Raw genomic sequence first — 52,037 nt, 5'->3', positions numbered from 1 at the left:
TGGTCTCGAACAAGGTTCCGGCTTGCTCCAGGATCTCCTTCTTCCATTGCCCGACTTGGACCGGATGCACACCGTGCTCTTGGCCAATCTCGTTGACGGTTTTCACCCCACGAATGGCTTCCAACCCCATCTTGGCTTTGAACGCCGCCGCGTAAGTCTTACGCTTTGCTTCACCCATTTTAATCAACCCTTTCGTGCCGGCTTGACAGCTTAAATGACTGTCCGGTTTTCGGGGTCCACTTTAGTGGTCGCCTGCGAAAGTGCCAGCATCGAACCGCTGATCGCGATCAAACGCGAGGAACACCACCCCCATTGGTCGGAGCGCTTCGCGAATCCGCCGCCTCCCCCATCCGACGCGACCCCGGTCGAGCGGATGGTCCATCGCCTCAAGACCCCCAAGGGCCGGACGACCTACGCCCTGCGTAAACAGACCGTCGAGCCAGTCTTCGGCATCATCAAATCGGTGATGGGATTTCGTCAGTTTCTCACGCGCGGTCTGGACAACGTGCGCAACGAGTGGACCCTGGTTTGCCTGGCGTGGAACCTCAAACGCATGGCCGTCTTGCGCCCGCAGTAAGGGAAATTCGCAGGAAAAGTGCCTTTTTGGCCGAAAAAGGCTATTTTCGAGGAAAATAACCTCTTGATTGTCTTTTCCAGCCAATCTGAACGCCCAAGTCCGACAGGCTGCTAGCTCGCGCCATTGCGCTGGCGTGCGTCGCTTCTCGCCCATGTCTTGTCCTCTCGCTGCAGTGACAGGACGCTAGGGTGCAAACAACATCGCCGCTCGTATAGAAGGTAATTCGCCGGACGCTTACATAGTGTCTGACCGAAAACTCTGAATTTGACCCCAGTCGGGGGCAATTGATCGCACCCGGCGAGGCATTTTTCTTGAGTCAGTCCTGGTTGGAACGCCGCGCGCAGCGCCGGATGAGAAAAAGTCTCATCATGGCCCTCGCGCAGACACACGCCTCCCTGAGTACCAGCCGCGTCACGCCAACAAGGGGGTTAGGCGGCCCGCCGTTGCCGACGCCGTTCCTGCTCAGCCTCAGCGGCCAACAGGATGGCACCAAGGCGGTGAATATTACGCGCCGCCACCGCCATGGCCACATAGCGTTTAAAGCCGTCGAGGCCGTGGTCGGGGCAACGGTCGAGCCCATGCGCCTCCAAGGCGTTGATGGCCGACTCCACCGCGCTGTGGCGGTGGCGCAGGCGGATGAAGCGCGGGTCGTGCTCGCGCTCCCACTCGGCGCCCGAGCACTTGCCCTTTTTGGGCAGCACCGGCAATGCCACGATCTGGGTCAGTTGGCGTTGATTGGCCGGGCTGTGAAAGCCTTTGTCGAAGCTGACGCTGTGGGTCTCGGGGAAGCGGGCGCGGATCGCCATCACGAAGGGGACGGCGATCTGATCGTCAGTCGTCTGTTCCATCACCTGATGGTGCAGGATGAACCCCTGCTGATCTTCGCCAATCGCCACCCGCAGCCCCAGCTCGACCGCCACCCCGGCCTTGCCTTTGCTGATCCATTCGGTGTGCGGCTGGAAGATGGAGAAGACCTTCTCGCCATGCGGGATGCGCTCACCCTCCAGGAGACGACGGCGGATCTGAACGATCTGGCGCGCGCCGTGGACCAGATAGGCGTCCAACGGGGCCAGTTGAACCTCGGGCACATGGGCCTCGACCGCCAGCTTGAGGCGGGTCAGGCGCGCACGCTCCAGGAACGACTCGGCGAGCGCCAGATAGTCACTGCAGGCCTGCCGGATCTCGCCCTGACGGGCCTCACGCTTGGCCGCGTCCTGGGAGGTCGAGCGCTTGAGCTGCTGGACCCGCCGATACGCCTGGTTCAGGCCGCGCAGATTGTAAGCGCTCTGGCGCCAGTCGCTGAAGGAGGCCTGTTCGCACAGGTCAGCACTGGTCTCGATCGCCTTGCGCACGGCATCGGCCAGCAGGTTGAGGTCGGTGGGAAAGTGCACGTCGGTCTCGACCACGAAGGAGTCAACGCGCACCGCGAGGGCGTCGTCCGGACTTTTTTTTACCAAAACGTGACCGGCTCGGACGACCTCCTGGTTGATGCGATCCAACACCTCAGGGGTGAACAGGCGCAGGTTGTCCTTCAGCGTCTGCAACGCATAACGGGTGTCATCCGCCCAATCGCCATGGCCAAGCATCTGGCGGATGGTCGCATGCTGATTGGCCAGTTCCTGGATCCGATCGTCGTCGGCATTCAGCCCCAGGCGCAGGGTACCCAACACCAGGATGCGCCACTGGGGCATGCCCGGTCGGCCGGTGTCCGCGCTGACCGCGCTGACCGTACCGGTGTCATCGACCCGATCAGGCAGTACCTCCGCGAGGATGGCGAACACCCGCTCGCGCACCGCTGTCTCGTTATCAATGAACTGCAATCCGCGCAGGAGGCGCGGGATATCGTCACGCGATTGGCGGTCGAGTTCGATGGCCGCGATGTCCTGTTCGCCGAGTTGGAATTGGGGGTCGATAATCTGACGCATAGAGAGAAACGGAGCACGAAGTTTTTTGCAATTCAGCCCGTCGCACGATAGCCATGGACCGGAATTTCAGCGGTCGAAACAAATCATCAATGGGTTACAGTCTATTTCTGGCCCCATTGTATGGTGAGTTTACGCAATCTTCGACCAAGGGGCTTGATTGTAACCTATTGTTCAATAAGTTAAACAGGGTTGTCGGTCAGGCACTACATAGCAGCCAAACCGGTTGAGGTGATGAGTTCGATAGGGATTGAAACAACCGAGCAGTTTTGGCGTCCGCGGCTGTCCTTCGGCTTCCAGTTCCTTCGGTGCCTGAGTCATTGTGTGGCAGTTGTGGAAAATCACTCGGTTGGCGATCAGGTGGTTGTATTTGATGGTCTTCAACTGGTTCTCCCGGACATTCTCCTCGCTCGCCTCGGCGCCGAAGTAAACCCACTGGGCGAATTGGTTGAAACCTTCGCATTTGTTCTGGGCGGCCTAAATCAGGCGCCGGAGTTCGGGATTGCTGATGTCGTCGAGCAGGAAGACCGTGCGAACCACGCGGCCGAATTCTCGAAAGGCATAGTCGAGTTTGTTCTTGCGGCTCGCGGTGCATGGTGCTGCGCGAGCACTTCGCGTGCGCACCAGCCCCAGCGACCCACACTCAGCTTGAGCTGTTCGACTTCGACGACTTACTTCCATTTTGCCCCCCACATGCCGCGACTACCAATGCAGTCATCACCTATGTCCGTGCTGTTCCGCCTGCCAACGCTGATCCACCGGTGCGATCAGTGTGGGAAAGTGGACGGCACCCGCCGGGAAATAATTTGAGAAACGGCCGGTTGAATAAAGTGAGAGCCAACACAGCGCCTCAGCGGCGAGACAGAAGCATCGGCAGCCCGTAGCGGGGACGCAAGGTCAGGCGCCCTAGGGGCTCCACCACCGCGCCGGGTCGCAGGTCCAGGCGAAAACGCTGAGCGCTCATCGCCACGGCGCAGACCAGCTCTTGCATGGCGAAACCGGCGCCAGGACAGACCCGCGGTCCCGCACCAAAGGGAATGTAGCACTGGTTGCGGCGCCGTCCGCCGGCATCAAGGAAGCGTTCCGGCTGGAAAGCATGGGGCTGCTTCCAGAACCGGTGATGCCGGTGCAGCAGCCAGGGAGAGATCACCAACAGCGAGCCGGTGGCCAGGGTGCGTTGACCGAGCCGGCTCTCGCCACGCGCTTGGCGCGTGAACTGGTAGATGGGCGGGTAGAGGCGCAAAACCTCGCTGACCACAGCGCTGACGTAGGGCAGCCGCGCCAGGTCACCCGGCGTTGGGGTTGCGCCGGCGAGCTCACGGTCGACCTCGGTCTCCAGGGCGCTGCGAACCCTCTCGTCCTGGCTTAGCAGGTAGTAGGCCCAACACAGGGCATTCGCGGTGGTCTCGTGCCCCGCGAGCAGGGCGAGCATGAATTCGTCGCGCACCTGGGTGGAGTTGAGGGTCTCATGCCCCTTTGTATCGGCTCTCATGAGCAGGCCAGGCAGGTCCCGGTGATCGCCGCCTCCGCGGCGGCGGACCGCTTCCAGGATCGTCTCGACCACCCCTTCCAGCCGAACGACCGCACGCCGGGCTTCGCGCTCGCCCGGACGGGGCAGCCAGCTCGGCAGTCCCAGCAGGCTCATGAGGTCCAGCCGGCCGAGGGTGTCCTGGTAGCGATTGAGCGCCTCGTAGACGGTGCGAGCGTGCCCCTCCAACCGGAAGCTGAACAGGGCGCGGCTGACCACTTCTGCCGCCAGACGGGTGCACTCCCAGGACATCTCCAGCTCGGCACCCTGTTCCAGCATCTCCCAGCGGGAGAGCATCTCGTCCACCGCCTCGATCATCAACCCCTCATAGGCATGCAGCCGTTCGTGGCCGGTCAACAGCGGGGCGATGGCCCGGCGACGCAGTCGCCAGTCTTCATCCTCGCTGATGAAAAGCGATCTGCCCAGCAACGGTCGGAGCGGACGCCAAGTCTCGGCACTCTTGATATAGTACTCTGCCTCGCGTACCAGCACCTGACGGACGTCGCCTGGGTTATTCAGCACCCAAAGGTCGCGGCCGGGCAGTCGCCGGTGCATGAGCAATTCAGTGAAGGCCCCCTGGTGCCAGATTGAAAGACTGTTGTCGCGCGCGGCGGTCAGCCATTGCCAGGGAGCGAGTGGACGAGCGGGCATAGCAGGACAGGGGTGAGACATGGTCGAAGGCTCTTCCAAGCGGGTTGAATCGGATCGGATCGGCGGTTTGCGCCGGGGTGACCAGGCTATTATCGCCCTGTTGGCCCCGCTTGGTCGCTCTCTGATCAGCAGTCTGCGGGTCAGACTGCACGACCGACACCACTTCATCCGCCTGGCCGACGCCGGCCAGCCTTTCATCTTCGTCATCTGGCATTCCCAATTACTGCTGGCGGTGCAGACCGCCGCCGAGCAGGGCATCGTCACCCTGGCCAGCCCGACGCGGGATGGGCAGATCGGCGCCGCGGTCGCGCGCCACTTGGGCGTCGAATCGATCACCGGCGACAGCCGCTACCAGTCCCTCGCCGCTCTGCGGCAGCTTGCCGGGCACTTACGGCAAGGCCGCTCGCTCGGGCTCTTTCCCGATGGTCCGAGCGGCCCGGCGCGGCGTATGAAACAAGGCCCGCTGGCGCTGGCACGGCTGACGGGTTGCCCCCTGGTTCCGGCGGCAAGCATCGCTCACTGGGGGCTAGGACTGCGCAGCCACTGGGATCGGTTCGTGCTTCCGCTGCCGTTCTCGCGGGTGGATGGGGTGGTCGGAGCGCCGCTGTGGATACCGCGCGAGGCCGGGCCGGCCGATCTGGAACAGCTCGCGCGCGAGCTGGAGCAGCGGATGAACGCACTTGAGGAGCGGCTGCGGGGGCTTGTCTCAGGGCGTCCCGGAGCGTCGCTGTCCGGCTGAGCGCCGGACTGAATCGACGGGAATGGACTAGTCCAGGGCGTTGCCGCGCGACCCATGATCGGGACCGAGGCTCATTCCTGCCGAACTATTGCACCTGGGGCTTGTGGCGCCTGGGGTAGGTGAGAAGCTGAAAAGCGACCGTCTGCACGAGCGGAAGGTAGATGAGGCGGGCGATGGCGTCCTGGCGCAGGTCGATCCACCCATAGAAGGTCAAGTCGAATGCCAGCACGCCCATGAGGTAGGTGAGCAGCAACAGCAACCATAGCTTCAGGAAGACGACGGATTCTTTCCAGAAGATGCTCAAAGGGGTATTCCTCGGTGATGGGCAACCGCTCCGATCGACAGCGCGGAACTGCCGCGCCAGATCGGAGAGAGAATCGCGGACGCCTGGGAAGTCAAGCGCGCAGATGGAGATCGTCGCCGAAGCCGCGATTGCGCAGCACGCCGATGCCAGCGAACGCCAGGAGCAGGATCATGACGGCGTATCCCCAGAAGGACAGTGTGGGGATGCCGCTGGGACTGATGGCTGCGGCCAGCCCCGTCGAGACGGTCGGGCCGCCGGGGCACTCAATATCGATTCTCTGATTTTGGGCGTCGACCGGCGTGTAATAGTTGAAGCCGATGTTGAAGGTCCGTCCGCCGCCATAGGGGAGCTGGAGCGGCAACAGCCAGTGGGTGGGGGTACGTGCGTCCGGATAGTATTTCAGGGGGATATCCATACGCAAATCCGGTGCGCCCGGGTAGGCCAGCCGCAGCGCCAGAGTGTCCGCCAGCCCGTCTCCGTTCGTGTCCACCAGATAGCCCGATCCGGTCCCATGCCCGTTGGTGAAACTGCCGGAATGGAACAGATCGCTGCCGCTCCTCCTCGAAAAACTCAGGCCACAATCAGGCAGCTCCAGACTGGTGTCGGTCAAGGTAACCGAACTCTGGCAGACGAACCCGTCTGTCCCAGTCAGGATCTGCGCAAATCCTCCTCCTTGACTGGGACTATAGCGAAGTTTCCAGGTAACACCGGTGTCAGGACCCCTAGCGGATTGGGTCACCCCATCCCCACCCGAGACGGTGCAGTCGACTTGAGCCAATCCAGAGCCAGAACCGGCCGAGAGGGTGGCAATGGCGAGGAATCTGATCACAGCAGATGAATTTGACTTCACTTTAACCTTCCTCTGAAGAGTTATACCGTAGAGGGTAACCGCATGGGCGTTTAATCTAGCATCTTTGGCTAGCCATTATCACCTGGATCGGACGAAAAAATACTCAAGCTTTTCATCGTCCGTCATATTGGCACCTTTTCCCTATGTCCGCTCTCGCCCACTTTCAATCTTCGGTCTCCATCCCCTCCGGCGAGACTCCCGACCGCCAAGGGGTGAGACTATCGCTTGTGCTGATCACCCTCAACGCGGCGTCCAGCCTGTCGCGCTGTCTGGAATCGGTTGAAGGTCTCGCGGACGAGATCCTGCTGGTGGATTCGGGCAGCACCGATGGGACTCTGGAGATCGCCCGGGTAGCTGGCGCCAGGACACTGCACCGCGATTTTGACGGCTACGGCTCGCAGAAGCAGTTCGCACTTGAGCAGGCGCGGGGCGAGTGGCTGCTCTGTCTTGATGCGGACGAATGGCTGGATCCGATTGCGTGGGACGGCATTCGGCATCTGCTGGCTCACGGCGACGATCCGTCCCCCGATGGTTTCTGGTTGCGCCGCGTCACACTCTATCTGGGGCGTTGGGTGAACTATGGTCCCTGGCTGGGTGAGCGCAAGCTGCGCCTGGTGCGCCGTAATCGGGCCCGCTGGGACGCGGACTGCATACATGAATCCCTGCGCCTGATCCGGGGCCGAGCGGGTCACTTGGACGGTTGCATCCTGCACCGCCCCTACGACAGCCTGAGTCATCAACTGGCCAAGCTGGACCGCTATACGGACCTCATTGCCGCCAGGGACGCCGACACGCCCCTGTTGCGAGTCCTGTTTGGCGTGAGCCTGGAGCCCTGGCTGGTGTTTCTGCACCGCTATCTGGTGCAACTGGGGTTTCTGGATGGCTCGAAGGGTCTGATCGGCTGCGGCATGTCGGGCTTCTACTTCTTTCTGCGCTACGCCAAGATCCTTTTACGCCGGCAAGTGCCGGCTGATTCGCCATAGCGGCCTTGATCCCTCAAGGCGACATGACGGCCGGCAGCCGGCGCGCCACAAGGAGCAGGCGGGATTCGCGGGCGTGATCGTTGAAATTGACCGTCGTCACCGAGCCGAGCCGCGCGAGATCGAGGGGACCCGTTTGGGCCTCGATGGTGGCCAGTTCCTGCTCTGGAACGATGAGCATCGCCGGCGTGGACTCCTTAGACCAAGCGGCGATAGCCTGGGCCGATTCGGGCAGCTCGCGGATTGGGTTTTCCACGGGGCGACGCAGGTAGAAAACCAGGCCTGGCTCACGGTAGCCGTGCGCATACACCAGCGTGCCGGGATCGATTCGCGGCGTCAGCAGGCTAGCGATGGCGGGGCCGGGCTTGATCCGCGACTCCAATGGCAGGACCACCAGATAGACCGACGCGAACAGGATGAGTGGCGTCGCGATCATGAGCATGAGGTTGACGGGCTGGAGCTGTTCGCGAAGCTGCCAGCGGATGACTGCGGCGGCGCTCAGTGCCAGGGCGATTGCCGGCACCAAGGCTTGAGCCAAGGTCTGGGCTCCGCCGCTGACCCAGCCAATGACAGGCAGGGCCGCCATGGAGATTGCCGCCATGACGCCGAACAGATAGGCCCCACCCCGCAGCCAGGCACGGCTTCCGTCCGATAGCTGTCCGTGCCTGTGGGCGGTCAGCGTCGCGGCAACCAAAATTGCCACCGCCGGAAACAGGGGAAGGATGTAGTGAGGCAACTTCGTTGCAGCCAGGCTGAACATCACGAAGGTCGGAGCAATCCATCCCCAGAGGATAGCCCTTGCTCGGACTCCACCGATGTCCCTGTATAGCAGCGCCGCTAGACTCGCCGGAAGATGGATTGCCCAGGGGAAGAAACCGATGACCAGCACCGGGGCATAGACCGGCAGCAAGGCAAGGTAACCGCCCAGGCTGCTCGCACCATGGCCTTCCATGGGATGCACCACCTTTGACAATACTTGCTGTACCAGTCCCACCTCGAGCATCTTCCCTCCCGAGGCCAAGTCCGCGGGAATCGCCCAAGCGAGGAAGATCGCTAGCCCAAGGATCATGGCCGCCGCTGTCGCCAAGAGTGGCAGCGGCCCTGCCCAGACAGACCGGCGCCCGATCGCCAACGAGGTCAGAACCATTGACATGAGCACGACTGGTCCGATCGGAAACTTGGTCAGCATCGACCCGCCCATGGCCACTGTCATCCAGAGTCCAGACCGCCACCAAGGTTTTGGCTGATGGATTTGCTCCACGAAGGCCCAAATGCCCAGCGTGATGAACATCAGCAGGACCATGTCAAGCATGGCCAGCGATCCAAGGATCAGCGGCAAGATAGCGGTCATCAGGATGACGGCGGACCACCGCCCCGTTTCCGCGTCGAAGAGTCTGGCCGCAATTCGTCGGGTGAGAAGCGCGGTGGCCAGTAGCGCTAAGGCCGAGCAAAGCCTCGCGGCAAGCTCGCTCTCGCCGAGCGCGACCATGGAGAGTGATATCAGCCAATACCCCAGTGGGGGCTTGTGGGCAAAGGTTTCACTGTTGAAGTGGGGAATGAGCCAATCGCCTCCATGCAGCATCTCCACAGCGGTGCGGGCGTAGTAGGCTTCGTCACGGTCCCACAACTGCGTAGAATCAGCAAGCGCTAAGGCGACGAGAAGCAGCGCCCAGGGGGCGAAATAAACAATGGGGTCTGCACCTGTGATACGTGTCATGTCTTTGTCGCGACGCTCAGTACAGTACAAAACCAATCACCTTCCGGCCGGAGCGCTTCCTTGATGCCGGCGAACCGCACAGCAACCACAGCAACCAGTGTTTACATCCCCTTTGGCGCGGGACTGCGGGTCTGTCCCTGCGCCGGTTTCGCCACGCAAGAGCTGGTCCGCGCCCTGGCGATGAGCGCCCAGCGTTTTCGCCTGGACCTGCGACCCGGCGCGGTGGTAGAGCCCTTGAAGCGCCTGACTCTGCGTCCCCGCTACGGGCTGCCGATGCTTCTGTCACGCTGCTGAGGCACTGCCCTGAGCCATCTCCAGGATGATGCGGGCGCTGCGTGCGGCGGCACCCGCGCCACCCAAGGCCGTCCGCAGTTCGTCGAAGCCACTGAGCTGGGCCGCCCGGGCCGAGCTTGCCGGATCGAGCAGCGCGAGACCCGTAGCGGCCATCCGCACTGGATCGATCGCGTGCAGCTTGAACTCGGGCACCAGCTCGCGGCCGAGGATGAGGTTGGGCAGCGCCACATGGGGGAAATCCTGCTCCGAGAGCTTCAGAAAGTGCCGCCCTACCCATTCGGTCATTCGATCAATCCGCAAAGCCACCAGATGCGGTACGCCGGCCAGGGCTAGCTCCAGGCTGACACTGCCGGATTTGCTCAGCGCCGCTCCGGCACGCCAAGCGACGGCGAGGGTGGGATAGGGGATTTCGGGCGTAGGCTCGACGAGGCACAAGCGGCCTGCCAGCTCGGGATGTCGGCGCTGCGCGGACGCGCATGCCCACACAAGTTCCGGTCGCAGGTGGGCTGCGGCCAACGGCACCAGAAACTTCAGCTCCGGGCGTGCGCGCGCCATCAAGGCCGCAGCCCGCGCCAATGCCGGCCAGAGCAGCCCCAGCTCTTGGCGTCTGGATGCCGGTAGCAGGGCAACGCAATTGGCTTTGTCCGACGCCATGTCACGCTGTCGCAGCCCCTCCTCGTCGACTAGCTCCAGCAGTGGATGACCGACGCGGCGCACCTTAGCGCCGGCGGCTGTGTAGAAGGCGGTATCGATCCCGTGCGTGGTTAGCAGGCAGTCGCAGTTAGCGACCACCCGCGCGGTCCTGTTCAATCGCCGATTGCCCTGGGCCGCCCAGATCCACTCCTCCGGGGGCAGGTAATAGAGGATCGGCGCGGCACTGACTCGCCGGATGATGCCGGACAGAGGGATGTTGAAGCCGGGGTAGTCCAGCAGTACGCATACCTGGGGGCGCCAGCGCGTGAGCTCATGCCGGATTCGCAGCGCCGTGGTTAGCGCCGGACCGAGATGCCGCAGCGGCGCGACGAAGCCAAGTGCGGCGCGGCTGGATGAGATCGCTAGCAATGCGGCCCCCGCCTGGCGGGTCCGCTCGCCGGCTACCGCCTTGATCTCCAGCGAATCCGGCGGGCCAGCGGCTGCCATTAAGGCCCGGACCAGCTGGGCTGCGTAGAGGTCTCCGGACACCTCGCCGGCGCTGATTAGAATCCGCAGGGGGCTGCTCACGGGTAGCGGCGGAAGGCCACCACGGCATTGAGGCCACCGAAGGCGAATGAGTTGGACAGGGCGACCTCGATTGGCATGGGACGGGCCTGGTTGGCCACATAGTCTAGATCGCAGTCCGGATCGGGCTCCAGATAGTTGATGGTCGGCGGCGCTATCTGGGTTTTCAGGGCCTGGATGGTCGCGACTGCCTCCAAGGCGCCAGCCGCGCCCAAGGCATGCCCGTGCATGGACTTAGTGGAGGAGACCGCAAGTCGTCCGGCATGGGCACCGAATACCGCACGGATGGCACGGGTTTCGCTCGCGTCGTTCGCCGGGGTTCCAGTGCCGTGCGCGTTGATGTAGTTGACCTGCTCAGGCGCGAGACCCGCATCCAAGAGGGCCGCCTGCATGGCACGAGCGGCACCGTCGGGATCCGGCAGGGTAAGGTCGCTTGCGTCCGAGGACAGGCCGCATCCCACCAGCTCCGCATGGATGGTGGCGCCGCGCGCCAGTGCCAGATCCAGGGGCTCCAGGATTAGGGCGCCAGCGCCCTCTCCAAGCACGATACCTTGGCGGCCCTTGCTGAAGGGGCGGCAGGTATCGGGCGCCAACACCCGCAGAGCCTCCCACGCCTTGACCATGCCGAAAGTCAAACATGCCTCGCTGCCACCGGTGAGCGCCAGGTCCGCCTGGCCGCTGCGGACCATGGCGAAGGCCAGGGAAATGGCGTGATTGGCGGATGAGCAGGCGCTCGAAACAGCGTAACAGGGCCCAAGGATGCCAAACTGCATCGACAGGGCACTGACTCCGGCGTTCAGCATCACCTTGGGGACGCTCAGCGGGTAGACCTTGTTGTGTCCCTCGACGTAGAGACGCTGGAAGCCGATGTCCAAGGTGCTCAGCCCGCCGATGCCGCTGCCCATGACGACCGCGCTGCGCAGGCCTTGCTCGCGGCTGGGAACGAAGCCGGCGGCCCGCATTGCCTCACGACCGGCAATGACCGCGAACTGAGCGAATCGATCCAGGCGCTGTGACTCTTGGGGCATAAGCCAATCGTCCGGATCATATCCGTGCACCTCGGCCGCCACTTTGCAGACCGTCCGCTCGGTGGGGACGATCGTCAGTGCGCCGATCCCGCTGGTGCCAGAGCTGAGGGCCTGGGAGAATTCATCCACATCGCGACCCTGGGAGCAGATGCAGCCCAAGCCGGTCACGGCGACCCGTCGCATCAGGCGTCCTTCCCCGGCTCGACCATCGACGCCACCTGCCGAACTAGGCCGGCGAGGGTCAGATCGACGGGCTTGTCGGGTAATTCGATACCGAAGGACTCCTCGATGGCGAAGAGCACCTCAAGCTGCGTGATCGAAGGCACGCCGAAATCGTCCATGGTGGATTCGGGCTTCAGCCAGTCCCGCTCGATCTGGGCTTCCTTGGCGATGATGTCGATGAGTCTACTTTCAATGTTTTGGGTCATGATGTTGGAATACCAAAGAACTTGGATGCACGGCTTTTGAGTCGCCCCATTCTTCAAGCACTGAGCGCCTGAAAATGCCGGGGCATCTCTGTCCCGCATGGCAACACGCTGAGCCCGGTTTCCCAGCCCCATCCTTGGCTGTCGCCAAGGAGAGATGATTCGCTCCATCCCTGGGGCGATTGACTTGGCGCAGGTCACGCTGGATACGTCAGCCCTTCCCCAGGCTGCGCTCGACCTGTACGAGCCGCTGTTTCAGCCGCTCGAGTTCGCCGAACATGCGCTTGAGGCGTGCGACGCTGCGCCAACGCTCCTGCCAGCGCGCATAGGGAACCGCTGGATTATCGATGAAGACCGCGTGCGCAGGCACATGCTGCGAGACGCCGGCACTGGCCGCAATGACTGCATGCGAGCCGATGTGCAGATGGTCGGCGATACCGGATTGTCCGCCCATCACGACCCGATCTTCCAGCTCGCAACTGCCGGCGATGCCGCTCTGGCCCGCCAGCAGGCAGCACTCGCCGATGCGGCTGTTGTGTCCCACCATCACCAGATTGTCGATCTTGGTACCTCGCCGAATAAGAGTATCTCCCAGGGTACCACGATCGATGGTGGCACAAGCGCCGATCTCCACGTCATCCTCAATCATAACCGACCCGAGGGACGGAATCCTGGCGGGCTCCCATGCCTCGCTGCCCATGGAATTGCCGCCGTCCGCACCGCCGATCGGCGCAAAGCTGAAGCCGTCCGCCCCGATGCAGGCATTGCCGTGGATGATGGCACGGCGGCCGACGGTGACACGCTCGCCGATCCGCACCCCAGGGTACAGAAGGCTGCCGTCGCCAATCCTGCAATTGGCGCCCAGGGTGCAGTTGGAGAGCACGCACACACCTGCGCCGATCTCGACATTCTCGCCCACATAGCTCAGGGGGCCCACGAAGGCATCCGCTGCGATTCGGGCCGAGGGCTCCACCACGGCGTTTGGATGAACTCCCGCGGCCTGACGGGGTTTGGCCGCGAACAGCGGGAGCAATCGTGCCAAGGCCAAACGGGGTTGCTCTACGCTGATCCAGCCACGCCAAGGAATCCCGGACGGCAGCTCCAGGTCGGCCGCGATCAATGCGCAGCAGGCATCGGAGGGCCGCAGGCTTCGCAGCCCCTGCGCATCGAGTAGCAGCACCAGATCGGCCTCCGCAGCCACCTGGTCCGGCCGCACGACCCTCCACACCGCAAGAGCACCGTCACCCTTGAGACTGCCATCGACTGCTCGGGCTATCGCGGCAAGCGTCAGGACAGGCGGCTGCGGCGAGGAATAGGATTCGTGCATGGATAGCCTATTTACTGTGTTTGGTGGAGATGGATGGCGAGGACGATCATGTTCACCTGCTGGTCGAGTACCCGCCCAAGGTGGCGGTCTTGGCTCTGGTGAACAGCCTCAAGGGCGTTTCCAGCCGGTTTCTGCGCCAGGAGCGGACGGACATCCAGCAGCGCGACTGGAAGGGCGTGCTCTGATCGCCCTCCTAATTCGCCGCCTCCTGCGGGGGCGCGCCGACTGCTATCGTGTACCACTACATCAGACAGCAGCAAACACCACGCTAGGCGGAAGATCCGACGACGGCGGGCGCTCTCCATCCCGGCGGGGCTTTTCGCGCAAGATCTGGTATAAAACACTGGTAGCGCCCCATGCTACCTGCAATTCTCATTTTGACCTAAACGACAAAAGCTATGACTTTGCCTTCCGAACTTACATGAGATTTTGAGTGTTCCCTTTGGATACGACCCCATGATCTTAGCTGAGATCACGACAATTCGCCGCACGTTTCCAAACTCAACGATCCGTGCCGCGCCAAGAACGACCACTATAGCCTGTTCGACGTGGGGTTGTGGGCCGACTCGACGACTTTGCGCTCCAGTTCCGAAACCAGTCGACTGGCCGCGCCCGGTGGCCCCATGACGCCTGACAGCTCGCTGCTGATGCGCTTGCGGCGGTGAGCATCCAGCAGCAAGTTTGCTAGACAGTCGGTCACTCGCTCGATGTCCAGTGGCCCCTGAAGCTCAGGGACGATCTCGTGGCCCGCGCGCGCGTTGGCCTGTGCATAGTAGGCACCATCCCCGGTCAGATAGCGCAATGCCCAACGCTTGAGCGGCCTGCCCAGCCAGTGGCTGCGCTCGATCAACCCCAGCATCCCGGAGAACATCTTGAAGCTCGGATCGAACGGAGCGACCACCAGATGCGGGATACCCAAGGCGGCAGCCTCCCCGGTGTTGGTTCCTGGCGTACTGAGTAGGCAATGCGCCCTGCAAAGCACCTCCGCTGGATCGACCAAGGGGATTCTCAGGCCCTGGTCCGTGATGAGGGCCGTGACATCCTGTTCCTGCACCATTCGCGCGCCCGCACCCGTCCCAAGCGCGTCGCGCACCATGTCATCGTCGACTAGTGGAGAGCGAGCGATCAGAAATTGCAAAGCGTCCACCCGACGCGAAAGTGCGTCCGCCACAGGTCCGACGCGGGTCAGATAGTGTCGCAACTGGAAGGCCCTACTCCCCGGCAACAAGCCGAGGATCAGAGCAGGATCGCCCGCATCGAGGTCCAACCGTCGGTCTCGCAAGGCAAACACCGCGTCCACCAATAGGTTACCAATCGGAGTAACTCCGGCGGCCATCGACTTGCATGAGTCCGTGCAATAGATGGCGTTGAAGCCGGAGGGGAGCCTGTTCGGCTGTTCGCAATAGGCCAGCACCGGGGCGCCGAGTCGCCTGCCGAGCCGCAGGCTCAAGAATGGGGCCCCACCCATGTGCAGCAAGACACTCGACCGAGGGCCGGCATCAGACCAGGGCAATGGTGCGCCCGCCAGCAGAGCCAGCGAGCGGCCCGGACTCAGAATTTGGTCTACGCCCGGCAGTTGGCGAGCAGTCTCGGCCTCATGCCCGCTGAGAAAGAGGCGTGGCCACAAGACTAGCGTGGTCTGCCAGCGCCGCTCGGTCTGCGCCAGGGCAGCCAGCAATGGACGCACCCAGGCGACGAGTTCGCCGGGGCCGCAGCCACAAATGATCAGCCTAGAGGCCAAGTAATTATCCATAATAGCTCTTCCTGTCTTTCAGGCGGCTCTGGTCAGCAAGGCCGAGAGCATGGGCTGGAGCAGCCCCCGACCGCGCCTGCGGACGTTGTGAGTGAACTGAAAGAACCCCAGGTAGAGCGGCAATTTCTCCTGGGAGATCCCGCGAGGAGGACGCAGCCAGGAGCGCGACAGTGACCAGAAGCCCTCCATGGTGTTGACATGGACCTCGTGGAAGCCGTCGCCGTCCTCATCACGAGGCGTATTCGCCCAGGCTGTGACAGACCGTTTTATGACCATAACCCCACTCCGTCAGTCGGGCATAGATGTTGTACTCGTCGGTGTAGACCTGTGTGCCCGGGGCAATCACCGCCAACATCAACGGACGGATGGTCTGTTGCTGAACATTCTCCAGCATCCGAATCACCACCTGGCCACCACGTTGGATCATGCCAAAGATCGGTGGCTTCTCTTTTTCCAGCGTCCCGCGACCGGGCGCTCCCTTCAGCCGACGGCAGCGCCCCTGGCGCCCTTTTTTTTCACGGCCTCAGGATGGCCTTTGTGGCCGGCGACCACGTACACCTCGTCACACTCGACCTCGCCCGACAACATCGGCGTCGGCTGGCTGGCGACGATCCCCGCGCGCAGTTGCTCGGTCATCCGCTGCGTGTCATCCTCGTTCAGACCCAACTCGTGGGCAATCTGAAGGTTGGAGAGGTTCAAGCCCATCAGGTACAGACAGCCGATCCAAACCATCAACGACTGATGCCGACCGGCGAAGATCGTCCCCGTCACGTCGTCAAAGCGGCGCCCACAGCCCCCACAACGATACTTCTGGCGTGCTGGCTGGGTGGTGTCTCGTCCTTGTTTGCTCACTTGCGACGACTGGCAGTGTGGGCACCTCACGCCTTCGGGCCAGTGCAAACCACGCAGGACTTCGTAACACTTAACGTCGTCCAGCAGCGTTGTAAGGGGGATCATCAGCCTAACTCCGAGACCTGCAAGCCTACTTGGCGGTTCGTAACGATAAGCCTATTGTTAATACATTACAAAAAATTAGCAGCCGCCTGAAACGCAGAAAGAGCCTATACCTTAATCAAAACAAAACCTTAGTTTTGAATCAAGACCCAGCAACTTTCAAACCGTCCAAATAATCCGCCTACGTCTGCAACATGCTCCGACGCGCGTCCAGGTGGGCGGTGCGGTTGTAGGCGCGGCCGTTCGGGTCGCGGACCGCGTGCCCTAATTGGTGCTCGATGAAATCGGGCCGGAACCCCAACACCTCATCCAGGATGGTGCGCGCCATCGCCCGAAAGCCGTGCCCGCTCATGTCATCCTTCTCGATCCCCATCCGGCGCCGGGCAGCCAGGACGGCGTTTTCCGACATCGGCCGTTCGGCGGTGCGTGCCCCTGGAAAGACATAACGCTCGCGACCAGTCACGGGGGGGCAGGTCGCGCAGGATCGCGACGGCTTGGCGGGGCAGGGGCACGATATGCGCGGTGTCGGTCTTCGTGGAGCGATAGCGCCGCTCCGCGGAGTCAAGATCGAAGTCGGACCACTCGGCTTTGCGTAACTCGCCAGGGCGAACGAACACCAACGGCGCCAGCTTCAGGGCCGCGCAGACGGTCACGGTCCCACGATAGCCGTCGAGCATCCGTAGCAGGTCGCCGACACGGGCCGGGTCGGTCACGGCCGCGAAGTGCTTGCCCTTGGCTGGGGGCAACGCCCCGCGCAAGTCGCCGGACGGGTCGCGATAGGTGCGGCCGGTGGCGATGCCATAGCGGAAAATCTGCCCAGTGGTGCCGATGGTGCGGTGCGCGCTGTAGAGCGACCCGCGGGCCTCCACGCGGCGCGCGGTCGCCAGCAACTCGGGGGCGCCGATCTCGGCAATCGGACGACTCCCCAGCCAGGGGAACAGGTCATTGGCCAGGCTGTTGGTGATTTTGATCCGGTAGGACTCTGCCCAGCCGGGGGAGTGGCGGGCGAACCATTCGCGCGCGATCACCTCGAAGGTGTTTCCCGCGCGTTCGGCGCCGGCGGCTTTTTCCGCTTTGCGGCGCGCGGCCGGGTCGACGCCGGCGGCCAGGATCTTCCGGGCTTCGTCGCGGCGCTCGCGGGCCTGCTTCAGGCTCACATCGGGATAGACGCCAAGACTCAGGCGGTTCTCCTTGCCCGCGAACCGGAATTTAAAGCGCCACCACTTGCCGCCGCTGGGGGCAAGTTCCAGGTAAAGACCGCGCTCGTCATGGAGCTTCACGGTTTTTGCCCGGGGCTTGGCGGTGCGGACCTTGACATCCGTCAGGGGCATAAAGGGGCATCTCTTTTCTGTGTGCGGCTATTGCCCCGCAATCCTGCCCCGACTTGATACCGGATGTCAACGGGCTTTATCGAACGTCGTTGGACGAATAGACAAGAAAAAACCCGCACTTAGGCTGGTGTGTCGGGCTTCTTCGGACGGCCTGGGATGGGTTAATGGCGCCCTCGACAGGAATTGAACCTGTGACCTACCGCTTAGGAGGCGATCGCTCTATCCAACTGAGCTACGAGGGCGTTGTGACGAGATCTTGGGTCGCATCGAACCCTGGTGAGATTGACAGTTTATCGCAGGCGATCCCCAAGGGCTATGTCCCGAGCGGAATTGATGGTCGATAAAATTCGTCGCGAAGTGAACGATTTGGGCTGGGTTCGACTCCAAGCGGTCAGGGCATTGGTGCGCCGCACCATCCAATCCATTGACGCCGAATCTTGAAACGCCATGACGATCCAAAACCTTCCTCAACCAGATGTGACGCTATTTCTTGATCACGAGGGGGTGATTCGTCGCGCCGCGCTGTCGACGAGCCTCCCCGACGAGGGCTTGGATGCCTGGGTGGGGCGTCCCTGGTCCGAGACCGTCGAGCCGGGTGGCGGCGAGAGCCTGCGCCAATTGGTCGAGGATGCCGCGGTTAGCGGGGTGTCGGCCTTTCGACAGGTGACGCAGCGCTTTCCGAGCGGGCGCGCGTTGCCGATCGAATATACGGCGGTGCGTCTCGGCGGACAGGCCGGTCTGGTGGCGATCGGCCGCAGCCTTCAGGCCGTGACCGAGCTTCAGTCGCGACTCGTCGAGGCGCAACAGACGATGGAGCGCGATTACTGGAAGCTGCGCGAGGTCGAGACGCGCTATCGGTTGCTGTTTCGCTCCTCGACCGATGCCGTGTTGCTGCTGCGCGCCAGTACGCTCGGGATCGTCGAGGCGAATCCGGTCGCCGCCGCGGCCTTGGGCCTGACGCCGCCAGTGACCGCCGCCGGGCAGGAGTTTCTGGCGGCACTGCTGCCCGCCGAGCGGGATGCCTTGCAAGCGATGTTGAATCGGGTGGCGGAGCAGGGGCAGGCGCCAGGAATTTTGCTTCAGATCGGGACGCCGCGCGTGGCCTGGATGGTGCGCGCCTCGCTCCTGTCGTCGGAGTCCGGCGCCGTGTATCTCTTGCAGTTGTCTCCGACCGAGGCGGTCGCGGGCGTGGCGGAGGCGCACGCCAAACTGGCGCGAACGCCGCCGCTGGAGGAGTTGCTGGAGCGCCTGCCGGATGGCTTCGCGATCACCGATCGGTTGGGCTTGATCCAGCGCGCGAATCAAGGCTGTCTCGACCTGCTGCAGATGCCGACCGAGAGTTCGGTGATTCATGAGACACTCGGACGCTGGCTCGGCCATCCGGGCGCCGATCTGACGGTGCTGCTGGCGAATGTGCAGCGCTTGGGCGCGGTGCGGATGTTCGCGACCGTTCTGCATGGCGAACTGGGCACCGAGACGGATGTCGAGATTTCCGCGGCGGGGAATCGGGAGACCGATCCGGAGTTCGTCGTCGTCTTGATCCGCGCCGTGGGCCGCCGGCTGTCGCCGCCGCGCCACGCCGATCGCTTGAATGATCGCCTGGGCGCCTTGACCGGACAGATCGGCAAGCATTCGCTGCGCACGTTGGTGGAGGAGACCGTGGGCGTGGTGGAGCGTTATTATATCGAGGAGGCGCTGGAAGCGACCCGAGGCAACCGGACGGCCACCGCCGAACTGCTTGGATTGAGCCGCCAAAGCCTCTATGTCAAGCTGAATCGTTACGGGTTGGATACCGAGTCCGCGCGTGCCGCGCCTGGCAATACCGAATGATGGGAGCCCTGTTCACTTGATCCCTGTTGTAGCGTCTTCTCCCGCCTTCGGACAGGCCAGCCTGTCGAATTGCGAGCGCGAACAGATTCAGCATGCCGCCTCCATTCAGCCGCGCGGCGTGTTGCTGGTGGTGCGCGAGCCCAGGTTGGACATCGTGCAGACAAGCGCCAACGCGGGCGAGGTGTTCGGTTTCGCGGAGAGTCTGCTCGGCTGGTCACTCGACGATCTGGGCGGCGGTCTGGAGCAGCGTGTCCGGCCGCATCTCAAGCATCCGCTGAATGTCATTCCCTTGGTGTTGCGCGGTGCTGTTGGGCACGCGCGACAGACGTTCGACATCCTGCTGCATCGCCCTCCGGCCGGCGGACTGGTGATCGAGTTCGAGCCCGCCGGGCCGGCGGCGGCGTTGTTTGGACCGGTCCAGGGGGCGTTACAGGCCATCATGGATGCCCCTTCGCTCCCCGCGCTCTGCGACGAGACAGCGCGCATCTTCAAGGGACTCGCCGGTTATGATCGGGTCATGGTCTATCGGTTCGACGATGAAGGTCATGGCGAGGTCTTTGCCGAACGCTGCGAACCCGAGCAGGAGCCGTATCTCGGGAACCGCTATCCGGACTCGGATATTCCCCAGATCGCGCGCCGTCTCTATGAGCGCAATCGCATCCGTCTCCTGGTCGACGTGGACGATGCCCCGATTCCGCTTCTGCCGAGGCTCTCGCCCCTGACGGGCGAGGATCTGGATATGTCGCTGTGCGCGCTGCGCAGTCTGTCGCCGATCCATCTTCAGTACCTCCGCAACATGGGCGTGAAGGCAACCCTGGTGGCTTCGCTGCTGGTCGGGGGGCGGCTGTGGGGCATGGTGGCCTGCCATCATCGGACGTCCCGGCCCGTGCAATACGAGATCCGCGCCGCGTGCGAGTTGCTCTCGGAGGCGATTGCGACCCGGATCGCGGCCTTGGAGAGCTTTGTCCAGGCGCAGGCCGAACTCTCGGTGCGGCGACTGGAGCAGCGCATGATCGAGGGGATCGCGCGCGAGGGCGATTGGACCTCGGCCCTCTTCGATCATCCGCAGTCGCTGCTGCAACCGGTGGAGGCCGCCGGCGCCGCGCTCTTCTACGATGGCCGGGTACTCACCACCGGCGAGGTGCCGGGCACGCTGGAACTGCGCGAGATTGCCGCCTGGCTGGATGGACAGCCGAGCGCGCCGGTGATGGCGACGGCCGCGCTGGGGCGGGATGAACCGCGGCTGGCCGCCGTGAAGTCGGTCGCGAGCGGGGTGCTGGCCACCCCGATCTCCAAAGGCGCCGGCGAGTATCTGCTCTGGTTCCGTCCCGAGCGCGTCCGGACCGTAACCTGGGCGGGGAATCCATTTAAGCCGCTTGCGGCGGGGGACGATCCGGCTGAATTGTCCCCCCGGCGTTCCTTCAGCCAATGGCATCAGGTGGTCGAGGGAACCTCCAGCCCCTGGACCTCGGCCAATCGGACCACGGCGCGTCTGATCGGCGAGTCGGTCGCGGATGTCATCCAGCAGTTCCGGTCGGTGCGGGTGCTGATCGCCCAGGCGCAGCTTGCCCAGGTTCGTTCGCAGATCCAGGTGGCGGATCAACCGATTCTGATCGCCGCGCCCGATGGGGCGATTCTGCTGGCGACCGAGTCGCTGGAGCGGCTTCTGGGGTCGGAGCGCGCGCCGCCCGAGTGTCTCGACGATCTGTTAAAGCGCCTGACGGAGCCGCTCGATCGGGAGCAGCGGGTGAGGGATCTGATGCATCACCATCGTCCCTGGCGCGGCGAGGTCTGTCTGGCGACCCGCGATCAGGGCGAGCAACGGTTTTTGCTACGGGCCGATCCGGTGTTCTCCTCGCCCGGACGGGTGTTGGGATTCGTGTTTCTGCTCACCGATCTGACCGCCCGCAAGGCGGCGGAAGCGGCACGGCAGCGGTTTCAGGCGGGCATCCTGGAGCAGCAGAAGATCATGCGCACGCCCTTGAATTCGACCGCCGATCCCGTGTATCGAAACTTGCTCTCCATCCTCGTGAACAACGCCCAGCTTGCGGCGCTGGAAGTCACGGATGGCGTCGATCCGGACCGTGTTCCGGCAATGGTCGATGGGGTCCAGACCTCGGTCTCGCGGGCGACCGAGCTACTGGAACATCTCGTGTGGTATGCGGGGCAGATGAAAGAACGGTGATGTCCAGTGAAACGCGAGGTCGCCCAAGACACGTCAATGGGATAACGTTTCTTGGAAATCGCCTAATTTGGTCGCTTCCAGCGATGTCGAAGATCGGCCAGATGGGTTAGGAGCGCGGCGGTGAGACAGAGGCTGACCCAGCCCCACCAGGCGCCGACCAGCGCGGCGCGCACCGCCAGCATCAGAAACAGCCCGGAAAGCAGGAAACCTGCCAGATCGGCGGGCGCGATGCCGCGCCCGGTCCGGCGGTGAACGATGGCGAGCAAGACGCCCTCGACCAGGAGTAAAACCAGGATGAGGTCGATCACCCGGCCGCTGGCGAAGAACTCAGCCATTGCGCGCGGGGCTTTTGGACGGTTGACCGGACACCGGCGAGACGATGCCGAGCAGGTGCGCCATGTCCTTGAAGAAGATGCGCAGATGCGCGCCGGGTCGGGCCTTGACCAAGCGCTTGTTCATGTACGCCTCCCAGGTCAGGTACTGGATGTCCGGGTCCGCGCAGAGGCTCACGAAACGCTCGCGCCGCTTGTCGCTGGCGTACCAGAACCGCTGCATGATGCCCAACACCCAGAACACCTTGCCGTGCGCCTTCATGAAGCGTTTGCGGGCGTTTTTGAGCGCGCTGGCCTTGCCGGTGGTCAGGAACTCGGCGACCGCCTCGGCGGCCAGGCGTCCACCGACCAGCGCGTAATAGATGCCTTCGCCTGAGGCGGGGGCGACCACGCCGGAGGCGTCGCCAGCCAGCACGATGTCGCGTCCGTTGTCCCAGCAACGCAGCGGTTCGAGCGGAATCGGCGCGCCTTCGCGACGCAGTGTTTCGGCCTCGGCGAGCCCGGAGCGGCGGCGCAGTTCGGTGCAGGCCGAGCGCAGCGAGAAGCCCTCGACCGCAGTGCCGACGCCCACGCTGGTGGTGTCGCCGTGCGGGAAGACCCAGCCGTAGAAGTCGGGAGAAATGTCGCCCTGATAGTAGACATCGCAGCGGGTACCGTCGAAATCGGCCGTGCCGCCGTTGGGCGGGGTGCGGACGATTTCATGGTAGGCGGAGACGAATTTCATCCCCTCCGAGCCGGGAATGCATTGCTTGGCGACCGACGAATGCGCCCCGTCCGCGCCAATCACGGCACGGGCGCGCACCTGTTCGGCTGGGCTGTCGTTGCGTCCCTGTCCGGGGCGATAACAGACCAGCGCGGCGCCGTCGCTGTCGCGCTCGATCCGCTCGAAGGTGCCGACGCGGCGCACGGCGCCGGCGGCGGCGGCGCGTTCGCGCAGCCATTCGTCGAAGTGCTCGCGATCGACCATGCCGACATAGCCGCAGTGGATGGGCATGTCGACCGTGCGGTCGGTGGGCGAGACCATGCGGGCCGAATTCACCTGATTCGCCAGCATGGATTCGGGGATGTCGAAATCCCGCATCGCCTGGGGCGGGATGGCCCCGCCGCAAGGCTTGATGCGTCCGGCGCGATCGAGCAGGAGCACGGAACGGCCAAGTTTGGCCAGATCGGTCGCCGCGGTCGCGCCGGACGGGCCGCCGCCAATCACGACGGCATCAAAGGTTTCGAGGTTTGCCATGGAAGATCCCGTTGGTGGTTAGAGATGCGCGCGTGATTTAGGGTTGGCAGTTTTCAGTTTTCAGTTTGCAGGTGTCAGATATTTTTTTCGTCAGAGAAGATATTCAGGAACTTTTCAAGTTTGAGCATCCAACAACTGCCAACTGCCAACTGCCAACTGCCAACTGCCAACTGCCAACTGCCAACTGCCAACTGCCAACAGAAATCTGAGAACTAAAAACTGGTCTAGCCCAGCGAACGCACGGCAAAGGCGCTTATCATCATGCCGGTGACATAGACGCTGACGCCCAGCCCGCTGAACCAGGTCGCCCGTTCGCGCGGGCTGCCGAGGAAGCGGATCATGAGTCCGATCTGGATCAGCAGCACCACGCCGACGGCGATGGCATGGGCCGGTTTGTCCCAGGAGTAGAGCATGGCAATGACCACGGCCTGCGGCAGGCCCATCACCAGACAGGCCACGCGGGCGGCGCCGTCGACGCCGAGCTGAACCGGCAGCGAGCGGACATTCATCTGAACGTCGCCCTCGATCGCCTTGAAGTCGTTCAGAGTCATGATGCCGTGGGCGCCGATGCTGTAGAGCAGAGCCAGGGCCAGAATCGGCCACTCGGGCATGGCGCCGCCAATCATGATGGTGGCGCCAGTGAACCAGGCCAGTCCCTCATAGGAAATGCCGGCGGCCAGGTTACCCCACCAGCCATTCCCCTTGAAACGGAACGGCGGCGCGCTGTAGGCCCACGCAATCGCCATGCCGAGTAGAGCGGCACCAAATACCCAAGGACCGAGGACATAGGCCAGGAGCAGCGAGACGGTGGTCCAGATCAGCGAGAGATACAGGCCCCAGCGTCCGGGGATGCGTCCCGAGGGGATGGGACGATTCGGCTCGTTGATGGCGTCAACATGGCGGTCATACCAGTCGTTGACGACTTGGCTAGTTCCGCACATCAGCGGTCCCGCGAAAAAGATACCGACCAGAACCAGCAGCCATTGTTCGAAAATCGGCTCGCCGGAGGAGACCACGCCGCATCCGAAGGCCCACATGGGCGGAAACCAGGTAATCGGGTGAAGAACCTCTAGGATCGCCGACGGGGATGGATAGCGTAGGGGCGCTGACAGCGTCTGTTGATTCATTCCGAAAACCTGTTCGACCGCGGGTGGCGCGGCATGCGTTGTGGGTACGTTGGATCGGCTTCGTCCGAACCAATCGGCGTCGGAGTTGACGCGGTTTCCTGTGGTGTCTTGTTCATGGCATTTGAACCGCGTTCCGCCGCTGGCTCATTGGCGACCACGAGGTTGGGGCGCGTGCAACAGTGAAGATCATTCCGACTGTGGTTTAGAGGCGATCATTTTTGTCGGGTGCGCGCAACTCGGACGTGTGATCGGCCGCAATGCCATAACGATCGATTTTGACGTACAGGCTTTGCCGACTCAAGCCCAGCAGCTCGGCGGCCGAGGCGCGATTGTCGCCGGTCAATTTCAGCGCCGCTTCGATACAGAGTCGCTCGATGGTATCGGTGGATTCGCGGACCAGTTCCTTCAGCGGCACCCGTCCGACCCGATCGGTCAATTGGTCCAGCCAGCGGGTCTGCTCGGGGCTGGGGGGCTGCTCGGTGCTCAGGCGCCGTCCCACGTCGCGGATGAAGAAGCCGAAATAGGGGCGTTCGCCATTGCGAACCGCGGCGGCGGAGATCTCCACCTCGGTCGTGGAGCCGTACTCGCCGCGGAGCATGGTCGCGAAGAGTCGGACGGTCGAATGCTGGCGCAGATTGGCCATCAGCACGTTGAGGTCAACCCCCGGTCGGCCCAGCCAGCGGTCGAGCGATTCGCCCCTGGCCTGTTGCTCGGTGGCGATTTCGGCGAGGCTGAGAAAGGTGCTGTTGGCGGTCAGAATGCGGCCGTCCGAGTCGGTGATGACCAGGCAGTCGGGCGCGTTTTCGAGTACCCGCAGATAGCGGGCCTTGGCTTCGGGCATGGCGACGGCGGTGTCGACCAGGAGCGGCGACAATCGCACTAGCAGAAAGGTCACATTTTCCTGACGTAGCAGGGACGCCGAGACGAGAAATTCCTGCAGGCTGTCGATGAGACGCGCCCGCACATCGTCGGCGCGACCGGCGGCGCGCACGCCGGCCAGCAGGCTGTTGATGGCTTGCGTGCTCTCGGGATCGAAGCCTTCGGGAAAAGGCCGGCCGATGACGCGGGTCGGCGTTTCGCCGAGGAGTTGGCCCGCGGCCGGATTGGCTTCGACCACGCGTTGCGTGGGCGCGTCGATGATGAGGATGGCCTCCGAGACCATCCGAAACAGAAGTCGGTAGCGGGTTTCGACCTGACGGAAGCGCCAATAGTCGCGCTCCAGCGCCTGCTGGGCGTCGACTAGTTGCTGCTGAAGGGCTGCCATGCCCTGCAGGTTCCTTCCCACAGCCACGACGGAACCCTTCTCCCGGATGCGCAGCGCACGGTACTGAATGGGGATATCGGCCCCGCGCGAGGACGGATGGCTGACTTGCCGCCAGCGCGTGACGCTGTGATGATTGGATTCTTCGAGGAGCGCTTCAAGATTCGGCCGGCTCTCCGGCAGGACCGTCGAGAGCCAGGGCTGCCCGACCCAGTCGGCGTTGAAGTCCGACAACAGGTCGTCGCTGCTAAAGGCAATATCGCTGACAATCCCTTTAGGATCGATCACCACGGCAATGTCCGCGGTGCCCTCGATCAAGGCGGCCGCCGTTTCGGCGTCAAGATTGCCAATGGATTCCCGCGGGGCTCTGAACGGACTCACGGCGACCAGACCCTCCAGTGCCTTCTAGGCGTGCCCCGTGGACCCAACTCAGGGACAGCAGCGGCGGACTCGCCGGATTAATCCTGAAAAACCCAGAAACGGCAAAACGCGCTGTTTTGGGTGAAAGCGTGTCTCGGCATGGGTTCTTTTCGATCTTTATGGGATCGCCCGGCCGAACGGCACGGAGACTGGACCATCGCGCTGCGATATCGCCGCCATGCGGACTCGTAAGGCCTATTGTGGTGGCTTGCGCGGAGTTGTCAAGTCAGGTTTACGTAAACCCTGGTTGACGCATGCCTGAAAGCAGACTAGATTTCTGCTTACGGTTCAGTGAAGATTTAAAGGATGTCCAGCGAGTTCGGCCTAGAGATGACCCATCACCAATCCAACTCAGCCCCGCGCCAAGCGCTCTACACCCCAGAGGAGCGTCGGCGGCGGGACGCATCGCCATGGACGTTGGTCCAGGGCATCCTTGCGCCGATCCAGTTCCTGGTCTTTATGGTCAGCCTCTATCTGGTGCTTCGCTATCTGGTGACCGGCGAGGGCGAGGGGATCGCCACGGTTTCGGTCGTGGTCAAGACGCTGGTGCTCTACACCATCATGATCACGGGCGCGATCTGGGAGAAAGTGGTCTTCGGCCGCTATCTGTTCGCGCCGGCATTTTTCTGGGAAGACGTTTTCAGCATGCTGGTGCTGGCGCTGCATACGGCCTACCTGATTGCGCTGGCCACCCAGATGGTCGACGTGCAGGGGCAGATGTTCCTGGCGCTGGCGGCCTATGCGACCTACGTCATCAACGCGGGTCAGTTTCTGATCAAGCTGCGCGCCGCGCGGCTGGACGCGGCGCGCCGCGACCGCCCGGACGGCGCGTTTGCCGAGGCTGCGGAATGACTGGCTCCAACCTCCCATCAAGCGCCCAGGCCACGGGCTGCGATGCCTCGATGGTGATCCGCGAGCGCGGCCAGCGTCAGGTTTTCTGCGGACTGGCCGGGATCGTCTGGCTGCATCGCAAGATTCAGGACGCCTTCTTTCTGGTCGTCGGCTCGCGCACCTGTGCCCATCTGTTGCAGTCGGCGGCGGGGGTCATGATCTTCGCCGAGCCGCGGTTCGCCACCGCCATCCTTCAGGAACGCGATCTGGCTGGTCTGGCCGATTGCAATCAGGAACTGGATCGCGTGGCCGCCGAGATCCTGGAGCGGCGCCCGGACATCAAGACCCTGTTTCTGGTCGGCTCCTGTCCGTCCGAGGTCATCAAGCTGGATCTCGCCAAGGCCGCCGAGCGTCTCTCCGCCGCCTATCGGGGCCGGGTGCGGGTGCTCGATTATTCCGCGAGCGGGCTGGAGACCACCTTCACGCAGGGCGAGGATGCCTGTCTGATGTCGCTGGTTCCCGAACTTCCTGCGCTCGCGGACACCGAGCGCTCGCTGTTGGTGCTCGGCACCCTGCCCGACGTGGTCGAGGACCAGTTCCAGCGCCTGTTCGCCGAACTCGGCATCGGTCCGGTGCATTTCCTGCCGCCGCGACGGGCGAGCGAATTTCCCCCAGTCGGTCGCGGAACCCGTCTCCTGCTGGCCCAGCCGTTTCTGGGCGAGACGGCGCGCGCGCTCCAGGGGCGGGGCGCGACCCTGCTAACCGCGCCCTATCCCTTCGGCATCGAGGGGACGCTCGGCTGGTTGCGGGCGGCGGCGGATGCCTGGGGGATTGCGTCCGAGCGGCTGGAAGCCGTCACCGCCCCGGCGGTCGCCCGCGCCAAGCTCAGTCTGGCGCGTCAGCGCGAGGCGCTGGCCGGCAAGCGGATCACCTTCCTGCCGGACTCGCAGTTGGAGATTCCGATCGCGCGTTTCCTGAGCCGCGAATGCGGTATGGAACTGGTGGAGGTGGCGACGCCCTTCCTGGACCGTCAGCTCATGGAGCCGGAGCTTGCGCTGTTGCCGACCGGAGTGCGTCTGACCGAAGGTCAGGATGTCGATCTCCAACTCGACCGCGTCCGTTCCGATCGGCCCGACCTCACCGTCTGCGGACTCGGTCTGGCCAATCCGCTGGAGTCCGAAGGATTGCGGACCAAGTGGTCGATCGAGCTGGTCTTCACGCCGGTGCATGGCTTCGACCAGGCGGCGGATCTGGCTGAACTTTTCGCGCGTCCGCTGGCGCGCGGCGCCTTGTTGCGGGTTTGATCTCATGCAGTTGACGCTCTGGAGCTACGAAGGACCACCCCATATCGGCGCGATGCGCATCGCCGCCTCGATGGAAGGGGTCCATCTCGTCCTGCACGCGCCTCAGGGCGATACCTACGCCGATCTGCTCTTTACCATGATCGAGCGGCGCGGGCAGCGCCCGCCGGTGAGCTATACCAGCTTTCAGGCGCGCGAACTGGGCAGCGATACCGCCGAACTGGTAAAGAGCACGATCCAGGCGGCCTGCGATCGTTTCGCGCCCCGTGTGCTCCTGATCGGCGAGTCCTGCACCGCCGAGCTGATCCAGGATCAGCCGGGCGCGCTCGCGCAGGGGATGGGCCTGCCGATCCCGGTTTTGTCGCTCGAACTGCCGGCCTATACGCGCAAGGAAAACTGGGGTGCCAACGAGACCTTCTATCAATTGGTTCGCGGCCTGCTCAAGAGTCGGGTGCCCGCGCCCGGCGCCGAGCGCGAGCTGCGGAAGGCGGGTGCGCGTCCGCTGGCGAACCTGCTTGGGCCGTCCGCGCTGGGATTTCGCTGTCGCGACGATGTCGTGGAAGTCACCCGGCTGCTGGATTCGCTCGGGGTCGATGTGAATGTGGTGGCCCCGCTTGGCGCGAGCCCCGAGGATCTGTTGCGTCTTCCCGAGGCCGACTTCAACGTTTGTCTCTATCCCGAGCTGGCCGATCAGACCTGTCTCTGGCTGGAGCGTATGTTCGGCCAGCGGACTGTCAAGACGGTACCGATCGGGATCGGCGCGACTCGGGATTTCATCGCTGAGGTCGGGCGTGTCGCCGGCATCGATGTCAGTGCCACGAAGGAACCGATCTGGTCTAGAATGCCGTGGTACTCGCGCTCGGTCGATTCGACCTATCTGACCGGCAAGCGCGTGTTTATCTTTGGCGACGCGACGCATGTGGTCGCCGCCGCGCGGATCGCGACGGAAGAACTCGGTTTCACGGTCGTGGGGTTGGGAACCTATGCCCGCGAATTCGCCCGCGAGGTGCGTGAGGCGGCCAAGCGCTATGGCGTGGAACCGCTGATTACCGACGATTATCTGGACGTCGAGGCGCGTGTTGCCGAGGCGCATCCCGAATTGGTGCTGGGTACCCAGATGGAACGCCATATCGCCAAGCGGCTCGGCATTCCCTGCGCGGTCGTTTCGGCGCCGGTGCACATTCAGGACTTCCCGGCCCGCTATGCGCCGCAGATGGGGTTCGAGGGTGCGAATGTCATCTTCGACACCTGGGTCCATCCCTTGATGATGGGGCTCGAAGAGCACTTGATCACCATGTTCCGGGAGGATTTCGAGTTTCACGACGGCGCGACGCCCTCGCATCTGGGGCCGGGCGCCCGAACCGCTCATCCTAGCCAGGAACGCTCGCTGGACACCGGATCCACGGCGGAGACGGCTGCCGCGACCGACGAAAACATCATGGCTTGGACATCGGAAGCCGAGCAGGAACTGAAAAAGATCCCCTTTTTCGTGCGTGGGAAGGCGCGGCGCAATACCGAGCGCTTCGCGCAAGAACGAGGGATCCTAACCATTACTGTGGAGACGCTCTACGATGCCAAAGCGCACTTCGGTCGCTGAGATGCGTGCCAAAACTTCCGATGCGACGCCGGTGCGTGTCGTCATCGTCAATCTCGATGGGCATCTCTCGGGGACGACGCAACGCGCGCTTCCGTCGCTGCAGCGCGAATTGCCGGGTCTGCGCCTGAATCTGCATGCCGCCACCGAATGGGCCGATTCGCCCGAGTCGCTGGAACGCTGTCTGGCCGATATCGCCGAGGGCGACATCGTGATGACCACCATGCTGGTCATGGAGGATCACTTCAAACCGATCCTGTCCGCCATGGCCGCCCGTCGCGACCACTGCGACGCCATGATCGTCTGCATGTCGGCCAGCGAGCTGATGAAGATGACCCGCATGGGCGGCTTCGCGATGGATGGCACGCCGGGCGGCCCCATGGCCCTGCTCAAGCGGCTGCGCGGCAACAAGGAACGCAAGCAGAGCACCGGCGCCCAGCAGATGTCGATGCTGCGGCGTATCCCCAAGCTGCTGCGGTTCATTCCGGGCACCGCCCAGGACGTGCGCGCCTATTTCCTGACTCTACAATACTGGCTCGCCGGCTCCGACGAGAACCTCGGCAACATGGTGCGTTTCCTGGTGGATCGCTATGCCGACGGTCCGCGCCGCCATCTGCGCGGTACCCTGAAGGTCGCCGCCCCGGTCGAATATCCCGAGGTCGGGATCTATCACCCGCGCATGAAGGGCCATATCTCCGACAAGCTCTCCCAGCTTCCGGTCGTCAATGCCAAGCCCAAGGGCCGGGTCGGTCTGCTGTTGATGCGCTCCTATGTGCTCGCCGGCAACGCCAGTCATTACAACGGCGTGATCGAGGCGCTCGAAGCACGCGGGCTGCAAGTCGTGCCGGCCTTCGCCAGCGGCTTGGACGCACGCCCGGCCATCGAAACATTCTTCATGAAGGACGGTCAGGCGACCGTGGATACGGTCGTCTCGCTGACCGGTTTTTCGCTGGTCGGCGGTCCCGCCTATAACGACTCGAAGGCCGCCGAGGAGATCCTCGCCCGGCTCGACGTGCCCTATCTCTCCACCCTGGCGGTGGAGTTCCAGACCCTCGACCAATGGGAAGGCTCCAATCAGGGACTGCTCCCGGTCGAGGCGACCATGATGGTCGCGATCCCGGAACTCGACGGCGCGACCGGTTCCATGGTCTATGGCGGTCGTAACGGCGGTGGCGAGAACGATGCCCGCGACATGCAGTCGCATGGCGAGCGCGCCGAGGCGCTGGCCTCGCGCGTGGAGCATCTGGTGCGGCTGCGCCGCAGTCAGCGCGCCGAGCGCAAGGTCGCGATCGTGCTCTTCAATTTTCCGCCCAATGCCGGCAACACGGGCACGGCGGCCTATCTGTCGGTCTTCGCCTCGCTCCATCGCACTCTGCTCGCCATGGACGCGGCGGGCTATCGCGTCGAGTTGCCCGAGGATCTGGACGACCTGCGCGAACGCATCGTCAATGGCAACGCGGCCCGCTTCGGAGCCCATGCCAATGTCCATGTCCGCGTCCCGGCCGACGACCATGTGCGCCGCGAGCCCTGGCTCGCCGAGATCGAGAAGCAGTGGGGTCCGGCGCCAGGCAAGCATCAGACCGATGGCGGCTCGCTGTTCGTGCTTGGCGCCCAGTTTGGCAATATCTTCGTCGGCATCCAGCCGTCTTTCGGCTATGAAGGCGACCCCATGCGGTTGCTGTTCGAGAAAGGCTTTACCCCGACCCACGCCTTCACCACCTTCTATCGCTATATCCGCGAGGACTTCGGTGCCCACGCCGTGCTGCACTTCGGCACCCATGGCGCGCTGGAGTTCATGCCCGGCAAACAGGCCGGTCTGTCCGGTGCCTGCTGGCCGGATCGTCTGATCGGGGATCTGCCGAACGTTTATCTCTATGCCTCGAACAACCCCTCCGAGGGTACCATCGCCAAGCGGCGCGCTGCGGCGACCCTGATCAGCTACATGACGCCGCCGATCGCGCATGCCGGTCTCTATAAAGGCTTGATCGATCTGAAGGGGTCCATGGAACGCTGGCGCGGGCTGCCGCCAAACGATGTTGACGAGCGCGCGCAACTTGCCGAATTGATCCAGGCTCAGGCCGCCGAGCTGGAACTGGCCAAACTGGAGCCGGCCTGGGGCGAGTCCGCCGAATCCGAGGTCGTCACCCTCAACGAAAAGGTACTGGAACTCGAATACACCCTGATCCCGCACGGCCTCCATGTCGTCGGCGAGGCGCCAACTGAGGAGGAGCGAGTCGATCTGCTGGAAGCCGTCGCCGAGTCGTTGAAGGACATTCGCCCCGAACGCAAGTCGATCGAGATGCTGATCGCCGGCAAGTCGCCAGAGAAGGCGTTGAAGGCGGGCAAGATGCCGACCAGCGAGGAGAACGTGGCGCTGTTCCGCGAACTCGCCGAGATCGACCGTCTGCTGGTCCAGGACAGCGAGATTCCGGCGATTCTGCGCGCGCTCGACGGGCGTTTCATCCGTCCGGCACCCGGTGGCGACCTGCTGCGAACCCCGGCGATCCTGCCGACTGGGCGCAACCTGCATGGTTTCGACCCCTTCCGCCTGCCCAGCATCTATGCCGTGAAGGATGGCTTCCTGCAGGCGGCCCGCGTGATCGAGCGCCACATGGCCGAAGGCAATCCCTTCCCGGAGACCATCGCCATCGTGCTCTGGGGCACCGACAACCTCAAGACCGAGGGCGGTCCCATCGGTCAAGCGCTGGCCCTGATCGGCGCGCGTCCACGTTTCGATAACTACGGTCGTCTGGCTGGCGCCACCCTGATCCCGCTCGAAGAGCTGGGACGCCCGCGTGTCGACGTGGTCATGACCCTCTCGGGTATTTTCCGCGACCTGTTGCCCTTGCAGACCAAGCTGCTGGCCGAAGCCTCCTTCCAGGCCGCGTCCGCCGAGGAGCCGCTGGAGCAGAACTTCATCCGCAAGCACGCGCTGGCCTATCAGGAGGCGCAGGGCTGCGATCTCGAAACGGCCTCGCTGCGCGTCTTCAGTAATGCCGACGGCGCCTATGGCGCGAACGTCAACTATCTGGTCGACAGCAGCAGTTGGGACGAAGGCGACGAACTGGCCGAGACCTACACCCGACGCAAGAGCTTTGCCTACGGCCGCTCGGGTCAGCCGGTTCAGCAGGCGGCGCTGCTCAAGAGCGTCCTGAGCACGGTCCAGTTGGCCTATCAGAATCTGGATTCGGTCGAGTTGGGCGTCACCACGGTCGACCATTATTTCGACACCCTCGGTGGCATCACCCGCGCGGTCGGTCAGTATAAGGGCGACGAGGTGCCGGTCTATATCGGCGACCAGACGCGCGGCGACGGCGTGGTTCGCACCCTGGCCGAACAGGTCGCGCTGGAGACCCGCACCCGCATGCTCAATCCGAAATGGTACGAGGGCATGCTGAAACACGGCTACGAAGGTGTGCGCCAGATCGAGGTTCATGTCACCAATACCATGGGTTGGTCGGCGACGACCGGACAGGTCGCGCCCTGGGTCTATCAGCAGCTCACCGAGACCTTCGTGCTCGACGAGGAGATGCGCAACCGGCTGGCCCAGCTCAATCCGACCGCCTCGGCGAAGGTCGCCAACCGGCTGATCGAGGCCCACGAACGGAACTATTGGTCGCCCGACGCGGCGACGCTTGAGGCATTACGCCGGGCGGGAGAGGAATTGGAAGATCGGCTTGAGGGCGTGATCGAGGAGGCGGCAGCGTGACGATGCAGGAATTTCCCAACGGCCTGCCACCGGAACTGAACCGGCACCCCGATGGCGAGGGCAGCGTGCAGGTGCAGCTCGATCCCGATCTGCGCATCGATACCGCCAAGGTCTTCGCCGTCTATGGCAAGGGCGGCATCGGCAAGAGCACGACCTCGTCGAATCTGTCCGTGGCCTTTTCGAAGCTCGGCAAGCGCGTGCTTCAGATCGGTTGCGATCCCAAGCATGACTCGACCTTCACCCTGACCAAGTGTCTGGTGCCGACCGTCATCGACATCCTGGAATCGGTGGACTTCCACGCCGAGGAGTTGCGGCCCAGCGATTATGTCTACGAAGGCTACAACGGCGTCATGTGCGTCGAGGCCGGCGGCCCGCCCGCGGGGACCGGCTGCGGCGGCTATGTCGTGGGTCAGACCGTCAAGCTCCTGAAGCAGCATCATTTGCTGGAAGATACCGATGTCGTGGTTTTCGATGTGCTCGGCGACGTCGTGTGCGGCGGTTTCGCCGCCCCGTTGCAACACGCCGAGCGCGCGCTGATCGTCACCGCCAACGATTTCGACTCGATCTTCGCCATGAACCGCATCGCGGCGGCCATCGTTGCCAAGTCGAAACATTATGGGGTGCGGATCGGCGGTGTCATCGCCAATCGCAGCGTCAACACCGACGAGATCGATCGCTTCAACGACGCTGTAGGTCTCAAACGGCTGGCGCATCTGCCGGATCTCGACATCATTCGTCGCTCGCGTCTGAAAAAGTCTACCCTGTTCGAGATGGAGCCGGGACCGGGGCTGGAGGAGGCCAAGCAGCAATATCTCCAGCTTGCGGAAAAATTATGGGAGGGCGTCGAGCCCTTGACGGCGCAGCCGATGCGTGATCGCGAGATCTTCGATTTTCTGGGGTTCGATTGATGGCCAAGGCTTCTTACCAAGAACGGCAGGCCAAGATCAAAACCTATTTTGATCGCACGGCCGCCGATGCATGGTCAAAACTGACCTCGGACGCCAAGGTCAGCCGCATCCGTGCGACGGTGCGGGCCGGTCGCGATGACATGCGCAGTACTCTGCTCGACTGGCTGCCGGCGGATCTCACCGGCAAACGGTTGCTCGATGCGGGTTGCGGGACCGGGGCGCTGGCGGTCGAGGCGGCGCGCCGGGGCGCGGAAGTGGTCGCGATCGATGTGGCGCCGACCCTGATCGAGATCGCGCGCGAGCGCGTGCCGCAGGATCTGGGCGCGGGCTCGGTGCGGTTCGAGGCGGGCGATATGCTCGATCCGGCGCACGGTCGCTTCGATTATGTGGTCGCCATGGACTCCCTGATCCATTATCGCCCCGCCGACGCGGTGAAGGTTCTGGCGGGACTTGCCGAGCGTACCAGCGGCTCGATGATCTTCACGTTTGCCCCGCGGACGCTGCCGCTGACGCTCATGCTCGCGGTCGGGCGGCTGTTTCCGCGTAGCGACCGGTCGCCGGCGATCGAGCCGGTCAGCGAAGGAGGCTTGCGTCAACTCCTGGCCGCGGAGCCGCTGTTACGCGGTTGGAAGCCTCAGCGCACGCGGCGCATCGTGCTCGGGTTTTACATGTCTCAGGCATTGGAACTGGTCCAGGCATGAGACGGTTGTTTTTCGTCATGTTGGTCGTTTTTGGTTCTTTCGCGGGTTTATTGGAAACCCCGGACCAAGGCGCTCAACGCGCTTCGGCCTAGCCGTTTTCAAGGCTAGTCATTCGTCCTACGGAGGTTTACATCATGTCTGCTGCCATCACTGAATATATCGACGTTGCCCAACTCTCGATCTGGGTGTTCTGGTTCTTTTTTGCCGCACTTGTCATTTATCTCCACGCCGAGGACAAGCGCGAGGGCTATCCGCTGGAGTCCAGCCGGACCGATCGTTCTGGCGGACGGGTCAAGGTTGTCGGTTTTCCTGACATCCCGAGTCCCAAGACCTTCGTGCTTCCGCATAACGGAGGCTCCGTCCTGGCGCCCCGTCCAGAGCCCCTGGATACCGATATCAAGGCGAAGCCCTCCGCCCCCTTCCCAGGTGCTCCGCTGGATCCCATCGGCGATCCAATGCTGGCCCAAGTTGGACCTGGCTCTTCTCCGAATCGTGAAAAACATCCGGATCTGACCCACGAAGGCGAGAAAAAGATTGTGCCCTTGCGCGTTGCGAAGGATTTCTCCATCGCGGAAGGCGAGCCGGATCCGCGCGGCATGACGGTCATCGGGCTTGACGGCGAGGTTGGCGGCACCGTGACCGATGTCTGGGTCGATCGCTCCGAGCCGCAGATCCGCTATCTCGAAATGAAGGTCGCGCAGGGCGGAAAACAGGCGCTGTTGCCGATCAACTTCTGTAAGTTCGACAAAAAGGCTCGTAAAATCAAGGTTCTTGCGCTTCGCGCCGCCCATTTTGCCAATGTCCCGTCCCTGTCCAATCCGGACCACATCACACTCTATGATGAAGATAAAGTGTGTGCCTATTACGGCGCTGGCAAACTGTATGCAACACCGGAACGTATTGAGCCCTTACTGTGAAGGAAGCGGTAAAGGAACACGACTTCGAGCCCGTTCGAGGTTTGCCCGAGCATCTTCCGGCTGGTGAGAAGATGCTTTGGCAGGGTGCTCCGCGCTGGACTGCTCTGGCGCGGAGTGTCTTTCATCTTCGGATCGTCGCGATTTATTTTGTGGTGCTCGCGGTCTGGCGTATCGCCGAAGACTGGTCTGCGGACTCGTCCGCGGCGAGTGCCCTGATGGGCGTGCTCTGGATTCTGGTGTTAGGCTTGCTTGCCGTGGGCGCGTTGGCGTTTCTCGGCTGGGCGATGAGTCGCGCGACCGTCTATACCATTACGAACCAACGCGTTGTGATGCGGGTCGGCGTCGCGCTTCAGGTGATCATGAATCTTCCCTTCAAGCAGATTCGTTCGGCCGATCTGAAGCTCTATCGGGATGGCACGGGCGATATCCCCTTGCTCCTGGCAAAAACGGCGCATCCGTCCTACATTATCTTCTGGCCGCATGTGCGCCCCTGGCATTTTTCTCCACCTCAGCCCATGCTCCGAGCGATTCCGGACGCGGACAAGGTCGCGGTGATTCTGGCGGATGCGCTGAATGCGTACTCGGAACAGTCCACTGAGTCTGCTCGAAGCGAGAACGATGACGAGGATTTGTCAGGCCCTCCGCTAATCTCTCAACGCGAAACCGTATCCTGACGAGGTCTGACATTGAGTGATGCATTTAGTAATCGCCCTTTCCCCAAGGGGGTGCTGATCGCCATGGCGGCCATGTTGGGTTTCATTATCCTGATGATCGGTATTGCGCGCCTCACGGGCACGAAAATGGAACTGGCGCCGCTCACGCCCGAGGCGCAGGTGCGCGAGATTAAGTTTCTGGATCTCGCCGACGGAGGGCTCGCGGTCTACGATGTCGAGACCGACGTTCTGGTCCAAACCCTGCCGCCAGGGGAGGGCGGTTTCATTCGGGGCGTTTTGAGAAGCATGGAGCGTCAACGCAAAGGCTATCAGGCCGATCTCTCGGAACCCTTTCATCTGGCGCGTCGAGAAAGCGGCGATCTGACTCTGAAGGATCCGATTACCGGCATTCAACTCGAACTGAAGGCCTATGGCGCCACCAATCAGGCCGCATTTGAACCGCTCCTGCCAGCGCTTCCCGCTCCACCCCGCTGACTTTTCATTGATTCGACGCCGGCGAAAGTCCGCTCGCGCGTGCAAACCTAAGAGACAACGACGGTTGACGATGACGATTTATTCCATCGGCTCGCGCGGGTTCGGGTTCGGGTCCGAAGCAATACCAGCATTGGGCCTAATCCATGTCTGACGTCGGTTTCCCGATCCTCTATGCGCTGGGTCTCTGGTGGTTCAGCACCGGTGTCGTGCTCTATCTCGATAATCTGCCTGGACGAACCTTTCGCTGGACCCTGCTGGGTGGATCGGCGGTCCTGGCAGTCGCGATCTTCGGTCTGTTCGTGAGTAGCACCTCCACGAGCATCGCCATGAATTATCTCGCCTTCACCTGCGGACTGGTCATCTGGGGCGTGCTCGAAATGAGTTATTTCACCGGCTACGCAACGGGTCCGCGCAAAATTCCCTGTCCGGAAGGCTGCACTCCATGGCGGCGTTTCAGGCTGGCCATCATGACCAGTCTGTATCATGAACTGGCCATCATGACGACGGGCTTGATCCTGATCGCAATCTCCTGGGGCGAACCTAATCAGGTTGGCGCCTGGACCTTTGTCGTGCTCTGGCTGATGCGCTGGAGCGCGAAATTGAATCTGTTCCTGGGCGTTCCCAACCTGAATGAGAACTGGCTCCCCGAACACCTTCGCTATCTGAAGACCTATATGTCAAAGCGCGGGATGAATCTGCTGTTTCCGGTCTCCGTGACCTTGCCGACGATTCTGGTCGTTTTGATCGTGCTCAGGGTGTCCGCCCCCGATGGGGACGGTTCCGAGGTTGTCGGCCTGACTCTGGTGGCGACTCTGCTGGCGCTGGCGATTCTGGAGCACTGGCTACTCGTGTTGCCGCTGCCCGACGAGGCGCTCTGGGCCTGGGCGTTGCCGCCGCGCGAGCCACCCGACGCGCGGGATTCGGGACGTCCGCCCAGCGATCCTGGCGAGAACGAGGTATGCGCAACCCTCTCGCACTGCGCCACGACGAGGACCAAGACGACGTTGCCGCAAACGCGCCAGCGAATTAAACGCAGCCGTATTGGGATGGCGACTGGAGCGTGAGGGGTATTCGGCGGCGTTTTTCCAGTCATCGACGCTCGCAAACCGAACCTTGGCACTATCCTTCAGGCCCACTTCCGGGTCATGATAGGCGCTGTTGACTGCCGAATTCACGGCCACCTTGACCTTAATCATATAAGCTTGCTCGGGAATCGGCTACCGTCTCGCCTAGATTGGCGGCCGCCGTCTCCCGGCCAACTCATGAGTGATCCGCGGAGTACGATCGCCTTCGAAGCATCGCCGGACGAGCCCTGGCCTCTGTCACAGCGGCTCTGGGCCTGATAAGACAAGTCCGTACCGGCCTTGAATCAGCCTGCCGTTCATGGTTGCCAATGCCGAACCGCTCCGCATCCCGTTTGACCCGTTCCTGAGGTATAGCCATGCGTATATTGATGATCCAGCCCAACTATCACTGCGGTGGCGCGGAGATTGCGGGAAACTGGCCCCCTGGCTGGGTGGCCTACATCGGCGGTGCATTGAAACAGGCGGGCATGGATAATGTTCGCTTCGTCGACGCCATGACCGACGATATCCCCGACGACAAGCTGCGCGAGATTATCCGCGCCAATAAACCCGATATCGTCCTGGCCACCGCCATCACGCCTCAGATCTACAAGGCTCAAACCACGCTGCAACTCGCCAAAGAGGTGAATCCGGACACGATCACCGTGCTCGGCGGCATCCATGCGACTTTCATGTATACGCAGGTGCTGGGCGAGGCGCCCTGGATCGACTATATCGTCCGCGGCGAGGGCGAGGAGATCGCGGTTGCGCTGCTGAAGGCGATCGAAGACGGCACGCACCGCGAGGCGCGTCACAAGATCTGGGGGATCTCTTTCATCGATGACGAAGGACAGGTGGTCGCCACGCCCGCGCATCCGGTGATCGAGGATCTCGATACCCTGACGCCGGACTGGTCCCTGCTGAACTGGGACCGCTATATCTATACCCCGCTGAATTGCCGCGTGGCCGTACCGAACTTCGCGCGCGGCTGTCCTTTTACCTGCCGCTTCTGTTCGCAATGGAAATTCTGGCGCAAATACCGTCATCGCGACCCCAGAAAATTCGTCGACGAGGTCGAAACCCTGGTGCGCGACTACAATGTCGGCTTCATGATCCTCGCCGACGAGGAGCCCACCATTTTCCAGAAAAAGTTCATCGCCCTGTGCGACGAACTGATCAAGCGTGATTTACCGCTCTATTGGGGCATCAATACCCGCGTGACCGACATCATGCGCGATCGCGACCTGCTCCCCTTCTATCGCAAGGCAGGACTGGTCCATGTCTCGTTGGGAACCGAGGCGGTCTCACAGTTGAATCTGGATACCTTCCGCAAGCAGACGACCGTCGAGCAAAACAAGCTTGCCGTCAAACTGCTCAAGGATGCGGGGATTGTGGCCGAGGTGCAGTTCATCATGGGCCTCGAAAACGAGACCCCGGAAACCATCGAGGAAACCTACCAACTGGCCCAGGACTGGAAGGCCGACATGGCCAACTGGAACATGTTCACGCCCTGGCCATTCGCCGAACTCTTCGAGGAACTTGGCGACAAGGTGGAGGTTCGCGATTTCTCGAAGTATAATTTCGTGACACCGATCATGAAGCCGGAATTCATGACGCGCGAGCAGGTACTGAAGGGCGTGCTGAAAAATTACGCCCGGTTTTACATGCTCAAGAGCTTCCTCAGCTACCCTTGGATCAAGGACAAGTTCAAGCGGCGCTATATGCTGGGCTGTCTCAAGGCGTTCGCGAAGACGACGGCATCGAAGAAATTCTACGATCTTGGAAGACTCAAGATGAACGGGATGTCCGCCGAGGTCGATCTCGGATTCGATGCCTCCAAGGTCTTGACGATGGATGAAATCGCGCAATTGAAGCGGGATCGCCCGGATCTTGCGGCGGACATGAACTCCAGGGGCACTCCGGTCAAACTCGCCGTCTGCGGTGCGCCCGACGATCTGCGGGTCGACGAGTCCGAACTGAGCGGTGTCGCTTCGGTCCCGGTTTGCAGGACCGTGACCATGCCGAAGATGACAGCGGTACAACCTGACTAAGCGGGTTTCGACCATGGCGCCTCCCCTACCTTCCAGTCTTCCGCTTGAGCTCCTTGAGCGGTATGGCCATTCGCCTCTTGGGTGCACCTTGTCGGCGTCGGATCTCCTCGGAGACAACGCCTTCAGCGATGCGCAGTATCGGGAAGTGCTGAGCGACCTCCGGCAACGGCCGGAGGAACAGCTTGCCGTCTATGTGCATGTCCCCTTCTGTCATGTGCGATGTCTCTATTGCGCCTGCGATACCACGGTCACGCATAGCCTGGAGAAGGTCGATCGCTATCTCGACGCGCTTGAGTTCGAGATGGCCATGGTGACCGATCTCATCGGTCGAGGTCGAAAAATCAATCAGTTGCATGTTGGCGGAGGCACGCCAAATCATCTCAACGAGCCTCAACTGGCCCGTTTGATGGAGATCGTGGAGCGTCACTTCACGATCGCTCCCAATGCCTGTACCTCGATCGAGTGCAATCCGCGGCGTTCCTCCGCCGGTCAATTGGAACTGTTGTACGGGTTGGGCTTTCGCCGGATCAGCTTCGGCGTGCAAGACCTCAATGCCGACGTGCAGCGCGCGATCGGTCGGGTGCAGTCGCTCAGTATGGTGCGGGATGTCTTCCAGACCGCGCGCGAAACCGGATTTCAGAGTATCAACCTCGATCTGGTCTACGGCCTGCCTTTTCAAACCCCGAAGGGTTTTCAGTCGACCCTGGATCAGATTCTCGATCTGAGCCCGGATCGGGTCGCCTGCTTCAGCTATGCGCATGACCCTTCGCGGCGGCCGCATCAACATGCCATCAATGCCGATCATCTCCCGAGCGCCGCTGAAAAGCTGGCGCTTTTTCATGATGCTGTCCACTCGTTCACCGAGGCGGGTTATCGCTGGGTCGGTCTGGATGTCTTCGTGCGCGAGACCGACGAGTTGGCCAATGCGCAAGCCGAGGGGCGTCTGCACCGCAATGCGATCGGCTATACTCCGATGCCGGCAAAACAGGTTCTGGCCTTTGGACCGAGTGGCATCGGAGAGATCGGCGGTGCCCTGGTCCAGAACGAATCGGATCTCAAGGAGTGGCACAGTCAGTTAAATAATCACCGGTTTCCGGTCGCCTGGGGGCGCCGGCTAAGTGACTCGGATCGGCGTCGTCGGGAGGCGGTTCTCTATCTCATGTGTAATCTGCAACTACCCGCCAGTTCGGCGGCGGATCTTGAACAGGACTATGATCGTCTCTGCGACAATGCCGGATATGGTCTCGTCGAGGTTTCCCCGGATGGCATTCGGGTGACCCCCGAAGGTCGCTATCTGCTGCGCGGTCTCTGCGCGGAACAGGACGCCTTCCTCGAATGGGGAAGCTGCCAGTGGCGCTTCAGGTTGCCGTCATGATCGCTGCCGCGCATCAGGGACGCATCGGTCCAAACGCCATCATCCGCGTTGCCGAGGCCATGCGGGAATCTCAGGGCCAAGGGGCCGTGACGGAACTTTTCACCGCGGCCGGGCTTGCCCGCTATCTCGACGCGATGCCGACCGAGATGATCGATGAAGGCGAAGTGGTCGCCTTGCAGAGTGCGCTGCGCGAGCAGTTCGGCATCCCCATGGCGCGTTCCGTCTCGCGCGATGCGGGGCTGCGCACCGGCGATTATCTGCTTGCCAATCGCATTCCTCGTTCCGTCCAGAGACTGCTCGCCATTCTGCCGGCAGGCATGGCCTGTCCGGCGCTGGTCAAGGCGATTCGCCGTAACTCCTGGACCTTCGTCGGAACCGGGGTTTTCGACGCCGACCCAAAATATCCACCCAGGCTTTTAGTCACCAACTCCCCGATCTGCCGAGGCGCCACGGCTACCGAGCCGCTCTGCGATTATTACGCCGGAACCTTCGAGCGGCTGTTTCGCAGCTTGGTCCATCGCAAAGCCGTTGTCACGGAAATCGCCTGCCAGGCCAATCATGCGCATCGCTGCGTCTTCGAGGTGCGCTGGTAGTCAAGTGTCCCGGATCGGATCGGTTGGCGGCGATTTGTCGCATGGCACCAATCTTGATCCGAACCTCAGTACGGATGGTCGCCTCGCATGATCGCCGTTTCCGACTTCGCGGATGTGCCCTGGCGTTCCGGACCTGGGATCGCCTTCCTCCGGGGCGCCGACGCCTGGGACAATCTGGAACTCTCCACGCGTCTGGCGCGCCGCGTCGACACGCTGCGGGCTCAAGGCTTGGGCGCGAATCAGGCGGTGCTGGCCCCCGACTCGCCGGGTCTGGATCTGCTCCTGATGCAACTCGCGCTTGCTCGTATCGGGGCCGCGATCTTTCCCTATCGAACCGGAACCGCCGAGACCGAATGGCGGACACTCGCCGGCATGACCGGGACCGAGTGGCGCTGGCATCCGGACTCGGAGCGACTGCTTCCGACCGGTTGCGGCACGGCCAGATCTGGCGATGCGGCTGACTCCATCGCGCTCCTGATCAAGACCAGCGGAAGCAGCGGATTGCCCAAGGTCGCGATGCTGTCCGCCGACAATCTTCTCGCCTCGGCGCTGGCGGTCAACGCGCAACTGGGTCTGGCGCCGGGCGATCTCTGGCTAACCTGTCTGCGTCTGAGTCATGTCGGCGGCCTCTCCATCGGCTATCGCTGCGCGCTGGCTGGCGCGACCCTCTTGCTACACGAGGGATTCGCGGCACCAGCGGTGATGGCCGATCTGCGCGCGCGTCCCGTCACCCATCTCTCGCTGGTGCCGCCGATGCTGGCGCGTCTGCTGGATCTCGATCCGACCCCGCCGCCCCAACTGCGCGTGCTCCTGGTGGGAGGGCAGGCGACCAGTCGGTCCCTGGTCCAGCGCACGCTGGACGCGGGCTGGCCGATTCATCTCACCTATGGCATGACCGAGACCGCGACCCAGATCGCCACGACCGAGCGTCTGACCGGCACGGCGCCGGAGTCCGGGCTGGTGGGTCGGTTGCTGCCGGGGATTCAGGTCGCGGCGCCGGATTGCGCGTCGCCGCCCGCGCGTCTGCGGATTCGCGGGGCCATGGTGATGGCCGGCTATGCGAATCCGGATCGTCAACCGGGGCAGGGTCTGGAGGATGGTTGGTTCGAGACCGCCGATCTCGCCTGCCTGGCCGACGATGGTCAACTGAAGGTGTTGGGCCGCGCGGACGATCTTCGGGTGATCGGCGGCAACAATGTCTCGCTGGCCCGCGTCGAAGCGGTACTGCACGAGGCGGAGGGTGTCAGTGAAGTCGTCGTGGTGGGTCTGGATGACGACGTCTGGGGGCATCGGCTGGTCGCGCTCTATCGCGGCGAGATCGACGAATCCAGTCTTGAACGCTGGTGCGGTCAGCGGTTGTCCGGTTCCGAACGCCCTCGGGAGTTTCGTCGGCTGGAGCGGCTGCCGTTGCTTCCCTCGGGAAAATACGATCGGCTGCAACTTGAATCCATCGCGCGCCAGGGGCTTATCTAAAAAGAGCTGTCAGCTTCCAGCCTCCAGCGGCCAGCTTTTTTGAATCAGACGTTTGGCCATCGCGCCTCGCTTGTCAGATTTCACCCATCGGGGGAAGGGCTTGATCAGCGAAAACATCGATAAAACAACGGCTGGCGGCTGGTGGCTAACTGCTCTTTTCAAGATTAGGGATGCGCGGCGGGGCCGGGCATTGCCGCCCCCATTCCCTTGCCCATTTCCCGTTCGGTATAACCTTCGGGAATGTCAAACAGCGAGGTCGGCATGGCCTCCTTGCGAATAACCTTGACCTCGCTTTCGGATTCCATCGACGAACCCATCATCTGCATCTTGGTCTTAGTCAGGATGGGATAGCCCTTGATCTTCGCCATCTCGGCCTGTTGGGCGGCGCCCTCGGGCGAGTTCGCTAGCAGTCCGTCCGGACCCGACAGGCTCATCATGTCGGTGAAACGGTTCACGTCGAAATCGACCTCCTCGGTCGCCCAGACCTCTTGCTCGATGCCCATCATGCCGGTCTTGGAAACCAGGTATTTCCGACAGTGCCAGTCGCCAATTTTCTTGGTTTCTCCGGTGTCCTGAACCGTGATTTTGGTTTCCGCGACCATGGCGCGCATCTGCTCCATGCCCGGCTGGGACATGCCTTCCTTCACGCTGGCGATATTGATTGTGTAATACTGCTTGGCGGCATGATTGATGAAGGTCATGGTGCCGGTCGCCGGATCCAGAATCATGTCGGTCCCTTCGGTCTCTGAACTGGCCACTTTCATCTTGTCGTGGGCCAGGTAGGTCTTGCTTAATTCCTCCTGGGGCGCCTCGCCCATCAGTCCGGTGCTGCGATTGAGCGTCTCAAGATAGACGCCCTCGTCGCTGGCCAGGACGGCGGACAGGTTCAGGAGTGAGGCGAGCAGGACCGCCAGGGTCAGTCGCATGCCCCGAATGCGCGAATACGCGTTCGTGGAGCCAGAAAAGCGGGTGGTCATGGTGATTCCTCGTGAGTGTGGTGAAGAGTGACGATTCAGGAGTCCCGCTCGCTCAGGCCGCGTGTATCGAGAACCCGTCGCGCCTTGCCGACGAAACGCTCGATGCTGCGCGGTTCGACCAGATCGACATGGGCGCGGATGCCGGCGACGGTCTGAATCTCGCGGCTGATGCGCTCGCACACGGCTTGCATGCGATCCATGCGGTCGGAGAAGATTTCCGGATGGATTTCGACCTTGACGTGAACTTCGTCCAGCGTACCTGGACGGCTCACTTCGATCAAATAATGGGGCGTCGTTCCCTCCACCCGCAGCAGCGCCTCCTCGATCTGCGACGGGAAAACGTTGACGCCGCGGATGATCAGCATATCGTCGGTGCGCCCGGCAACCCGGCTCATGCGGGTGGTGGTGCGTCCACAGGGACAGGGTTCGCGGTACAGTCGTGCGATGTCGCGCGTGCGGTAGCGGATCATCGGCATCGCCTCGCGGGTCAGGGTGGTGATGACCAGTTCGCCGGGTTCGCCCTCGGGGACCGGTTCCAGGGTTTCCGGGTCCAGGCACTCGACGAGAAAGTGATCTTCCTGAAGATGCATCCCGGTGCGCGCCGCGCATTCGCCGCTCACCCCAGGCCCGATGACCTCCGACAGCCCGTAATTGTTGAAGGCGGCGATGTCGAGCTGATCCTCGATCTCGCGACGCATGTCCTCGGTCCAGGGCTCGCCGCCGAAGTGTCCGAAACGGATCGGCAGGGCGCGCGGATCCATGCCGAGTTCGCGCGCCGCGTCGGCGATGGTCAGGGCATAACTCGGGGTGCAGATTAGCACCTCCGGGTCCAGGTCGCGCATGATCTCGATCTGACGCCGGGTGTTGCCGGCCGCCGCCGGGATCACGGTCGCGCCGACCCGCTCGATCCCATAGTGCAGCCCGAAGCCGCCGGTGAAGAGCCCGTAGCCGAAGGCGACCTGAGTCGTGTGTTCGGGTCGCAGTCCGCCGGCCACCAGGAACCGCGCGCACAGTTCGGACCAGATGCGCAGATCCCCGGCGGTGTAGGCGACGAAGGTCGGCTTGCCGGTAGTGCCGGACGAGCCGTGAATGCGGGCCAGATCCCGGCGCGGCACGGCGAGAAAGCCGAGCGGATGCTGACGGCGCATGTCGTCCTTGGTCGTGAAGGGCAGCCGCCGGAGGTCGGCCAGCGAGCGGATGCTGTGCGGTCCGATCTCGCGGTGGGCGAACAGATCGCGGTAGAAGGGGACGCGGGCGACCCGGCCCACCAGCGCGCGCAGACGTTCGAGTTGCAGCGCCTCGCGTGCGGCGCGCGGCAGGGTCTCCGCCGTCGGATTCCAGATGGGGTGTTCGCTTGACCAGTCGGGGCTTGGGTCGGGGCTAGGGTTGGGTACGGGCATGATCCAGGGTCGTGATTCGTGTTTCAGGGAAACCGCGTCCGTTCCGACGGCGGCAGACGCCTGCCGCCCGTCGGACGCTTGCAACGACGCGCTTCATTCGGTGTGCGGTTAAAGGTGGTTTCCGGGCATATTTCTAAAAAAATTAACGCCGTAAATGGACAGGATTTAGAACACAATGGCTTATATCCTGTTCATCCTGTCCATGAACCGCCTCTCTATGGGTAGGGTGTTTTCAGGAACTCATCTAAGCTGCGGCGACGCTCATCAGCTCGTCGCCATCGACGACATGCAGCCCCTGGTCGAGCAGTACCTGAATCGCCCGGTCCGGATCCTCGAAACGGAAGATGAGGATGGCCTTGTCGCCACGGCGCAGCGAGTAGGCGTACATGTATTCGATATTCAGTCCGGCCCCATCGAGAATCTTAAGCACTGTCGCCAGTCCGCCGGGGCGATCCAAAACATCGACCGCCACCACCTCGGTCAGATTCACGACCCAGCCTGCTTGTTCCAGCACGCGCTTGGCCTTGTCCCATTCGCGCACGATCAGACGCAGGATGCCGAACTGCGCGGTATCGGCCAGGGAGAGCGTGAGGATATTGATCCCCTCGGCGGCGATGGCCTCCAGCGGCGCATCGAGCCGTCCGGGACGATTTTCGAGGAAAAGCGAGAGTTGTTGCAGTTTCATGATCCTGAATTCTCATTAAATCGTGTTTGAACCGCGAGCGCACAGTTGAAGAATGGACAGGATTAACAGGGTTTCGCAGGATGGACAGGATTCTATCAATCACTATTTGTAATCCTGTTAATCTTGAAAAATCCTGTTAATCCTGTCCATTGACAGCCTTTCAGTGGGTATCCGGTTTCCAGGAAATCACCTTAAGTTGCCCGCTATCCCCCCTCGTTGCGCCGATCGATCACCCGCTTCGCCTTCCCCTCGCTGCGGGCGATACTGCGCGGCTCCACCAGTCGCAATTCGACGCGGATGCCAAGGATATGCTCGATGGCTTGGGCCAGACGGGTGCGGACGTTCTCCAGCGCGCCGATCCGGTCGCTGAAGACCTCCGGCGTGACCTCGACCTCGACCGCCATGCGGTCTAGCCCCTGATCGCGGGTGAGAATGATCTGATAGTGCGGCAGCGTGCCCTCGACCGCGAGCAGCGCCGCTTCCACTTGCGACGGAAAGACGTTGACCCCGCGGATGATGAACATATCGTCGGAGCGCCGACCGATGCGGCGCATGCGTCTCAGCGTACGTCCGCAAGTGCAGGGCTCAGTGATCAACGATGTGATGTCGCGGGTGCGATAGCGGATCATCGGCATCGCCTTCTTGCTCAGGGTGGTGAGCACCAGCTCGCCTTCCTGGCCGTCAGGCAGTGCCTCGCCGGTTTCGGGATCGATGATCTCGGGATAAAAATGATCCTCGAAGAGGTGCAATCCTTCCTGGGCCGAACATTCGCTTGCGACGCCGGGGCCGATGATCTCGGAGAGACCATAGATGTCATACGCCTTGATCCCGGCCTCGGTCTCGATGTGCCGGCGCATGCCGTCGGTCCAGGGCTCGGCGCCGAAGATGCCGACGCGCAGCGGCAGATCGCGCAGATCGACGCCCAGTTCGCGGGCACGCTCGATCATGTGGGTGAAATAGCTTGGCGTGCAGCAGAGCGCCGATACGCCAAAGTCGCGGATCAGCATAATCTGACGGTCGGTGTTGCCGCCCGAGATCGGGATCACAGTCGCGCCCAGCGCCTCGCCGCCATAGTGCGCGCCGAGTCCGCCGGTGAAGAGTCCATAGCCAAAGGCGTTCTGCAGGATGTCCCCGCGATGCAGTCCGCAGGCGGCGAAGGTGCGCGCCATGACTTCGGCCCAGACCTCGATATCCTCGCGCGTGTAGGCGACCACGATTGGCTTGCCGGTGGTGCCGGAGGAGGCATGCAGACGGACCACGTCGCTCATGGGGCTGGCGAACAGACCGAAAGGATAGGTGTCGCGCAGATCGGTCTTGACCGTGAAGGGCAGGCGCTGGATATCCGCGAGGCTGTGGATCGCGTCCGGCGTCAGGCGGCGTTCCTCCATGCGCGTGCGGAACAGCGCGACATTCTTGTAAGCACGCGCCACGACCGCGCGCAGCCGGCGCAGTTGGACCTCTTTGAGCGCCGTTGCGGGCAGGAAATCCGGGGCGCTGGCGGGGTGGAAACCGCCTTCGGCGTCGTTCCAAAGCTCTGTCAGCATGCTGTCCTCATGATCGAGTTGTCAGTGGTCAGTGGTCAGTGGTCAGGCTGTCGATGGGCAAGGCGCTTGGGGAAAAATGATGTGCTTGTCTGCTCAATGCACGACGTCTTCCAGGGTGCGAGCGGTCAATACCCGATCCGACCATTGCAGTAGGGTATCGGGATCGGCGACCTCGATCGCCCGGAGGGTCGCTTCCGGAAGCTCGCCAAAGCGGCTGGCTAATAACCGCCGCAGCAGGCGTGCCTCGCCTTGCTGAACGCCTTGTTGGATGCCCTGTTGAACGCCTTGTTGAACGCCTTCTTGAACACCCTGCTGGATGAATCTCTCTGCGAATCCGCTCATGGTGTCGGCCTCTTGCGCGTAGCGTTGTTGATAAATGATCTGTTCATTTTTATCGAGACGTCGAGTTCGCGAAACCGCTCGCCGAGACGTTCCTTCAATTGCTCCTGACGAACGGGCAGGATGCGCACCGATCGATCCAACGCGGCGGCTTCGCTGGCGGCAAAGAAGGCGATCGCCTCGCGCGGGTAGTCGAGGATCAGATTTTTGAAGTTCTGATCGTGGCTCATGCGGCCAAAGTCACTGTGTCGATGACCGCGCCAGCGCCGCCGCGCGTCCGTGCGCGAAGGACTGTTCGTTGAGCGTATGGAGTTTTTCGGCCAGATTGGCGTGCATGGCGGCCAGCCAGTGCTCTTGCGGAATCTCCAGCACCGTCGAGGCCGCGCCGAGCAGCGCGACATTGAGGCTTTTCTTGTTTTTGAGCGCGGCGGGATCGAGCAGGTCCGGCCCGATCAGGACGCCGCCCGCGCGTAGCGTCGGGCGGTTGATCTCGACCTGAGTCTCTTCCAGCACCACCAGCACATCGGCCTCGCCCGGCGGCACCATGGGGCTGAGGACGGCATCGCCGTAGCGCACGTCGCTGCTCACCGACCCGCCGCGCTGGCTCATGCCGTGCAGCTCGCTTTTCTTGACATCGAACCCGGCGCGAAAGGCCGCGTCGGCGAGGATGTCGGATGCCTTGAGCACACCCTGACCGCCGAGTCCGGCGATGACGATATTTTTAACCTTCATTGACCCGCTCCATCCGCCGCGCAGCTTGAGGGAGAGATCCGTTCGGCCGCGGCCTTTTCATAGAAGCGGATCTTGGGCGCGGCTAGCACGCAGGGCTGACGGGCGATCACCAGCGAGGTTTCGGATTTGGTGAGCAGGCTTTCGACCAGATCCTGGAGCGACTGATCCTTGTCCTGGGCGTTCACCACATGGACATTCTGGACCCCCATCGCACGCCCCAACGCCTCGAAGCTGATCTTGCCGGTCGGCGAATGATCGAGCAGACGCCCGGTGCCCGGATGTTCCTGCTGGCCGGTCATGGCGGTGGTCCCGTTGTCCAGAATCAGCACCACATGGCCGGTGGCGGGGGGGTTATAGACCATCTCGGCGATACCGGTGATCCCGGAATGGACGAAGGTCGAATCCCCGATCACGCTCACCACGCGCCGCGCCTGAGCCTCCGGCAGCACATGCCGCAACCCGAGCCCGACCCCGATGCTCGCGCCCATGCAGACGCAGGTATCCATGGCCGAGAAGGGCGGCAGCACGCCGAGCGTGTAGCAGCCGATGTCGCCCGCCACGATGCAGCCAAGGTCGCGCAGCGCCTCGAACACGCCCCGGTGCGAGCAGCCCTGGCAGAGTTCCGGCGGCTTGCCCTTGGGCGGGACCGGCTCGGGGCTGGTATCGCCGGCCAGGATGCGGCGCACTCGCGCCACATTGAGTTCGCCGAAGCGGTACATCTCCGGTTTGCACTCGACAGGGATACCGGCCGCGCGCAGCGAGTCGGCCAGGATCGGATCGCCTTCCTCGATCGCCACCAGACGCTCCACGCCCATGGCGAAGGTGCGGATACGTCCGAGCGGGAGCGGGTAGGTCAGTCCAATGGTCAGTTGACTGGCCTTGGGCGCGGCCTCGCGGGCATGGACCGCCGCGATGCCGGTGGCGACGATACCGAGGTCGGCACTTCCTGTGTCGAGTCGGATCGGCCCCTCGGCGTCGTTCCAAGCCGCGATCTCGGCCAGTTTCTGGCGCAGCCGCTGGTGTGCGGGCTTGGCATAGGCCGGAATCATCACCCGCGCCGGAATGTTGCGCGCGAAGCTCGGCTCGGGGGTATCGGACACGGCCGCGCGCGGATGCACCACCGTCTTGGCATGACAGACGCGCGTGGTCAGACGCAGGATCACCGGGATTTTCCAGCGTTCCGAGATCTCGAAGGCGAGCCAGGTGAAATCGTAGGCTTGCTGCGAATCGACGGGTTCGAGCATGGGCAGCGCGGCGGCGCGCGCATAATGGCGGTTGTCTTGCTCGTTCTGGCTGGAGGCCAGACCGGGGTCGTCGGCGGAGATTACGATCAGACCGCCTTCGATGTCCGTGTAGGCGGCGGTGAACAGGGGGTCGGCGGCCACGTTCAGACCGACATGCTTCATGGTGACCAGGGTCCGCGCCCCGCCGAAGGCCGCGCCAAGCCCGACCTCCAGGGCGACCTTCTCGTTCGGGGACCACTGCGCGTGGCCGCCGAGTTGGTCGAAGGTTTCAAGGATTTCGGTGGACGGGGTGCCGGGATAGCCCGTGCCCAATCGCACCCCCGCGTGCAGTGCCGCCAGCGCGACCGCCTCGTCGCCGCTCAGTAATTGCCGTTCGCCAGTCATCGTCTTGGATTGCTCTCGCTTTCAGGATATCGCGGGGGGCATTATCCGCCTCAGGGTTGAGTCGCGGCAACCCGAGTCGATTTGACACACCGTGCTTCGCCGATACCCTGTGGCCTGCAATGCCTACGCGGGCTATCCCATTATCGTTGTCGTTGTCGAACACGAACACGACAACGGGGATAGGTGGGGTAGCGAAACCCATCGAACCCCACGCCGACGCCTCGGAACCGCGCAACGCAAAACGCCCTGATGTCGCGGGGGTGTTCTGGTCAAGCGTTGGCGCGCCTAGCGTTCGCCGAAATCGCCGTCGAACCCATCATCGCATCCCCAATCCGCCGTCACCCAGCCCAGACGGACATAATGATGAAAGGTTGAATACTCCCAGTCGATGACGCGGCGCGCATGACCATGTTTCACCGGATTGAAATGGATGTAGTCGACATGGATTTGTAAATCCCGATCATCACGGATCAGGTGCTCCCAGAAGCGTCGTTGCCAAATGCCTCGTTCGCCTTTCTGGCGACGGCTGTCGCGGATCCGTTCGCCCGTCGGAACGCGGCGAGAGAAGTTCGCCTTGATCAGCGCCCAGCGGGTCGAAAAGTCGGCGTCGCCATCGGGCAACTGCCAGAGGGCGTGCAGATGATCAGGTAACACCACCCAGGCGATGATTTTAAACGGATGGTCACGGCGCACATGCCGGACCGCATCGCGCAGAGCGTCGATGTGGTCGACCAGAAGGCGGAGCGAGCGATCGGCCAGATTGACCGTGAAGAAATAGGTCGCCCCAGCGTGGTAGGCACGGCGATAACGCATGGCCGGATTCCAGGTAAATTATCACGGCGGATACCATAAGTCCTCAACCAGCGGATGAGCCACAATTTGTTGTAGATACTCTGTTCCGACGCAAGTCCTGTTTGCCTCCTGTCCATCAAATTCATGAATGAGTCATGCCGCTTGTGGAAGGACATAGAAGCGTTGCCCGTCGAACGGTTTTCCGGTCTTAAGCATGCCATGGATGGCGTGCAGGAGCTTACGCATGACGGCGCAGATCGCCTGGATCTTCTTCAGTCCCCGGTC

45 protein-coding genes, 1 tRNA gene and 4 pseudogenes are annotated in these 52,037 nt (G+C 62.8%); 21 read left to right on the top strand and 29 right to left on the bottom strand.

The features are described 5' to 3' along the window. Positions 1-178: transposase (locus CCR95_RS01605; RefSeq protein ID WP_201091270.1), on the bottom strand; the 178-nt coding region annotated here is incomplete at its 3' end. 66 nt (positions 179-244) lie between these two features. Between CCR95_RS01605 and CCR95_RS25765 the strand changes: the two are divergent. Next, positions 245-577: pseudogene (locus tag CCR95_RS25765) on the top strand (transposase); the annotation flags it as partial. 428 nt (positions 578-1,005) lie between these two features. Here the strand turns inward: CCR95_RS25765 and CCR95_RS01595 are convergent. The 3 genes and pseudogenes from CCR95_RS01595 to CCR95_RS01580 all read right to left on the bottom strand — a co-directional run bounded on the left by CCR95_RS01595 (position 1,006) and on the right by CCR95_RS01580 (position 4,699). Continuing rightward, positions 1,006-2,502: an ISNCY family transposase gene (locus CCR95_RS01595; RefSeq protein WP_201091268.1), complete on the bottom strand. Its 1,497-nt coding sequence runs from the start codon at positions 2,500-2,502 to the stop codon at positions 1,006-1,008. Positions 2,503-2,673: 171 nt separating this feature from the next. Then, positions 2,674-2,913: pseudogene (locus tag CCR95_RS26555) on the bottom strand (Tn3 family transposase); the annotation flags it as partial. 436 nt (positions 2,914-3,349) lie between these two features. Further along, on the bottom strand, positions 3,350-4,699 hold the full coding sequence (locus tag CCR95_RS01580) for a cytochrome P450 (RefSeq protein WP_201091265.1): 1,350 nt from the start codon (positions 4,697-4,699) through the stop codon (positions 3,350-3,352). Here CCR95_RS01580 and CCR95_RS01575 point away from each other — a divergent pair. After that, a complete protein-coding gene (locus CCR95_RS01575) occupies positions 4,698-5,417 on the top strand; it encodes a lysophospholipid acyltransferase family protein (protein ID WP_201091262.1) in 720 nt (239 codons plus the stop codon). The genes CCR95_RS01580 and CCR95_RS01575 overlap by 2 nt on opposite strands. Positions 5,418-5,502: 85 nt before the next feature. On the opposite strand, the gene CCR95_RS01570 is transcribed toward CCR95_RS01575, so the two are convergent. Both CCR95_RS01570 and CCR95_RS01565 read right to left on the bottom strand, forming a co-directional pair. Next, a complete protein-coding gene (locus tag CCR95_RS01570) occupies positions 5,503-5,721 on the bottom strand; it encodes a hypothetical protein (RefSeq protein WP_201091261.1) in 219 nt (72 codons plus the stop codon). 91 nt (positions 5,722-5,812) lie between these two features. Next, positions 5,813-6,331 (bottom strand): hypothetical protein, encoded by a 519-nt coding sequence (locus CCR95_RS01565; RefSeq protein WP_201091260.1) that lies wholly within the window; start codon positions 6,329-6,331, stop codon positions 5,813-5,815. A 452-nt stretch (positions 6,332-6,783) separates the two neighbouring features. Between CCR95_RS01565 and CCR95_RS01560 the strand changes: the two genes are divergently transcribed. Then, positions 6,784-7,554, top strand: a complete 771-nt coding sequence (locus CCR95_RS01560; RefSeq protein WP_201091259.1) for a glycosyltransferase — start codon at positions 6,784-6,786, stop codon at positions 7,552-7,554. 13 nt (positions 7,555-7,567) lie between these two features. Here the strand turns inward: CCR95_RS01560 and CCR95_RS01555 are convergent, their stop codons facing one another. After that, the gene (locus CCR95_RS01555; RefSeq protein ID WP_201091258.1) at positions 7,568-9,268 is read right to left on the bottom strand and encodes a glycosyltransferase family 39 protein; all 1,701 of its coding nucleotides are present in this window, start codon (positions 9,266-9,268) and stop codon (positions 7,568-7,570) included. A 63-nt stretch (positions 9,269-9,331) separates the two neighbouring features. On the opposite strand from CCR95_RS01555, the gene CCR95_RS01550 reads away from it, so the two are divergent. Beyond that, complete coding sequence (locus CCR95_RS01550; protein WP_201091256.1) at positions 9,332-9,562, top strand: cytochrome P450; 231 nt, start codon at positions 9,332-9,334, stop codon at positions 9,560-9,562. On the opposite strand, the gene CCR95_RS01545 is transcribed toward CCR95_RS01550, so the two are convergent. From CCR95_RS01545 to lpxD, 4 genes are all read right to left on the bottom strand, one after another. Next, complete coding sequence (locus CCR95_RS01545) at positions 9,551-10,783, bottom strand: glycosyltransferase family protein (RefSeq protein ID WP_201091254.1); 1,233 nt, start codon at positions 10,781-10,783, stop codon at positions 9,551-9,553. The genes CCR95_RS01550 and CCR95_RS01545 overlap by 12 nt on opposite strands. Beyond that, positions 10,780-11,991, bottom strand: a complete 1,212-nt coding sequence (locus CCR95_RS01540) for a beta-ketoacyl-[acyl-carrier-protein] synthase family protein (protein WP_201091253.1) — start codon at positions 11,989-11,991, stop codon at positions 10,780-10,782. The genes CCR95_RS01545 and CCR95_RS01540 overlap by 4 nt, the downstream gene beginning before the upstream one ends. After that, on the bottom strand, positions 11,991-12,236 hold the full coding sequence (locus tag CCR95_RS01535; protein ID WP_201091252.1) for a phosphopantetheine-binding protein: 246 nt from the start codon (positions 12,234-12,236) through the stop codon (positions 11,991-11,993). The genes CCR95_RS01540 and CCR95_RS01535 overlap by 1 nt, the downstream gene beginning before the upstream one ends. A gap of 208 nt (positions 12,237-12,444) precedes the next feature. Further along, positions 12,445-13,560, bottom strand: a complete 1,116-nt coding sequence (gene lpxD / locus CCR95_RS01530) for a UDP-3-O-(3-hydroxymyristoyl)glucosamine N-acyltransferase (protein WP_201091249.1) — start codon at positions 13,558-13,560, stop codon at positions 12,445-12,447. Here lpxD and tnpA point away from each other — a divergent pair. Further along, positions 13,539-13,832: pseudogene (tnpA, locus tag CCR95_RS01525) on the top strand (IS200/IS605 family transposase); the annotation flags it as partial. The gene lpxD and the pseudogene tnpA sit on opposite strands and share 22 nt — an antisense overlap. A gap of 260 nt (positions 13,833-14,092) precedes the next feature. Here the strand turns inward: tnpA and CCR95_RS01520 are convergent. The 5 genes and pseudogenes from CCR95_RS01520 to CCR95_RS01500 all read right to left on the bottom strand — a co-directional run bounded on the left by CCR95_RS01520 (position 14,093) and on the right by CCR95_RS01500 (position 17,840). Further along, positions 14,093-15,313: a glycosyltransferase family protein gene (locus CCR95_RS01520; RefSeq protein ID WP_201091247.1), complete on the bottom strand. Its 1,221-nt coding sequence runs from the start codon at positions 15,311-15,313 to the stop codon at positions 14,093-14,095. Positions 15,314-15,331: 18 nt separating this feature from the next. Continuing rightward, positions 15,332-16,270, bottom strand: a pseudogene (locus CCR95_RS26230) (IS1595 family transposase). Between the two features lie 178 nt (positions 16,271-16,448). Next, positions 16,449-16,619 (bottom strand): hypothetical protein, encoded by a 171-nt coding sequence (locus CCR95_RS26020; protein WP_338115322.1) that lies wholly within the window; start codon positions 16,617-16,619, stop codon positions 16,449-16,451. A 1-nt stretch (position 16,620) separates the two neighbouring features. Then, entirely contained in the window at positions 16,621-17,598 is a 978-nt protein-coding gene (locus tag CCR95_RS01505) for a tyrosine-type recombinase/integrase (RefSeq protein ID WP_338115321.1), read from the bottom strand. A 165-nt stretch (positions 17,599-17,763) separates the two neighbouring features. Beyond that, a tRNA-Arg gene (locus CCR95_RS01500) sits at positions 17,764-17,840 on the bottom strand. A gap of 205 nt (positions 17,841-18,045) precedes the next feature. Between CCR95_RS01500 and ppsR (CCR95_RS01495) the strand changes: the two genes are divergently transcribed. Then, positions 18,046-19,428, top strand: coding sequence for a transcriptional regulator PpsR (gene ppsR / locus CCR95_RS01495; RefSeq protein WP_201091245.1), 1,383 nt, complete (start codon positions 18,046-18,048; stop codon positions 19,426-19,428). A gap of 16 nt (positions 19,429-19,444) precedes the next feature. After that, on the top strand, positions 19,445-21,613 hold the full coding sequence (locus tag CCR95_RS01490; protein ID WP_201091244.1) for a GAF domain-containing protein: 2,169 nt from the start codon (positions 19,445-19,447) through the stop codon (positions 21,611-21,613). A gap of 62 nt (positions 21,614-21,675) precedes the next feature. On the opposite strand, the gene CCR95_RS01485 is transcribed toward CCR95_RS01490, so the two are convergent. From CCR95_RS01485 to ppsR (CCR95_RS01470), 4 genes are all read right to left on the bottom strand, one after another. Continuing rightward, the gene (locus tag CCR95_RS01485) at positions 21,676-21,948 is read right to left on the bottom strand and encodes a hypothetical protein (RefSeq protein WP_201091238.1); all 273 of its coding nucleotides are present in this window, start codon (positions 21,946-21,948) and stop codon (positions 21,676-21,678) included. Beyond that, positions 21,941-23,182: a geranylgeranyl diphosphate reductase gene (locus CCR95_RS01480; protein WP_201091237.1), complete on the bottom strand. Its 1,242-nt coding sequence runs from the start codon at positions 23,180-23,182 to the stop codon at positions 21,941-21,943. The genes CCR95_RS01485 and CCR95_RS01480 overlap by 8 nt, the downstream gene beginning before the upstream one ends. A gap of 224 nt (positions 23,183-23,406) precedes the next feature. Next, on the bottom strand, positions 23,407-24,309 hold the full coding sequence (gene chlG, locus CCR95_RS01475; RefSeq protein ID WP_201091235.1) for a chlorophyll synthase ChlG: 903 nt from the start codon (positions 24,307-24,309) through the stop codon (positions 23,407-23,409). Positions 24,310-24,511: 202 nt separating this feature from the next. Further along, positions 24,512-25,951, bottom strand: coding sequence for a transcriptional regulator PpsR (ppsR, locus tag CCR95_RS01470; protein WP_201091232.1), 1,440 nt, complete (start codon positions 25,949-25,951; stop codon positions 24,512-24,514). Positions 25,952-26,320: 369 nt separating this feature from the next. Here ppsR (CCR95_RS01470) and bchF point away from each other — a divergent pair, with 369 nt between their 5' ends. The 14 genes from bchF (at position 26,321) to CCR95_RS01400 (ending at position 43,655) form a co-directional block, all read left to right on the top strand. After that, on the top strand, positions 26,321-26,842 hold the full coding sequence (bchF, locus tag CCR95_RS01465; protein WP_201091276.1) for a 2-vinyl bacteriochlorophyllide hydratase: 522 nt from the start codon (positions 26,321-26,323) through the stop codon (positions 26,840-26,842). Continuing rightward, entirely contained in the window at positions 26,839-28,125 is a 1,287-nt protein-coding gene (locus CCR95_RS01460) for a ferredoxin:protochlorophyllide reductase (ATP-dependent) subunit N (RefSeq protein WP_420825640.1), read from the top strand. Before bchF ends, CCR95_RS01460 begins: the two co-directional genes overlap by 4 nt. 4 nt (positions 28,126-28,129) lie before the next feature. Beyond that, the gene (gene bchB, locus CCR95_RS01455) at positions 28,130-29,719 is read left to right on the top strand and encodes a ferredoxin:protochlorophyllide reductase (ATP-dependent) subunit B (protein ID WP_201091230.1); all 1,590 of its coding nucleotides are present in this window, start codon (positions 28,130-28,132) and stop codon (positions 29,717-29,719) included. After that, positions 29,694-33,425, top strand: a complete 3,732-nt coding sequence (locus CCR95_RS01450) for a magnesium chelatase subunit H (RefSeq protein ID WP_201091228.1) — start codon at positions 29,694-29,696, stop codon at positions 33,423-33,425. Before bchB ends, CCR95_RS01450 begins: the two co-directional genes overlap by 26 nt. A 2-nt stretch (positions 33,426-33,427) precedes the next feature. After that, a complete protein-coding gene (gene bchL, locus CCR95_RS01445; protein ID WP_201091274.1) occupies positions 33,428-34,333 on the top strand; it encodes a ferredoxin:protochlorophyllide reductase (ATP-dependent) iron-sulfur ATP-binding protein in 906 nt (301 codons plus the stop codon). Next, a complete protein-coding gene (gene bchM, locus CCR95_RS01440) occupies positions 34,333-35,034 on the top strand; it encodes a magnesium protoporphyrin IX methyltransferase (RefSeq protein WP_201091221.1) in 702 nt (233 codons plus the stop codon). The genes bchL and bchM overlap by 1 nt, the downstream gene beginning before the upstream one ends. Positions 35,035-35,168: 134 nt before the next feature. Then, positions 35,169-35,951: a photosynthetic reaction center subunit H gene (gene puhA, locus CCR95_RS01435; RefSeq protein ID WP_201091220.1), complete on the top strand. Its 783-nt coding sequence runs from the start codon at positions 35,169-35,171 to the stop codon at positions 35,949-35,951. After that, positions 35,948-36,625, top strand: coding sequence for a photosynthetic complex putative assembly protein PuhB (puhB, locus tag CCR95_RS01430; RefSeq protein WP_201091219.1), 678 nt, complete (start codon positions 35,948-35,950; stop codon positions 36,623-36,625). Before puhA ends, puhB begins: the two co-directional genes overlap by 4 nt. Positions 36,626-36,637: 12 nt before the next feature. Continuing rightward, complete coding sequence (puhC, locus tag CCR95_RS01425) at positions 36,638-37,099, top strand: photosynthetic complex assembly protein PuhC (RefSeq protein ID WP_201091218.1); 462 nt, start codon at positions 36,638-36,640, stop codon at positions 37,097-37,099. A gap of 143 nt (positions 37,100-37,242) precedes the next feature. Then, positions 37,243-38,163 (top strand): putative photosynthetic complex assembly protein PuhE, encoded by a 921-nt coding sequence (puhE, locus tag CCR95_RS01420; RefSeq protein WP_201091217.1) that lies wholly within the window; start codon positions 37,243-37,245, stop codon positions 38,161-38,163. A gap of 377 nt (positions 38,164-38,540) precedes the next feature. Then, positions 38,541-40,214 (top strand): magnesium-protoporphyrin IX monomethyl ester anaerobic oxidative cyclase, encoded by a 1,674-nt coding sequence (gene bchE, locus CCR95_RS01415; protein ID WP_201091216.1) that lies wholly within the window; start codon positions 38,541-38,543, stop codon positions 40,212-40,214. A gap of 88 nt (positions 40,215-40,302) precedes the next feature. Continuing rightward, positions 40,303-41,589 (top strand): oxygen-independent coproporphyrinogen III oxidase, encoded by a 1,287-nt coding sequence (gene hemN / locus CCR95_RS01410; RefSeq protein ID WP_338115320.1) that lies wholly within the window; start codon positions 40,303-40,305, stop codon positions 41,587-41,589. After that, the gene (bchJ, locus tag CCR95_RS01405; RefSeq protein ID WP_242522990.1) at positions 41,550-42,182 is read left to right on the top strand and encodes a bacteriochlorophyll 4-vinyl reductase; all 633 of its coding nucleotides are present in this window, start codon (positions 41,550-41,552) and stop codon (positions 42,180-42,182) included. The genes hemN and bchJ overlap by 40 nt, the downstream gene beginning before the upstream one ends. Positions 42,183-42,269: 87 nt before the next feature. Further along, positions 42,270-43,655, top strand: coding sequence for an AMP-binding protein (locus tag CCR95_RS01400; RefSeq protein ID WP_201091213.1), 1,386 nt, complete (start codon positions 42,270-42,272; stop codon positions 43,653-43,655). Between the two features lie 164 nt (positions 43,656-43,819). Here CCR95_RS01400 and CCR95_RS01395 read toward each other — a convergent pair whose 3' ends face one another. From CCR95_RS01395 to CCR95_RS01360, 9 genes are all read right to left on the bottom strand, one after another. Beyond that, positions 43,820-44,632: a DUF4412 domain-containing protein gene (locus CCR95_RS01395; RefSeq protein ID WP_201091212.1), complete on the bottom strand. Its 813-nt coding sequence runs from the start codon at positions 44,630-44,632 to the stop codon at positions 43,820-43,822. Positions 44,633-44,667: 35 nt separating this feature from the next. Next, on the bottom strand, positions 44,668-46,032 hold the full coding sequence (locus CCR95_RS01390; protein WP_201091210.1) for a phenylacetate--CoA ligase family protein: 1,365 nt from the start codon (positions 46,030-46,032) through the stop codon (positions 44,668-44,670). Positions 46,033-46,276: 244 nt separating this feature from the next. Beyond that, the gene (locus tag CCR95_RS01385) at positions 46,277-46,717 is read right to left on the bottom strand and encodes an ACT domain-containing protein (protein ID WP_201091208.1); all 441 of its coding nucleotides are present in this window, start codon (positions 46,715-46,717) and stop codon (positions 46,277-46,279) included. 203 nt (positions 46,718-46,920) lie between these two features. Continuing rightward, complete coding sequence (locus CCR95_RS01380) at positions 46,921-48,261, bottom strand: phenylacetate--CoA ligase family protein (protein WP_201091206.1); 1,341 nt, start codon at positions 48,259-48,261, stop codon at positions 46,921-46,923. 93 nt (positions 48,262-48,354) lie between these two features. Continuing rightward, positions 48,355-48,603, bottom strand: coding sequence for a DUF4351 domain-containing protein (locus CCR95_RS26225; protein WP_420825639.1), 249 nt, complete (start codon positions 48,601-48,603; stop codon positions 48,355-48,357). Continuing rightward, a complete protein-coding gene (locus CCR95_RS26220) occupies positions 48,600-48,830 on the bottom strand; it encodes a hypothetical protein (RefSeq protein WP_420825638.1) in 231 nt (76 codons plus the stop codon). The genes CCR95_RS26225 and CCR95_RS26220 overlap by 4 nt, the downstream gene beginning before the upstream one ends. A 10-nt stretch (positions 48,831-48,840) precedes the next feature. Then, positions 48,841-49,332 (bottom strand): 2-oxoacid:acceptor oxidoreductase family protein, encoded by a 492-nt coding sequence (locus CCR95_RS01370; protein WP_201091204.1) that lies wholly within the window; start codon positions 49,330-49,332, stop codon positions 48,841-48,843. Next, positions 49,329-50,960 carry a thiamine pyrophosphate-dependent enzyme gene (locus tag CCR95_RS01365; protein WP_201091202.1) on the bottom strand — a complete coding sequence of 544 codons (1,632 nt, stop codon included), beginning with the start codon at positions 50,958-50,960 and terminating at the stop codon, positions 49,329-49,331. The genes CCR95_RS01370 and CCR95_RS01365 overlap by 4 nt, the downstream gene beginning before the upstream one ends. 285 nt (positions 50,961-51,245) lie before the next feature. Next, positions 51,246-51,773, bottom strand: a complete 528-nt coding sequence (locus CCR95_RS01360) for an REP-associated tyrosine transposase (RefSeq protein WP_201091200.1) — start codon at positions 51,771-51,773, stop codon at positions 51,246-51,248. Between the last annotated feature and the right edge of the window lie 264 nt (positions 51,774-52,037).

This window comes from Thiocystis minor (assembly GCF_016653465.1).
GTDB lineage: Bacteria > Pseudomonadota > Gammaproteobacteria > Chromatiales > Chromatiaceae > Chromatium > Chromatium minus.
This window is presented reverse-complemented; position numbering and strand designations above follow the sequence as displayed.

What these genes read in the sequence shown, in the direction of transcription:
- chlG (WP_201091235.1), bottom strand. Translation starts at nt 24,309, where the DNA reads ATGAATCAACAGACGCTGTCAGCGCCCCTACGCTATCCATCCCCGTCG.
- CCR95_RS26220 (WP_420825638.1), bottom strand. Translation starts at nt 48,830, where the DNA reads ATGAGCCACGATCAGAACTTCAAAAATCTGATCCTCGACTACCCGCGC.
- lpxD (WP_201091249.1), bottom strand. Translation starts at nt 13,560, where the DNA reads ATGCACGAATCCTATTCCTCGCCGCAGCCGCCTGTCCTGACGCTTGCC.
- CCR95_RS01400 (WP_201091213.1), top strand. Translation starts at nt 42,270, where the DNA reads ATGATCGCCGTTTCCGACTTCGCGGATGTGCCCTGGCGTTCCGGACCT.
- CCR95_RS01550 (WP_201091256.1), top strand. Translation starts at nt 9,332, where the DNA reads ATGCCGGCGAACCGCACAGCAACCACAGCAACCAGTGTTTACATCCCC.
- CCR95_RS01395 (WP_201091212.1), bottom strand. Translation starts at nt 44,632, where the DNA reads ATGACCACCCGCTTTTCTGGCTCCACGAACGCGTATTCGCGCATTCGG.
- CCR95_RS26225 (WP_420825639.1), bottom strand. Translation starts at nt 48,603, where the DNA reads ATGAGCGGATTCGCAGAGAGATTCATCCAGCAGGGTGTTCAAGAAGGC.
- CCR95_RS01505 (WP_338115321.1), bottom strand. Translation starts at nt 17,598, where the DNA reads ATGCCCCTGACGGATGTCAAGGTCCGCACCGCCAAGCCCCGGGCAAAA.
- CCR95_RS01485 (WP_201091238.1), bottom strand. Translation starts at nt 21,948, where the DNA reads ATGGCTGAGTTCTTCGCCAGCGGCCGGGTGATCGACCTCATCCTGGTT.
- puhE (WP_201091217.1), top strand. Translation starts at nt 37,243, where the DNA reads ATGTCTGACGTCGGTTTCCCGATCCTCTATGCGCTGGGTCTCTGGTGG.
- CCR95_RS01460 (WP_420825640.1), top strand. Translation starts at nt 26,839, where the DNA reads ATGACTGGCTCCAACCTCCCATCAAGCGCCCAGGCCACGGGCTGCGAT.
- CCR95_RS01380 (WP_201091206.1), bottom strand. Translation starts at nt 48,261, where the DNA reads ATGCTGACAGAGCTTTGGAACGACGCCGAAGGCGGTTTCCACCCCGCC.
- CCR95_RS01385 (WP_201091208.1), bottom strand. Translation starts at nt 46,717, where the DNA reads ATGAAACTGCAACAACTCTCGCTTTTCCTCGAAAATCGTCCCGGACGG.
- bchB (WP_201091230.1), top strand. Translation starts at nt 28,130, where the DNA reads ATGCAGTTGACGCTCTGGAGCTACGAAGGACCACCCCATATCGGCGCG.
- CCR95_RS01535 (WP_201091252.1), bottom strand. Translation starts at nt 12,236, where the DNA reads ATGACCCAAAACATTGAAAGTAGACTCATCGACATCATCGCCAAGGAA.
- bchF (WP_201091276.1), top strand. Translation starts at nt 26,321, where the DNA reads ATGACCCATCACCAATCCAACTCAGCCCCGCGCCAAGCGCTCTACACC.
- bchM (WP_201091221.1), top strand. Translation starts at nt 34,333, where the DNA reads ATGGCCAAGGCTTCTTACCAAGAACGGCAGGCCAAGATCAAAACCTAT.
- CCR95_RS01595 (WP_201091268.1), bottom strand. Translation starts at nt 2,502, where the DNA reads ATGCGTCAGATTATCGACCCCCAATTCCAACTCGGCGAACAGGACATC.
- CCR95_RS01370 (WP_201091204.1), bottom strand. Translation starts at nt 49,332, where the DNA reads ATGAAGGTTAAAAATATCGTCATCGCCGGACTCGGCGGTCAGGGTGTG.
- CCR95_RS01580 (WP_201091265.1), bottom strand. Translation starts at nt 4,699, where the DNA reads ATGTCTCACCCCTGTCCTGCTATGCCCGCTCGTCCACTCGCTCCCTGG.
- CCR95_RS01540 (WP_201091253.1), bottom strand. Translation starts at nt 11,991, where the DNA reads ATGCGACGGGTCGCCGTGACCGGCTTGGGCTGCATCTGCTCCCAGGGT.
- CCR95_RS01390 (WP_201091210.1), bottom strand. Translation starts at nt 46,032, where the DNA reads ATGCCCGTACCCAACCCTAGCCCCGACCCAAGCCCCGACTGGTCAAGC.
- CCR95_RS01575 (WP_201091262.1), top strand. Translation starts at nt 4,698, where the DNA reads ATGGTCGAAGGCTCTTCCAAGCGGGTTGAATCGGATCGGATCGGCGGT.
- CCR95_RS01450 (WP_201091228.1), top strand. Translation starts at nt 29,694, where the DNA reads ATGCCAAAGCGCACTTCGGTCGCTGAGATGCGTGCCAAAACTTCCGAT.
- CCR95_RS26020 (WP_338115322.1), bottom strand. Translation starts at nt 16,619, where the DNA reads ATGAGCGGGCACGGCTTTCGGGCGATGGCGCGCACCATCCTGGATGAG.
- bchJ (WP_242522990.1), top strand. Translation starts at nt 41,550, where the DNA reads ATGGGGAAGCTGCCAGTGGCGCTTCAGGTTGCCGTCATGATCGCTGCC.
- CCR95_RS01555 (WP_201091258.1), bottom strand. Translation starts at nt 9,268, where the DNA reads ATGACACGTATCACAGGTGCAGACCCCATTGTTTATTTCGCCCCCTGG.
- bchL (WP_201091274.1), top strand. Translation starts at nt 33,428, where the DNA reads ATGCAGGAATTTCCCAACGGCCTGCCACCGGAACTGAACCGGCACCCC.
- CCR95_RS01480 (WP_201091237.1), bottom strand. Translation starts at nt 23,182, where the DNA reads ATGGCAAACCTCGAAACCTTTGATGCCGTCGTGATTGGCGGCGGCCCG.
- bchE (WP_201091216.1), top strand. Translation starts at nt 38,541, where the DNA reads ATGCGTATATTGATGATCCAGCCCAACTATCACTGCGGTGGCGCGGAG.
- ppsR (WP_201091245.1), top strand. Translation starts at nt 18,046, where the DNA reads ATGACGATCCAAAACCTTCCTCAACCAGATGTGACGCTATTTCTTGAT.
- CCR95_RS01520 (WP_201091247.1), bottom strand. Translation starts at nt 15,313, where the DNA reads ATGGATAATTACTTGGCCTCTAGGCTGATCATTTGTGGCTGCGGCCCC.
- CCR95_RS01360 (WP_201091200.1), bottom strand. Translation starts at nt 51,773, where the DNA reads ATGCGTTATCGCCGTGCCTACCACGCTGGGGCGACCTATTTCTTCACG.
- puhA (WP_201091220.1), top strand. Translation starts at nt 35,169, where the DNA reads ATGTCTGCTGCCATCACTGAATATATCGACGTTGCCCAACTCTCGATC.
- CCR95_RS01365 (WP_201091202.1), bottom strand. Translation starts at nt 50,960, where the DNA reads ATGACTGGCGAACGGCAATTACTGAGCGGCGACGAGGCGGTCGCGCTG.